Raw genomic sequence first — 57,671 nt, forward strand, 5'->3', positions numbered from 1 at the left:
GCAGCGCAGCGGAGGAATCTGCGGTTGTCGTTGTCGTTGCACTTGCCGTTGCTTGTCCTTTTGGTTGTCATTCCGCAGCGCAGCGGAGGAATCTGCTTCATCACCAAACCCGCACCACCCGTGCACCAGTCTTTTACAATCCCTGTCAGGACTCCACCATGCCTTCCCTCGTAGCCTTCGGTCACTATCTCCCCGAGCGCGTCATCACCAACGACGCACTGGAAGCCCGCACCGGCCGCGAATCCGCGACCATGGAAAAGACAAGCGGCATCCGGGAGCGTCGTTACGCCGCCGACGACATCACAGTCGCCGACCTCGGCCTCCTCGCCGCCCATTCCTGCCTCACCCGAGCTGGTCTCACCCCCCAGGACATCGGCCTCATCCTCTTCAGCAGCGGCTCTGCCGAACGCGCCTTCCCCGGCCCAGCCTCAGTCCTCGCCGCCAAACTCGGCCTCACCGCCACCCCAGCCATCGACATCCCCGTAGCCAGCGCCGGCTCTCTCATCGCTCTCGCCTTCGCCGCCGACCTCGCACCCCGCTACGGCAACATCCTCATCGTCGCCTCCGAGATCATGTCTCGCCGCATCTCCGACGCCGACCCCGACACTGCCATCCTCTTCGGCGACGGCGCAGGCGCCTGTATCGTCTCTCCACAATCGGACAAATGCTTCGCCAGGATCGCCGACGTCTCACTCTCCACCGACGGCAACTTCGCCGACGCCCTCCACCTCCAGCACGGCGGCTCCATCGAGATGAAAGGACTCGCTGTCATCCTGCAAGCCTCCCGCAAGATCCCCCGCTCCATTGAAGATCTCCTCGCAAAAAACAATCTCAAGCCCGCCGACGTGGGCACCTACCTCATGCACCAGGCCAACCTGAACCTCATCCGCAAGGTCGCCACTGCGCTCGCCGTCCCCGAGCAGACCTTCTTCTGCAACATCGACCGCTACGGCAACACCTCCTCGGCCTCGCTCCTCATCGCCGCCTCCGAGTGGCACGCCTCCAACCCAGCCCCACTCTCGAAGCCCGTCGTCTTCGCAGCCTTCGGAGCCGGCTTCAACTGGGGCAGCCTCCTCGCCCTCCCCGGCTGATTCGCATCGGTACCGCGGTCACAAAAACCGAGCGACCGCCGCTCTCCCTTTTCTGTCTGTCATGCCGCAGTCGGCGTAGAGTCGCTTTCGCTTCTTTTGTCTGTCATTCCCGAAGGGAACCTGCTTTTGCAGTCTTTGCACAGCATCTCCCGAATCGGCTGGCGGACATCCCGCCAACATCCTTAAGACAGATCAAGCCCGGTCAGGCCCTTCGTGGCGGGAACTTCCAGGCGTCTCGAGAGGCGCAGGCAAGCCCACAGCCACGCATAAAAGACAGCAACCAGCAACAGACGGTACCATCCCCGAACCGCCTCCGACAGCGTTACAAACGAACAGAAGACCACAAAGCTAAGAAGCCATTGCCAGACGCCCTGCTTCGGCTGCCTATCCTGAGGACGGGCGGGGAACAGGCGTAACCCGACCTTGTAGTGACTCAACGCCTCGTTCTGCTGTTCAGTGGATCCCTCTTCAAAGGTGACGCCGTATTGGTAGAGGGTCCATTCATCGAGGCTTCGGACTTGAACTTTATCCTTGCCAAAAAGAACGAGCCTGCGCGGCCGAGGTCGCTCATAAAGCGCATACGCGGTCCCTGCCAGAAGTGTGGACACGCCAGCCAGAGAAACTCCCCACTTTGTTGAAGCCCCGAAGATACTGCAGCACCATGCGGCAAGAAGAAGAACCAGGGCGATACATCCAGACAGATGCATAGCCTTCGGAGACCACCTCGGTCCGGAGTCGGACGGCATCAGGTTGAGAGAAGACATTCCAGCCTCCTCTTAAATAAGACGGCATAGAGGAAGGAATAGCCGCATTCACCCTTGCCGGTTTCCCACAGATTTTGCTTGTCAGCAACTTCGAACCAGTGCTTGAAGTGCATTTGTAGGGCATTCCTCGAAATACGCCCTCTGCCCCCAAACGCAAACCTCATCACAAAAAGCTGTCAAGCCCCAACGCCGCAAAACACCGCGTCAATCCAGCGGTTTCGCATGGCGCATCAGTTATAAGCGCAGCAATATAATGGAGGAGAGAAGCAGAAGGCCCTTAAGGGAGTGAAGCCTCCTTGGCGGCTAGGCGACTGTAGATCAACGTAGCGTTGAGGTCCAGTCGCTTTTTGCCTGTCATTCCCGAAGGGAGTCTGCGTTTGCAGCGTTAGCCACTGCCTGAATTTTCCGTAAGTGGTTGATTAGAAGTATATTAGCCGTAACCGATTTAGAATCTATATTTTGCAGGCATCGACCCTCTGTAGGCTACTCATTCGGAAAGAGTTACGCGCAAAATACCCCCCCGGGGGAGGGGGGTACCCTAAGCGAAGACAAGACACTGCGGCCTGGATAGAGGGAAGCTCTTTCCGCCCTCCGTCAGCTTGCCCGTTCTCACATCGCGAGCCATCACAGAGATGTTGTCCGATACCTGATTAGCAATCAGCAGCCATCGCCCGCTGGGATCCAACGCCAGATGTCGGGGAACTTTACCCCCGCACGGTGTCCGGTTCAGCAACGTCAGCGTTCCATCGGTTGGCGAGATCGAGAAGGTGACCACGATATCGTCAAAGCGATCCGTGGCGTAGGCAAACCGGCCCTCCCGGTCGATCACGATGTCGTCTCCACCCGTAACGCCCTTAAAGCTATCGGGCTTCATCTTTAACTCCTGCACCGTCTCCAGCGACCCGCGTTGCGCATCCCACCGCAACACCACCACGGAGGACGCCATCTCGGTGACGCAGTAGGCCACCTTGCCATTCGGATGAAACTGCAGCGCACGCGGTCCCGACCCGGGAGCAGACTTCCACGCCGCCGGCTCGCTCAGAGTCAGCTTGCCCGTAGCCGTATCCAGCCGGTAGATGTGGATCATATCGAGCCCCAGATCGTTCACCAGCAGATACCGGTTGTCCGGCGACACGGTCACGCGATGCGCATGCGGAGCCTCCTGCCGCTCCTTATCCGGTCCCGTCCCGGTGTACTGGAAGAAGGACACTGCGGGACTCAACACCCCACCCGCCCCCACGGCGAACGAAGCAGCGCTCCCTCCACCATAGTTCGCCGCAAACGCAACCTTGCCGGTGTGGTCAAACGAAACGTGGCAGGTCTCGATGCCCTGCGAAGCAACCTGGCTCACCTTGGTCAACCGGGCGGCGCTCCGATCAAGCGTAAAAGTAGAAACCGCCCCACTGCTCTTGCCTTCGTACTTCTCCAGCTCGTTGGCCACCAGGAGCGTCCTGCCATTCGGCGCCAACGCCAGAAACGTAGGGCTATCCGCCTCCGCCGCAAGTCCCAACTCCTTCAACTCTCCGGTAGCCGCCGAGAACGAGTAGGCGTAGATCCCCTTGCTGGTCCCGGAGGTCTGCGTCCCAACCAGCAGGAGCCGGCCCCCATCCTTCGCCTCTGCAAACCCAGGCTGCCCCACCAACGATAATGCCGCCGAGCCGAAAACAAATCCACGTCGAGTAAGCTGTTTCAATCTTCGCTCCTTCTTTCTCTCATCCACAATAGCGCGATTTGCAGATACTCTGTTTCTTACAGCGGTCGAGCGTGGGTTCAGTCCTGTAAGGCCGACAAGGAAGTAAACCAGGTGTCTCAAGGCTCGAAGACCTCAGATAACTCGCCCTTCTGTCTCCTTCGCGGACGCATCATCGTCTCATGTCAGGCCTCGGAGGGCGATCCGCTGGACGATCTCGACACGCTCACCCGCATAGCAACCTCGGTGCTGCGCGGCGGAGCAGGCGGCCTCCGCGCCGAGGGCATATCCCGCATCGCCGCCTTCCGTAACCTCACGAAACTCCCCATCATAGGGATCATCAAGGCGTTCGATACCAACGGAGAGGTCTACATCACACCCGACTTCCACTCCGCCCAAGCCATCAGCCATGCCGGAGCCGACATAATCGCCCTCGATTGCACTGCCCGGCGTCTGACCGAAGCCGAACCATGGCCCGAACTCATCCGACGCATACACGACGAGCTCCACCGGCCCGTCCTCGCTGACATCGCCTCCCTCGATGATGCTTTGGCGGCAGAGCGCGCCGGAGCCGATGCCGTCGCTACCACCCTGTACGGCTACACCGCTGAGACCGCCAACATCCGCACCCCCTCCTGGCCCCTCATCCAATCCCTCCTCACCCAACTCACCATCCCCGTGGTGGTAGAAGGCCACATCACTCACCCTTCCGAGGCCCGGCAGGCCCTGGACCGGGGTGCCACCTCCGTCGTGGTAGGCTCTGCCATCACCCGCCCCGAAACCATCACCCGTCGGTTCGTAGATACGACCGGGTAGGTACCTCTGATTATTTTCGATTCTGCAAGTGAACGAACCAGTATAGTCATCTAGACATATAAAACATAGAAATTTGAATAGAGGGACCGAATGGCAATAGGAGTAGCGGGAGAAAGCTCGATCACCAAGGCCGAGACTGGCAACAGGAATTACACCATTCCGCTGATGCTGATGGTTTCTCTCTACTTTGGCATCGGTTTCATCACAGCACTGAACGACATCCTGGTTCCTCACTTCAAGGATCTCTTTCACCTCACCAACGTCACTGCTCTGCTTGTCCAGTTCTGCTTCTTTGGCGCTTACTTTGTCATGTCAGTGCCATCGGGATGGATCGTAAGCAAGATTGGCTACAAATCAGGCATCGTCGTCGCCCTATCCGTGATGGGTATTGGCCTGCTGCTCTTTCTGCCAGCTTCGGTAGTTATCTTCTATCCCCTCTTTCTCTTTGCACTGTTCGTTGTCGGCAGCGGACTAGCGCTTCTCCAAGTCGCAATAAATCCTTATATCGGCGCACTGGGATCCCCAGAGACTGCTTCTTCTCGCCTCAATCTAGCAGGTGGCTTCAACTCCATAGCAACGACTATTGCACCCAGAGTCGGCGCCGCCTTCATCTTCATCACAGCTGGCGCTTCTGCAGCGCAGTTGGCTCATTCAGTACGAATGCCGTACGTCATTTTGGCTGCGTGCGCATTCACGATGGCGATCGTTACGGCCTTTGTGCAATTGCCTGACGTCATTGAGAAGAGTGGATCCAGGTCCAACGCCGGTGGAAGCGCCTGGAGTTTTTCTCACCTTCGTCTTGGCGCTCTCGCCATCTTCTTCTACGTCGGAGCTGAGGTAGCCATCGGTAGCATCATGATTGCCTATCTGGGCCAACCCTCGATGGGAGGGTTGAGTCACGAAGCAGCCGCTCGCTATGTCTCCCTTTATTGGGGGGGAGCCATGGTAGGCCGTTTCATAGGTTTTGTTGCTCTACGGAAAGTCAACGCTCAGCGTGCACTTGCATTCGTCTCGCTAGTTGCCGCTCTTCTGATTGCAGTCGCTATTGTTACCCATGGACACGTTGCGATGTGGGCAGTTGTCTCCTGCGGATTGTTCAACTCCGTGATGTGGCCTTGTATCTTTCCCCTATCGGTGAAGGGATTGGGACGCTTTACAAGCCAAGGTTCCGGAATACTCATCACTATGGTTGTGGGTGGCGCAGTCATTCCAGAGATTCAAGGTTTTCTTTCGGATACCCTCGGGTACCAACGCAGCTTCGCTGTTGTACTGCTCTGTTACATCTATATTTTCTTTTTCGCAGTGAGAGGGCATCGCAATCTTACTGTGTCCAGCACGGTGCCGCTGTAACCTAGGGCCCTACTACTCAATAGTTGTGGTGGGTACGCGGATCGAAGCCCGATAGCGGTCGCCGCGATAACGGGAGCAGGCGACCTCAATCGGAGTTTCTTCCGTAGTCATAATGGTCCGCGAGATGGAGAGGATGCTTGCCTTCTTGGGGATCGTAAGCAATTCGGACTCTTCTCGCGTCGCGGGTAATGCTTCGATCACTTCATCAGCCCACGCCACGCGTACTCCAAACGTTTCACGAAGCACGAAGTAGAGAGATTGTCTGCTGAAGTTGATTTTCTCCAGACCTGGAAATTGCGCCAGCGGAATATTCGATTCTTCGAGCGCCATTGGAATTCCATCAGCCAATCTCAGTCGTCGCAACCGCATGACAGAGTTTTCCGTATCGATTTTTAATTGTTCCGCCAGCTCTGCAGTTGCCTTTACAACGGTTTGCTCGAGCAGCTTTGAACTTGGCACCATGCCAAGATGCTTCATGTCTTCAGTGAAGCCGCGAAGATGCATGATATTTTTTTCCAGCTTTGGCCGCGTGACAAACGTGCCGCGTCCTTTTTGACTAATGGCAAAACCGCTAGTCTTTAGACCATGCAAGGCCTGACGCGCGGTCATTCGACTTACCTGATAGATGCGTGCCAGTTCCTCTTCAGAAGCTAGAGGATCTCCTGTCAATAGTTCGCCAGAATGAATTTTTTCCATTAGAGCCCGCTGAATCTGGTAATACAGCGGGATGAAGCCGCTTTTATCGAGAGGACGGTTAGTTGAACCAGGGTGAACTTGAGGCTTCGACACTCTATCTCCTGACACAGTTGCACATTAAATGCTCACCGGCCTGTAAAAACGGCAGATTCAGCCAGCATTTTTGGATTCGCAATACGGCGAACTAATTCTTGTCCCTTGCCTTTTTAGTCTTATCCCGGTTCAGTTGTCTATACATATATGCAAAAGCAAAGGGAGATACCAGTTGATTCTGGCACAAAAACGCTTCTACCTTATATGATCGTCGGTTTGCCCGCTAAGAATGTCTGTATAACTTTTGCAGAAGACGATAACACCGTAATGTTGGCGGCGCGACCCTCTTCGAGGTGACCCCATGTCTTATCAATTCCCATCAGTGCCGACGGATTTTGCGATGCCGCAGCCACAGCGGTACTCAGGCTTGCACCGGTAAACGTGATCAGGTTCTGTACGCCTCGGTCAAGAGTCAGCACACTACCCGCTAGAGTTCCATTGGAGGTGCAACGTCCTTCATGGACATCAACCTTCATATCTCCCAGCATGTAAGTACCATCGGGCATTCCGGTAGCGCTCATCCCGTCGGTCACTAGAATTATGTGGTTCCTGTCTTTAACCTTATGAAAGAGGCGGACGATGAGAGGATCTACATGAATGCCGTCACAGATTATCTCGGCAAAAAGAGAGGGTTTGTCCAGCACATAGGCGGCAAGACCTGGCTCGCGATGATCGATAGCCCGCATTGCATTGAACGTATGCGTAGCAGAACGTGCTCCAGCCGTAAAGCCCGCCTCAGCTTCACAGACCTTGGCATCGCTATGTCCCATGCTGCAACGAACCCCCAACGAGGTCGCATGGGCGATTAGTTCAGCTGCGCCAGACAACTCCGGGGCAATTGTCATGAGCTTGATCTGTCCTTCTGCCGCTTCCCAGAAACGATCGAAAAGTGAGGTAGACGGAGCTTCGAGTAGATTATCTCTGTGCACTCCACGCTTTAGGTGAGAGAGAAACGGTCCTTCAAGATGAATACCCAACGGAGTAGCACAAGAGTCCGCTGCGTTCGCCCTTCGATTGATCTCAGCAGCAAGTCCGGCCAAAGAGCGCAGAGTCTCATCCCTGGGTGATGTGACCGTAGTTGGAAAGTACGCTCCAACGCCACGACTGGAGAGATAAGAGCCTATTGCGTCCAATGCTTGCGGGTTTGCTTCCATAACGTCGTGTCCAGCGCAGCCATGAATGTGAATATCGACATAAGCTGGTACTAAAGTGGCTTCGCTGAAGCTATAAGTCGCCTGAACTTGTTCGTGCTCGATGGCGCTAAGGCTCTTGATCTGGCTAATGCGACCGTCTTCCACTTTGATTAGGGGATATTCTATCGTCAGATCCGAGCTTATGAGTCTCCGCGCCGTTATCGTACTAATCATTGCTTCCCTTTCGAAGACTCCAGACTGATTCAATCTTTAGTTTGACCATGTTCCAAATCTTCATGTGACTTGCGGAGATTGCCACCTGCCATCGAAATCTCTCGTAAAGATAGCCACCATTGAGATCGCAAAATCCAGTATAGTCGTACATACAGGTTTCGCGGTAGCGCGATTTTGTTTGTAGCCGCTGCTTATCTTTCAGGAATATCTGAATCAGCATAATCTGAATTCAAAGGCACCGCTTGCTATTGGTGCGGTGGTAGTAAATCTTTACCGCCCTTTAAGGGCAGCCGCTTACAACGCTATCTGTCAGAGGAAGTGGTAGAGGACTGAGTTAGATGCCAAAACAAATTACAGAACCGACGCCCATTTCGAGTGATGTTGTGAACTTTCCTCACGCCATGCTGCGTGAGATATATGAGCAGCCGCAGGCTCTTGCCGCAACCATCGACCGATATCTCCCTGGTGGTGCCTTAACTGCCGAGACGTTTCAACCTGTCGTCGATGCGCTTGGAGGACGGGAGCGACTCGTCATTGCTGCCAGCGGCTCCAGCCGCCATGCTGGTCTGGCGGGCGAAATTATGCTCGAAGATCTGGCGGGTATCTCTGTCGACGTCGAATACGCCAGTGAGTACACCTATCGATCGACGCACACTTTGCATAACCCTGGCGTTGTTGTCATCTCTCAATCTGGAGAGACCGCGGATACGCTCGCCGCTCTCAGAGAAGCCCATGCTCGTGGGCTTGCCACCGTCGCGATCACGAACAACGCCAGTTCCAGTATGGCAACCGAGGCAAGCGCTTCACTCCCAACCCTCGCCGGCATTGAGAAGGCTATACCTGCGACAAAAAGCTTTACGACCCAACTCGCGGTTCTCTATTCGTTTTCGCTTCACTTGGCGCGCGCCCGTGGCCGCATGACACTTCAGGCAGCTGAAGCCCATGGCCGTCAGTTGCAAGAGATTCCAGAACTCATCCAGGCTTCATTGCGCGGTTGGCAGAAACAGATCGAAGAGTTGACACCTCAGCTGGCAGACTCCCGCACGCTGCTTTACCTTGGTCGCGGCCCTCACTATGCGATCGCAAGGGAAGGGGCTCTCAAGCTTAAAGAATCTGCGTATTTGAACGCTGAAGGGTATCCCTCCGGTGAATTAAAACATGGTCCTAATGCTCTTGTCAGCAAAGACACTCCTCTGATCATGATTGCTACTGCCGATGCGGGTGATCCCGATTCGGTCCTGCGGTACTCAAAGGTCCTTCAGTTGATGAAGGACATGCGAGAGCAGGGCGCGCGGATTATTGCTTTAGCCTCGCAAGGAGATCAGGAAGTTCCACGGTACAGTGATTCCTGCCTCTTTATCCCCGCTAGCAATGACCTCCTCTCCACAATCCTGGAGGTTGTGCCGTTTCAATTGCTTGCCTATACGTTGGCGATCAGTCGCGGTATTGATGTCGATCGCCCAAGAAATCTAGTAAAAGCAGTTGTGGAGGAGTAACTCACGAGTATTCTTTTTTGCCCAATCCATCCCCAAAATCATGTCGGCGATTGGATGGACACATAGCTCGAGCCAAAGTTATTTCTAGGGGTTCAGCCTGTTCGGGCTTTGAGATAACGTAATGCGTACACAACAGAACCAGCCGCTAGGATCCACCCAGCCGTCCGCATCTCTCGCAGAAAATTTGGCCGCGAAAAAAGGATGAAGATAAAGCCTCCCAAAGCTAGCAAGACCGGTAGGGGGTAGAGTGGCATACGGAATCCTCTTGTTCTTCGCCCTCGGCGATGTTTAGGTAAGACTGTGGCAACCCCCTGGAGAAGAAATTGAAAGAGGATTCGAATTACGACGAGAGTTGTAATAACGTCTTGCAGCCTGAAGACGCAGCACAAGAGTGTGACGCCCCCCAGTGTTAGGAGAGAGTGCGTTGGGATTCGATGCTTCGGGTCTATCACTCCGAACCATGAAGGGAAGTTGCCATCCCGGGCTGCAGCAAAGGGAATTCGCGAGTATCCCAGCAGCAGGGCAAACACGGATGCAAGCGCTGCGAGAGCGATCAGGACGACTATCGTTCCAGCAGCGGCATGACCATATAGTTTCTCCATGAATACCGCTATGGTGAACATTCGGGCGTGACTATCAGTATTTTGTGCCATCTCGCGCCATGGCAGTACCCCCAGAACACTGATGTTCATCAGCAGGTATAGAGTCGCGACGATGCCGATAGAGCCGAGTACCGCTCGTGGGATTGTTTTTTGTGGATCGCGGACTTCTGCTCCCAGGAAACAGACACCGTAGTAGCCCCAGTAGTCGTAGGCTGAGATCAACATGCCACCCCCCAGGCCGGCGAAGAAGGCTGGGTTGAGGTGGAAGGCGCCGGGGGGGAAGTCGAAGGCGAGGTGGGGGTTGAAGTGGGTAAACCCTACGACGATGATCAGGACCAATGTCAGGCCGACTACCAGTCCCAGCCAGCGCACGATCCGGTCGATGGCGAAGATGCTGCGACGCAGGACGATCATCGCGACTCCGCAGGCGGCCATGGCGAGGAGGGTCTGCCCGCTCAGGACTACGGGTACCCCGAAGAGCGTAGTGGAGGCAAACGGATGGCTCGCTCTCGGGAGGAAGAAGGAGATGTATTGGGAGAAGCCGATACACCCCGAGGCGATCGAAAGTGGTGCGCTGATGAGGATCTGCCAGGCGTAGAGAAAGGAAAAGGCCCGGCCCCAGGTCTTCTCTCCGTAGAGGTGTTTCAGGTAGGCGTAGGAGCCACCGGCCTCCGGGTAGGCGGTGCCGAGTTCGCTCCAGATCATTCCGTCGCAGAGGGAGAGGAGGGCGCCCATGAGCCAGCCGAGCACGGCTTGGGGTCCCCCCATCACTCCCACGATCAGGGGCAGGGTGATGAAAGGACCGACTCCTACCATGTCGATGATGTTGAGGCCGAGCGCGGCCCTGGTGGAGAGACCGCGGCGGAGCTCGTTCTGGCTTGGCTCGGAGTTCATCCTGCAGTGGCCGTGACCCGTTTACCGAAGAGGGCGGTGCCGACGCGGACGCAGGTGCTTCCCTCCTCGATCGCCACACTGAAGTCGTTCGACATGCCCATGGAGAGCTGGGTCAGAGTAGGGAATCGAGCTATGGACTGGTCTCTGAGCCTGCGCAGGTCGCGGAAGTATGGCCGTGCCAACTCCGCATCCTCCGACCATGGGGGAACTGTCATCAAGCCTACTGCTTCGACCGATTCGAGCGGCTCGATTGCGGCGAGCAGCGCGGGCAGCTCCTCTGGCGCGAGGCCGTGCTTCGACTCTTCGTGGCTGAGCTTGACCTCGATCAAGAGGGGAAGCTTCTTCCCCAGAGTCTTTGCGGCTGCATCGAGCCGTTGGGCGATCTTGAGCGAGTCGACGGCGTCGATGGCGTGGAACAACTCAGCGGCTCGGGCGGTTTTGTTCGATTGCAGAGGGCCGATGAGGTGGAATTCGGCGTGGTGCAGAGCGGCGAGGTGCTGAGATTTTTCCTGAAACTCCTGCACCCGGTTCTCGCCGAAGAGGCGCTGGCCGGCGGCGTACGCCTCGAGGATGACCTCCACCGGGTGGACCTTGCTGACAGCCATCAGAGCTACTTCGCTGTCGGAGCGGTTGGCCCGGCGACAGGCCTGGTGGATTTGTTGTTGAAGCGAGGCTAGGTTTTCGGCGATGGACATGCTCTCTGCATCTTATCGCCTAGCTTCTTTATCGAATCGCCGGAGACAGAGACGACCATGTGGACCATCTTGTTGCTGATTGGCTCGAATATCTTTATGACCTTTGCCTGGTATGGGCACCTGAAGTTCAAGGAGGTGCCACTATGGAAGGTCATTTTGGTGAGTTGGAGTATTGCTTTCTTTGAGTATTGCCTGCAGGTGCCAGCGAATCGAATCGGGTCGAAGAGCTTCAGCCCTGACCAGCTGAAGGTGATGCAGGAGGTGATCACGCTGACCGTTTTTGGCGTGTTTTCGACCTTTTACTTCGGTGATAAGTTGCACTGGAACCACTTTGCGGCGTTTGGCTGCCTGATCGCTGGCGCGTTTTTCATGTTTCACAAGTTTTAGCTTGCGCCCACCCCCTCCCCCACCGGAGTATCTTGGGCATAAACCTTTTCGATGGAGTAGCTTACAGGGTACGGGTGTCTGTAAAATATTCCATCCAAAGGACTTGTGCGCAAAATACTTGTTTTGAGTAAGTTAGCTGCGCTTCGTGGCAGGTCCAGCGCGATTTTGGCTCTACAACCATTATAGGGAGCTGGATGTAATTGATGCGCCACGTGATTGTTCAAGGTTGACGGGGGTGTTTGCATCTTGTGGGCTTGACATGGTGATTTATTGGCGCTTCGGTGGTGTTGTGCCGCGAGGTTTTCTACGCTTTTGCGCGACGAGGTCTTCTTGTGCACTCAGGTTGGTTGATCTGGCTCTTCGATTCTTAGATCGGCGAGGTTGAAGAGGTCGCGCTTTGCGCGATGCCCACCTTAGCGACGATGGGGCCGTCGCGAAGATGGGTCACCCTGGCCGCAACGTCGCCATCACCAACAGCATTCGTGGCAGCAAGCCTGTGCACCGCGATCTTCGGGTCGGAAGAAGACGGTGCTTAGGGTTCTTAGCGGCCGTGTTCTTCGAGATACTTTTCGACTTCGAGGGCGGCCATGCAGCCTGAACCGGCGGCGGTGATGGCCTGGCGGTAGCGGCGGTCCTGGATGTCTCCGCAGGCAAAGACGCCGGGGATGATCTGGCCGTTGAGGGTGGTGAAGACGTTGTGCTGGGTGAGGATGTAGCCGTCGGGGTCGAGATCGAGGATGCCCTTGAAGGCGAGGGCGTTGGGGATGTGGCCGATGGCGAGGAACATGAAGCTGACAGGGAGGGTGTACTGTTCGCCGGAGACTTGGTTCTTAAGGCGGAGGCCCTTAACGTCTTTTTCTTCTACGCCGAGTACCTCTTCGACGGTGGTGCTGGAGAGGAACTTGATGTTGGGGTGAGCCATGGCGCGGTCGAGCATGATCTTGGAGGCGCGGAACTTCTCGCTGCGATTGATGATGGTGACCTTGGTGGCGAAGCGGGTGAGGAAGAGGGCCTCTTCCATGGCGGTGTCGCCACCGCCGATGACTGCGATCTCTTTGCCTTTGGCGAAGAAGCCGTCGCAGGTGGCGCAGGAGGTGACGCCGTGGCCGATGAGGGCCTGCTCGGAGGGGAGATTGAGCCAGCGCGCGCTGGCACCTGAGGCGATGATGAGGGTGCGGGTGTGGATGGTCTCGTCGCCGACGGTGAGGGCGAAGGGACGCTTGGTGAGATCGATGGAGCTGAGGTGGGCCAGACGCAGAGTGGCGCCGAAGCGGACGGCCTGCTTCTTCATGTTCTCGATGAGCTCGGGACCCTGAACGCCCTCGGGCCAGCCGGGGAAGTTTTCTACCAGGGTGGTGATGGAGAGCTGGCCGCCGGGCTCGTGGCCTTCGAGGACGAGGGGCTTGAGGTTGGAGCGGGCAGAGTAGATGGCGGCGGTGAGTCCGGCGCAGCCGGAGCCGAGGATTACAACGTCGTGCGTCATGTTTTCGGGCATAGTAGCTCTCTTAGTGTAAATGCGCGAGGAAGGAAAAAGATGCAAGCGGATGGTTTTGAGCGCGTTAGGTGAAAGAATTGATGTTATGGCAAATCTGACGTTGGTGTATGGAATGAGGCTGTTACCGGCTGATGAGATCGTATCGGTCGGCGAGGCTCCTGTAACCCTAAAGAATGGTAATGAGGCGCATGTGACGCTGCATGTGCTGGAGGGTAGTAGAGAGCAGATCGAGGCGCAGCTGCGGTTGAGCATCGATGCATTCTTCGATTTTTACCCGGAGATTTAGCTGCGGGAGCGCAGTGTCCTAAAACAAGACAACCGTTCGTAACGTGACTTTCCTGACGAAGAAGAGGGAGAGAGCGGAGGAACGGGATGGTCTGGTCAGTGTGGAGGGCTTGGCGGCGGGTTTCTGTCTGGCTGCGCTTGTGCGCCGGGGCTGGACTCGTGATGGCCTCGATGGCTTGGGGTCAGACTGCGGCTGCGGGGGCTGCTGCGGGGCCTGCTTCGGTGACCGATGTTTTGCGTGGGATGTCGGACCGTGCCGCGGTGATCTTTATGGGGCAGGTGCTGGCGGTGCGTCTTCCGGAGAGCGCAGATCCGGCTTCGGGAATCGTGGAGGTCGAGTTTCGCGTGGACCGGGCGATTCGCGGGTGCACGGCGGGGGAACCGTTTGTTCTGCGGGAGTGGGGCGGCCTGTGGGTTGGAGGCAACCGCCGGTATCGCGTGGGCCAGCGGCTGCTGATGCTTCTGCATGCCCCGGGGGCGGGCGGGATGAGCTCGCCGGTAGGTGGGCTTGAGGGAGCGATTCCTGTTCGGCAGGGCGATGCGGGAGCGGAACTGAAGGAGAGTGCTGGGCTGAGTTCGGGGCCTTATGTGGATCTACGCTGGCTGGGTGCGAGGGTGCCGCGTACGATTTCTTATCGCAGTGAGCCGGTGCGGGCTGCCGGTGCTTTGCCTCGGATAGCAGCGGCGGCGGGTTTGAGTGGGGAAGATGGTTCCGGCGTGATGCCGCTGGGCTCTATCGGTGCAGGTGAGGCGTCGAGTCCGGCACAGCAGGCTTCGGTGGATGCGGTGCTGGGACTGCTGGTTTCGTGGCAGAGGACGGGAAATGCTACTCCCTGAGCTAAGCGCGCGTGGTTGTTTCGTGGTGAGATTTCCGATCTTTCTTGGGTTCATGCTTGGGTTGATACTTGGGTGGTTTGCGAGTGCTGCTCCTGCGTGGGCCGGCGGCCCGCGGTGGGTGACGGGGGTGCCGTACTTTACGACGGAGGGTGTTCCCGTGGTCTGGTATACGAACCAGCCGCTCTACTTTACTGATCCCGGCGATCTGAGCTCTTCGGTTAACCATGCGGCGGCGGATGCAATGGTGGCTGCTGCGGCGGCGGTGTGGAATGTTCCGACGGCGAACCTGGTGCTCGCCAAGGGCGGTGCGCTGGAGGAGCATGTGAGCGGAGCCAATGCGTTTGCGGGGGCGAATGGGCCGATCTTTCCTGCGGATGTGCAGAGCGGCAACTATCTCGCGAAGCAGATTGCGGTGATCTACGACAGCGATGGCTCGGTTACAGATCTGCTGTTGGGCGATGGGGCGAGCGATCCCTCGGGATGCCTGCAGAGTGGGGTGACGGAGAGCGTCGATTCGATTGTGCCAGCGGGGTTTATTCAGCATGCGATCATCATCATCAACGGTCGCTGCAGCGGGCCTGCGCCCCAGCAACAGCTGCAGTATCAACTGATGCGGGCGTTTGGGCGTGTGCTCGGTCTGGGCTGGTCACAGACGAATGACAATGTGTTTACGGATAGTCCTCAGCCCACGGCCAACCAGGCGCTGCACTGGCCGGTGATGCACCCGATCGATATTCTTTGCAGCACGTATACCTATCAGTGCATGCCGCAGCCGTTTACTTTGCGGCCGGACGATCTGTCGGCGCTGGCGCAGCTCTACTTTATCGATCAGGGACAGGCTGGGCCGGGGCAGATGGATAGCCTGCTGAACGCGAGCCGGTTCCTGGGCCATGTTCAGTTCGCGACGGGACAGGGGATGGAGGGAGTCAATGTTCTTGTACGCCGCTGGGAGCAATTTACTGCGCCGTCGCAGATCGAAGACTGGTACACGGCGTCTTCGGTGTCGGGTTTTCTCTTTCGGCAGTCGAATGGAGACCCTATCACTGGACCAGACCTGTCGTTTGGTGGAAGCCAAGGTGCCGTAGATGGCGGGCTGGAGGGCTACTTCAATATTCAGCGGATACCGATGCTTCCGGGGAGCTGGCAGATTCTTGTCGTGGAGACGGAGGCGGTGAATCCACTTTACACGGGGGAGTATGCGGTGGGGCCGTATGTCGCGAACACGGTAGATCCTTCCGGCTCGGATCCTGTGCTGGAGGAAGGACTGTACAGCAGCTATACCCAGAGCGGCGTGGACTTCTCTCCGCTTAACTCTGCGGCTGTATGCGATACGGATGCCGATGGAACTGAGGCGTCTCCGGTTGCGGTCGCGGCGCAGGGCTGGTGGTCGAGTCTGCTGTGTGGGTATGGCCACTCTGCGTGGTCTTCGCTGTCGGTCAAGGCGAACCGCTCGCTTACGGTGGAGGTGACTGCGGAGGACGAGCAGGGATTCGCCACTACAGCGAAGGCGATGCCAGTGATCGGACTGTGGAACGCGACGGATGCGCTGGGCTCTTTGCCGGGTGTCTCGGGTGTGGGCGAGGCCTTCAACGGCGAGGGCACTGGCATGACGACCTTGTCGAGTTCCTTTACGCAACCAGATCAGTTACGAATAGGGATTGCAGATGAGCGGGGGGATGGGAGGCCTGACTACAACTACCAGGCACGGGTGCTGTATGCCGACTCGCTGAGTCCAGCTATAGTGAGTGCGGCCGGCGGTACGGTGACGATTACGGGGATGGGTTTCCGTACCGGAAATGAGGTTACGGTCAATGGTGTTGCCGCAACGGTTTTGAGCTGGACTGCCAATACGATTGTGGCGACGGTCCCTTCGATCAGCGCGCTGGACTCGAGCACCGGCCTGGTTGCGGATGTGGAGGTGACGGATCTATCTACGGGTGGTACGACGGTGATGACGCAGGCGCTGAGCTACTCCACCCCTGTGCCGATACTCAGCCTGGTGAGTGCGCCTTCCGGTCTGGTGCTGGTTGGGCAGGCTGCGGCTGTGCCGTTCGCCGTAAAGGTGATGAGTGGGGATGGGGTGACGCCGGTGGTTGGCGAGGCGGTGACTTTTACCGCGATTGCAGGTGCGGTGCAGTTCAGCTCCTGCGGAGGCGCGAGTTGCACCTTGAGTACAGATGGGAACGGCATTGCTTCGACGCTAGTGACTGCGTTGAGCGCGGGAGCGATTACGCTGCAGGCGATGGGAGTCGACGGCGCGGCGGGTGCCTCTTTCAACGCGGTTGTGCGGGTGCAGACGGCTGCGGCGGTGCAGGCAACAGAGTACGTTGCGGCAGGCGCGGTTGTTGCCTGGTCTCCGCAGTTGAGCGTGGTGGATAACTTCGCTTCGACGACAGGATTGATGGTGGGATGGCAGGCTGGTTCGGGTTTGGTTTCAGTGTCTCCATCGAACACCCAGGTGAACTCGCAGGGCGTGGCCGAGACTTCGGCAACGGTGGGTCCGTTAGCGGCGGGAGTGCAGGCGTTGGTCTCCGGTTGTGCCTGGACGAATACATGCAGCACGTTTACGACGATAGGTGTCGACCTTGCCGATCTGCGGATTGTGGCGGTCAACGGAGCGATCCAGACAGTAGCCGCGAATGGAAGCCTGACGCCGGTTGCTCTGCAGGTGACCGATACGGCAGGACATCCGGTTGCAGGCGCCCTGGTTGAGATCTACCAGGCGGTGGATGCATGGCAGGCCGCGTGTCCGGACCGAGGGCGCTGTCCGATTGCGCCGATCCTTGAGGCTTCGCAATCTTCGGCGGTGTCGGATGCGAATGGTCTTTTGACGGTAGTGCCGCAACAGATCTCCGGCAGTGCTGAGACTACTGATGTTGCGGTGGCAACGGGTACGCAGGGGTTCCTTTCCTTCAGCCTGCAGAAGCAGCCGTAGTTCTTTTGTAAAAAAAGAAGCTGCGTTTCCTGTAACTCCGGCAGGAGAAGCTCGTCGAACGCAGCAGGATAGGATCGACAGAACCGAACCGCTCCCTTTGGCATCACATAACAGACAATTACATTGAGGAGCTTGAGACGATGGCGGTAACAGCAGCAACCAGACCGGTACGGAAGCGAGTCGTGATCATTGGCGGAGGCTTTGGCGGTATCAATGCGGTGACGACTCTTGGGAAGTTTCCGGTTGACGTTACGCTGGTGGACCGTAGAAATCACCACTTATTTCAGCCTTTGCTTTATCAAGTGGCGCTTGCGGTTTTATCTCCGGCCGATATCGCACAGCCTATCCGATCACTGGTGCGCAATCATCCGAATGTGGATGTGCTGATGGATGAGGCGATCGGCTTCGATCTGGCGCAGCGACGGGTGAAGCTGAAGACGGAGGTGGAGCTGGAGTATGACTACCTGATTCTTGCGACAGGTTCGACGCACTCGTACTTTGGGCGGGATGAGTGGGCGAAGCTTGCGCCTGGGCTGAAGACGGTTGAGGATGCGACGGAGATTCGGCGACGGGTGCTGCTGGCGTTTGAGCTGGCGGAGCGACAGATGATGGAGACGGGCACGCACCCTGCGCTGAACTTCGTGATCATTGGCGGAGGGCCGACGGGGGTGGAGCTGGCTGGCGCCATCAGCGATATCGCGCGGCTGTATATGGCGAGCGACTTTCGGCACATCGATCCTTCGATGGCGAAGGTGCTTATTCTGGAGGGCTCGCCGAATGTGCTTGCGGCGTATCCGCTTGATTTGCAGAAGAAGGCGATCGAACAGCTCGCGGAGTTGGGCGTGAAGGTTCGGACGGGGGCGCATGTGACGGATGTGCAACCGGGATACGTGATGGTGGGGGAGGAACGTATCGATGCGGTGGTGACGCTATGGGCGGCGGGGGTCCAGGCATCGCCGCTGGGTAAACTGCTGGGGGTGCCGACGGATAAACGAGGCGCTGTGCTTGTCGATTGCTATCTGAACCCGCCGGGCCATCCGGAGATCTTTATCTGCGGCGACCTTGCGCACTTTGAGCAGGATGGGAAGCAGGTGCCGGGGGTGGCGCAGCCTGCGATGCAGATGGGCCGCTATGCGGCAAAGCGCGTTGGACGGCTGGTGGCTGCGAGCTTAGGCAGCGATGGCAGCGGCAAGGATGCACAGTTTCGCTACTTCGATAAAGGCGATATGGCGACGATTGGAAGGAAGGCGGCGGTGGCTAAGATCGAGTGGCCGTTCAAGGCTCACTGGAGCGGCTTTCCTGCGTGGATGACGTGGCTGGTGGTGCACATCTTCTTTCTTATCGGATTTCGCAACCGGCTTTCTGTGTTTCGCCAGTGGGCCTGGACCTATCTGACCTTCAGCGATGGAGCGCGACTGATCACGGGATCGCAGGAGCTGCCGGGTTGGGATACGCAGGGAGATCATTCTGGAGTGGTGACGACGAAGCCACTGGATATGAATTCGCCTAAGACTTAGCTGCGGGTTGGTGAACGCAAAGAGAAGAGCCGCTTGATGGCGGCTCTTTTCTTTGCGTGTGTAGAGGATTTATTTCGCGGAGTCTTCGATTTCTTTCCATTCCGCGTCGGAGAGCTTGACGTCGGATGCGGCAACATTCTCTTCGAGGTGTTCAATCGAGGTTGTTCCGGGGATGGGCAGCATGACGGGGGAGTGATGCAGAAGCCATGCCAGGGAGAGCTGCGAGACGGTTGCTCCGTGGGTCTTGGCTGCGGAGTCGAGCTTGCCACCCGGCTGAGCGAGCTTGCCGGCTGCTACGGGAAACCACGGGATAAAGGCGATTTTGTGTTTGGTGCAGTACTCGACGACGTCGTCGTGCTTGCGGTCTCCGATGTTGTACTGGTTCTGCACGCTTACGATGTCGATGACCTTGCGGGCCTGATCGATCTCGTGGGGTTTGACTTCGCTGAGACCGACGTGGCGGATCTTGCCTTGCTCCTGAAGCTTTTTGATCGCGCCGAGAGATTCCTCGACGGGGACCTTCGGGTCGATACGGTGGAGTTGCCAGAGGTCGATGCGCTCTACCTTGAGCCTGCGCAGACTCATCTCGACCTGCTGGGTGAGGTACTCGGGACGTCCTACGGGTAACCACTCATTCGGACCCTGGCGAGTCAGGCCACCCTTGGTCGCGATGACGACGCCCTTTGCGTAAGGGGCGAGGGCTTCGCCGATGAGTTGCTCGCTGACGTCAGGTCCGTAGGCGTCGGCGGTATCGATGAAATTGATACCGAGTTCGACTACGCGGCGAAGCACCTTCTTTGCGGCTTCGCTATCTTTGGGCGCGCCCCAGATTCCTTCGCCCGTGATACGCATCGCTCCGTATCCCATACGGTTGACAGGAAGATCGCCGCCAATCGCAAATGTTCCGCTTGTTTTCGCACTTACAGTGAGAGTAGCCATACGTTATCGGATGCTGATGGCAGGACAAAGGTGCATCGTCTCGCCTTCGGCGAGAATTTTTATTTGTCGTTTAATGCCGAGGCGTTCGGCTTCGGCGTTGAGGCGCTGGATGGGCTCTTCCATGGGCTCACGGCCTAAACGGAAGGTTCCGTAGTGCATTGGCACCATGCGTTGTGCACCGAGCTCAACGAAGCCTCTGAGTGCCTCTTCCGGGCTGGTGTGGACGGATCTATAACTATCGGGAAAGTAGGCGCCGATGGGGAGGAGAGCGACCTCGGGATGGAGCTTCGCGCCGATCTCGCGGAATCCATCGAAGTAGGCAGTGTCGCCGGAGTGGTAGACGGATTGGCCACCGCCTGCGATGACATAGCCGCCGTAGCCGCGATGAGTGTCGCGGAACATCCTGGCGCCCCAGTGTTTGCATGGGGTCATGGTGATGGTGAGTCCCTGCAGTTCGATCTGGTCCCACCATGCGAGTCCGTGGATGTGGGAGAAGCCGAGTTTTTCAACGAGATCTTCTACGCCGCGAGGCACAACGACCTCAGGCGTGCGGCCAGTGAGTTTGCGCGTGGCGCGGATGACGCGGCGAAGAGAGGCCATGTCGAGGTGATCCATGTGCGCGTGAGTGAGCAAGACTACGTCGATGGCGGGAAGCTCTTCGACCATGACACCGGGGTGGCGCTGGCGGCGGAGAAGGATAAGCCGTTTGGAGAAGACTGGGTCGACCAGTAACTTTCGTCCGTGAATCTGGAGGAGGAAGGAGGAGTGGCCGATGAAGGTGACGCCCAGCTCATTGGGTTTTACCAGCTCGACTGGCCTTGGAGCGCCGGACATTGGTTGTTCGTGGCTCTCGCGGACCAGCCGCCAGAGCTGTTCCATCTTTCTAATTGCGAAGGGTCTGCCCCGCCATGCTCTTTGCATTTCTGTCACCAATAAATAGATGCTCTCTTGTGGGTATACGCACCGAGATACAGCGAAAATCAGGAGCAGCGATGCTACCGGAGGATATCCAAGCCGCATCTACCTTGCGAGAACACCCGCCTGGACGGCTCAATTACGTGGTTTGAGAGGGATCAGGCGAAAGGTAGAACTGCTATCGCTTCCCTGGACCCCATTTTCGATTCCTCTCGCGGCGCGCATATCCAGAGGCGCATATGGGACATGGTTTCGCGATCGCCGCTCCGATCGTTGTGGAATCTGGAGGGAATTCCGGTTCGGGTGGTTGCGAAGCATACCTGGAACTCGTTTCTGGGAGACAACCTGGTGGGACGGGCTGCGGAGCTTGGCTTCTACTTTATCTTCGCGCTGTTTCCGAGCCTGGTGACGGCGACAGCGCTGCTTGGCCTTGCAGCCCGCTCGGCGTCGCATATCTATTACTCTTTGCTGGGATATCTCTCGATCGTGCTGCCGCATGATGCGATGGGGACGGTCCTGGAGACCTTCAACCAGACGACTGCGAACACTACGAGCGGGAAGCTGACCTTTGGCCTGGTAGCCGCTGTGTGGAGTGCGTCGGTAGGATTTTCGGCGATTCAGGACTCGCTGAACGTGGTCTACAAGGTGAAGGAGACGAGGTCTTACTTCGCTGCGCGGTTCTCTGCGATTGGCGTGACAATTCTTTTGATGGGGCTGGTGACGCTGATGCTGGCCTCGCTGTTGGGCGCGGATTTCTTTGCGCGCGTTGCGGAGGTGCGGATCTACCACCACTTTCTGGCTATGGTGGCGGCGGGTACGGCACGCGGTATCGGCTGGCTGTTTGCGGCGACGCTGTTGTCGCTATTTTTTGCGGTGATCTATTACTTCGCTCCGGATGTGAAGCGGAGCCAGTGGCACTGGCTGACACCGGGTGCGGCTATCGGCATCGTTGGATGGATGCTTACCTCGATCGGGCTGCGTGTTTATGTCCACTACTTCGATAACTATTCGGTGACCTATGGTTCTTTGGGTGCGGTCATTATTTTGCTGACGTGGTTTTATCTGACGGGGCTGATGTTGCTGTTGGGGGCGGAGATCAACAGCGAGATAGAAGCCGCCGCTGCTGCGAAGCGTCTGCTCGCACTTGAGCAAAACAGTTTCGCGGCAATGGCGGCCACGGTGGTGGTGCCGACTTCTGCCGCCTAAGCGAAGGCTACTTTGCCGCTGGTTTGAGGATGTCATCCAGACGATCGGGGACACCCGTTACTCTCTCTAACAGCGGGTAGCGTTCGCCTTCGTGGTAGTCCAGTTTGACTACTTTGTAGTAGCCCGTGTTGAGGACGATCAACTCTACGGCTTGGCCGGAGCCCTTCGAGTCGTGTACTGCAGCCTTGAGAACATCGGGGGTGTAGGCGCGACCGTTGACGGCCACGATCTTCATCCCTGGGCCGATGCCGCTCTTGTCAGAGACGCCACCCTTGAGGACGTCGAAGATGTTGCCGGCCTTGTTGACGTGCAGACCGACGGAGTACCAGAAGTCGAAGGTGCCGGACTGCTCGTCTGCCATGGCACTCCAGGAGTTCGGCTTCTCGGTATAGGTGAGCTTGTAGCCGCCGTTTTCGAGTCCGCCTAATGGAGCGTGATAGGAGTTGGAGTCGAGCCGGGTGCGCAGGAAGGTCGCCCAGTCGTTAGCGACGACGCTGTTGAGGCCCGCGACGACATCCTCGAAGGTGTAGGGAACGACCTTGGGTCCGGTGTCTCCGCCGAGCCCGTGAAATTTGGCGACGAAGTCATCGATGCTCTTCTTGTTGTTGGTCATCTTGCGGATGGTGGTGTCGACGTCGAGCCAGACGAGTTCGCCCTCGTCGTAGTAGTCGACGTTAAGGCGCCAGTTGTCCCATCCGTCGCCGGTGGAGTACAGGATCTGCGCGGCGGTTGCGGTGTCCTGAATGTCGCGCCAGGTGCGGCCTGGACGATTGTCATACTCGGCGGCGATGGTGGAGAGACGCTGCTTGTACTGCTCGGGGGACCAGATGCCGCAACGCGCGGCTAACACGTCGCCGAGGTACTCAGTGAGGCCCTCGTAGACCCACAGGAGGTCGCCTTCCATGGGCTTCTGATAGTTGCTGGTGGCGAGGCCGGCGGGGCGGCGATACTTGCCGTTCCAGCTATGGGTGAACTCGTGCGGCAGGAGCAGGCCGTCGAGGACGAACTCGCGGTCGTCGGTGAAGGTGGTAGCCATCACTCGGTCGTCGCTGGACTGATGATGCTCAAGGCCGAAGTGCGCGACCTCGTCGCTGAGGGTGACGAGAAAGTGATACGAGCCGTAGTGGCGGGACTTGTAGAGAGCTCCAGTCTCGCGGACGAGCTTGTCGAAGTCGGCGATGTGCTCTTTGGAGAGATTGACCTGCTCCGGTCCGTCGGCTGCCATGTCGAGGTAGTGCTTCGGGGAGATCTCAGGGGCGAGCGGGATCTCGCGGAAGTACCGGCCTGCGAGTACAGGCGAGTCGACGAGCTGCTCGAGGCTGACGGTCTTGAAGGTGGAGGTCTGTCCGGAGCCGCCATCTTTGTCGAGTGCGGTGCCGAGCTTCCAGCCTTCGGGCAGCCTGACGGAGGGAGTGAACATGACCTGGCTGGCGTCAGTGTTTTCGGGATAGACGAGAAGCGTGTTCCAACTGAGCAGGGCGAGATTTTCGCTGGTGGAGCCGCCTGCGGAGAACCCTGAGAGTGCGGAGGAGGCGAGGAAGTCGATCTTCATCTTAAGCTGGGTGACGCCCTGCGGAACGGTAATGTGATAGGCGAACATGTCTACCTTGTCGCGCTCCCACTTCACGGGCTGGCCGTTGGCAGTGATGAAGAAGCCGGCCATGTTCTCGATGGGGCCGGTGGGACCGTGTTCGCCGGGGATCCACTTGGGGTAGACCACGGTCATCGGTCCGGGGGTGACCGGCATGACTTCGGTGGCGTGGAGGATCTTGCGGGGAGCATCGGTGAGATCGACACTCAGGGTAATTGGCACGGTCTGCGCCCCAGCGACTAAACTGCCTACCGTTGCGGCCAGAGCTGCCCCGGCACACTTCTTCCACAAACCAATCATTCGTTTGCCTTCCACTGTTCGTCTATGTAGAACCGAGGTTAGTCTAACCTGCGGCCTGAGCACTTTGCCTTGAGGGCGGGGCAAATGTGGTGGCGGCTGCTGAATTTGAGGGTAGGATTATGCACACAGGAGAAACGCATGTCTCTAAAAGTTTCGGTCGCCCTGGCGGCCACAGCACTGTTGTTCGCCGCGATGCAGGTTTCTGCGCAGGAGAGCGCACAGCCACTGCAATCGATGCCATATTCGCCGTCGCTCGATCTTTCGAGCCTGGATCGATCGGTCGATCCTTGTACAGACTTTTACAAGTTTTCGTGCGGCGGATGGGAGAAGAAGAATCCGATTCCTGCGGACCAATCCGGCTGGAGCGTATATGCGAAGCTGGGCAATGATAACGAGCAGTTCCTGTGGGGCATTCTCGCCGACGATGCGAAGGCCGCGAATCGCAATGCGACCCAGCAGAAGGTAGGCGACTACTTTGCTTCGTGTATGAATACGTCCGCGATCGACGCGCTCGGGCTGAAGCCGGTGCAGGCGGAGCTGGCGAAGATTAATGCGTTGAAGACGCGGCCGGAGCTGATCGCGGCTATTAGCACGCTGCATCGTGACTCTTCGGGCAGTTTCCTGTTTGGTTCCGGGACGGATCAAGATGCGCTTGATTCATCCCTGGAGATCGTAGCGCTGGGTGCGGGCGGACTGGGGCTTCCCGACCGCGACTATTACATCAACAGCGATGAGAAGAGCGTGAAGCTGCGCGAGCAGTATGTTGCGTTTATTCAGAAGCTGCTGACGCTGGGTGGGGAGTCTGCGGCGCAGGCGAAGCTCGATGCGGATGCGACGCTTCGGATTGAGACTACGCTTGCAAAGGCGTCGCTGACGCGGGTGGAGCGGCGCGATCCGCACAACATTTATCACATGATGACGATTGAGGAGTTGGGCAAGATTGCGCCTGCGTTCGACTGGCCGCACTACTTTGAGACGCAGGGCGCGCCGGGTGTTGTGAAGGTGAACGTCTCGCAGCCGGCGTTTTTCAAGGCGGTGCAGGCTGAGATTTCTGCGGAGCCGGTGGAGGCATTGCGCGGGTATCTACGGTTTCACCTGCTGGCGGCGGCAGCGCCTGATCTTGCTCATCCAATAGCGCAGGCTCACTTCGACTTTTACTCGACGACTTTGCGCGGAGTTCCAGCGATGCCGCCGCGTTGGAAGACGTGTACGCGGGGAGTGGATGGCGATCTGGGAGAGGCACTGGGGCAGGAGTTTGTGAAGCGCACGTTTTCTGCAGATACCAAGGCGAAGACGCGGCTGATGACGGAGCAGGTTGAGACGGCGATGAAGCAGGAGATCGAAGGTCTCGACTGGATGAGCCCTGCGACCAAGCAGGAGGCGTTGCGCAAGCTGCATGTGATTCGCAACAAAATCGGATATCCGGACCAGTGGCGGGACTATTCGGCGCTTGAGATCAAGCCAGATGATTATTTTGGCAATGTGACGCGATCGTATCGCTTCGAGGATGCACGTCAGTGGCACAAGCTGGGCAAGCCGGTCGACCTGAATGAGTGGGGAATGACGCCGCCGACAGTGAATGCTTACTTCAATCCGCAGATGAACGATATCAATTTTCCGGCAGGTGTTCTGCAGCCGCCGCTGTATGACACGAAGCTCGATGATGCGCCGAACTATGGCAACACGGGAGCGACGATCGGGCACGAGCTGACGCATGCCTTTGACGATGAGGGGCGGCAGTTCGACGATAAGGGCAATCTTCGCGACTGGTGGACGGCGACGGATGCGAAGGGCTTCGAGGACCGCATCAACTGCGTTCGCGATCAGTATGCGAAGTATGTTGTGGTGGATGACATTCACATCAACTCCAAACTGACGAGCGGGGAGGATGTGGCGGACCTGGGCGGGACGCTGCTTGCGTATATTGCGTGGAAGAAGCAGACCGAGGGACAACAGTTGGCGACCGTAGACGGGTTTACGCCGGATCAGCGCTTCTTCGTCGGGATGGCGCAGTGGGCGTGTGAGAATGAGCGCCCGGAGGTGCTGCGGGTGCGCGCGATTACAGACCCCCACTCGCCGGGGTATGCGCGAATCAACGGGGTGGTTTCGAATCTGCCGGAGTTTCAGAAGGCGTTCAGTTGCAAGGCGGGTCAGCCGATGGTGCATGCGCCGACCTGCCGGGTCTGGTAGGAGCGATGGACTTTTCCCGATTCCGGCGGCTTCGTGATGGCAGATACGAGGCTGCCGGTGTTGGAATCGGCTCCAAGACAGTACACTTGACCCTAATCTAATGAATCTTTACGCGATTGTTCTATCGGTTATCGTGGTCACGCTGCTGACGGTCTCGTTGACCCGTCTGGGCAAGGTGAAGACCAAGGCGGACTACCTTGTGGCTGGCCGTTCGCTGCCGGCGTTTGTGCTGGTGTTCACGCTACTGTCGAGCTGGATTGGATCGGGCTCGTTGCTGGGGGGCGCGGAGAATGCGTACAGGCATGGGTTCGCGGCACTGTGGCAAGGAGGCGGCGGTTGGGCAGGGCTGCTGCTGATTTACTTTATTGCTCCGCGCGCGCGAAAGTTCGCGCAGTTTACGATTCCCGATCTGCTGGAGGCCCGATATAACCAGGCGGCGCGGGTGCTTGGCGTAATTGCGATTTTGTTTTGCTATACCGCGGTGACCAGCTACCAGTTTGTGGGGGGCGGCGATATTCTGCACCTCATCTTTCCTGACCTGATTACCCCCGATCTCGGAAAGTACATTATTGCGGCGTTTGTAATTGTCTTTACCGCGATTGCGGGCATGGCTTCGGTTGCGTACATGGATGTCGCGATTGGGCTGCTGGCTACGTTTACGATGATCGTCGCGCTGCCGATTCTGGCGCATCGCGCGGGCGGATGGGCGGCGATTCATGCGAGCCTTCCTGCGACGCACTTCCAGGTACTGGGGGACCTGAGCTTTGTTCAAGGACTGGAGCTGTTTCTTCCGACCTGTCTTCTGCTGCTAGGGAACCAGTCGATGTATCAGAAGTTTTTCTCGGCGAAGTCGGAGAAGGATGCGACGCGCGCGGTTGTCGGGTGGATCATCGGCACGGTTATTCTCGAGACCGTGATTGTCGCGCTTGCCGTTGTAGGATCGAGCCTTTTTCCGAGCGGCGAGGTGCATGCGCGGCCGCGGGAGATTCTGGCTTACCTTGGGCTTCATGGCTTCTCCGGATCGGGTCCACTTCGCCTGCTGGGCGCGCTGCTGATGGGCGCGATCTTTGCGAAGATTATCTCTACCGCGAATAACTGGCTTTTTTCTCCCTCTACGAATCTTGTCAATGACATCTACCTTCGTTACATCAATCCTGAGGCAACGAACAAGAAGACGCTTGCTATCTCGCGTTTGATGGTTGTTCTGCTTGGGTTGTGGGCGCTTTACCAGTCGTTGCATATCGAGTCGGTGCTGAAGAAGTCGCTGTATGCCTATACGATCTATGGCGCGGCGCTAACTCCGGTGATTCTTGCCACGTTTTACTGGCGGCGTGCGACTGCGGCGGGCGCCGTGGCCAGCATCGCGGTCGGAACCTTCGTTACCGTTTTCTGGGATTCGGGCTTTGTCCATGCGCATCTGCCCGCGGTGGTCAGCGAACGTGACGCTATTTTGCCGGCCCTGGTAGCGTCTCTTCTGTGCCTGGTGCTGGTGAGTCTCTTTACCGAACCGCCCACGGAAAAGCAGTTGCAGCCCTTCTCTGAAGGCTGAAGAGCCCTCTGTTTGCAGGCTGTTAACGATAATGTTCGATACTTAGTCTTCCACTTTCAGCGAACGCGCAGTTGGTTTGCCGCAGGCGCCATCGATAAGGCCGCATAAAGATAAATGAACTACCGACTAACGCCTGACCTCGCCGCGATGGCTACCCTTCTCGCGATCTTGTATTTCCTGCGCAAACGCCATCCTCAGGACAGGGTCGATCTCTGGATCAGCGGCCTTCTGTTCATCTTCCTCGAGTCGCTTGCACATGCTTTCTACACGCCAAAGGGCCGATGGCACCTGAGCTCGCATATCGTTGCTCTGGATGCCTACCTGGCGGCAGGGGTTATCTTTCTCTGGGCAGCCGCGAAGTCGCTGTTCCCGCGCAGGCCCACGCTCTACTACCTGTGGCTGAACTCGTTGCCGCTGTTGGCAGTACTGACGACGTATGGCTTCGACGTTCGAACGCCGGGGATCTTTCACGTCTTTATTGGCTGCGGTCTTGTGCTGGGGACGTTGAGTCCTTTTGTGCTGGCTCGCACGTGGAGGCTTGGCCGGGCCTGGTGGATCGTTGGCGCCCAGATCTGCGTCTGGAGCTCCGCGTGGCTTTTTGCTTCGAACGGGATGTATCGCGACGCAGCGTATCTCCCGCTCTTTGCTCTGTACGCGACGACAGCTATCCACTTCCAGTTGAGCTTGCCCAGCAAGAGCCTGGGGAAGGTGGCGATCGTGCTCGGCTTCACGATATGGGCGCTGGTGTTTCTTTTGCACTCCTGGGTGACCAACCGACCGCAGTACATCGACGTGGCGGCACAGATATGGGACATGCAGAAGTTTCTGGTTACGATCGGGATGCTGCTGGTGATGCTGGAACACCAGGTGACCAGTAACGAGTGGTACGCCTTCCACGACCACCTGACAGGCTTGCCAAACCGCCGACTGTTCGAGGACAGGCTCGGTAAGGCGTTGTGTCATGCGGAGCGGACCCATACCCGAACCGCGTTGCTTATGCTGGATCTGAACGGGTTCAAGCTGATCAACGACGTTCACGGACACGATACCGGTGACGAGGTGTTGCAGCACATCTCGCATCATCTCCGGGCAGCGCTCCGGGTCCCAGATACTCTTGCACGTCTTGGAGGGGACGAGTTTATTGTGATTGCCACGGATCTTCCCGTAGAAAGGCCGGCGGCCCGCATTGCCGATGACTACGTTGCCCGTATCTCTGAGGCGCTGCGCAAGCCTGTTCAGATCAATGGCAGCGAGCTTACCGTGAGTGGAAGCATCGGAGTGGCTATCTACCCTGACGACACTCTCGATGAGGTGCTTCTGCGTCGTCTGGCCGATCAGCGTATGTATGAACAGAAACGACAGACACTAGTCCATGTCTAATTAAAGTAAAAGTTATTTTTGCACTCACTTTTTTCGATCTGCTGCATCCTATCCCAGTACACAATTTCACCAGGAGAGATCTTTATGGCATTTGAAACCCTAACCTTCGACAACAACGCAACTTTCTTCCCGGTAGGTCTGGATTTCATTGCCCCCTTTGAAAACAGCTCCTCTGACCCTTTCTCACAGTACGCCGCATCCGAGTCTTTTCATGCCGCGAAGAAACCTCTCGACGACGATGAGGACGAGTTCGAGGATGAAGATGAGGAAGAGGACGACGAGGATGATGACGAGGAAGAGCTTGAGGACGATGATGACGAACTCGACGATGACGAGGAGGAAGAGGACGACGACGAGTACGAAGACGAAGACGATGACGAGGATGAGGACGACGACGAAGAGGAAGACGACGACGTCGATGAACTTCAGGTTGGCCGCAGGCGCTAGCCTCTTATTTTGGGCCTGTCACCTCTGAAAGGTGAGTGACAGGCCGCTCGTCTTGCCTCATCTTGTCCGTTCTTGTCCGCGAGGGGTTGAGCGGCGCTTTTCTGAGTGCTAGTAGCCTGCCTCTGTCACGATGTTTTGAAGATCTTTTCCGGCAAGGAATCGCTTTACCTGTTCGGCTCCGAAGCGGAAGGCGCGGTGGATGAACTCTGGTGTCGATCCGGCTACGTGTGGAGTGATCATGCAGTTTGGCGCAGACCAGAGAGGGTGGCCGGGTGGAAGCGGCTCGGGGTCGGTTACATCGAGTGCGGCCCTTATTCGATGATCCCGGAGTGCCTCTAGCAGCGCCTCGGTGACTACTACAGCTCCACGAGCTGCATTGACGAGAAGAGCTCCGCGCTTCATCAGGCGAATCTCCGTTGCTCCGATGAGTCCGTGGGTCTCGGGTGTAAGCGGAACGACAAGGACGACGACATCGGCTTTCGGCAGAAGATTATTCAGTTCGGCGACGGCAGAGACCTCCGGCTCTTTGCGAGGGCTACGCGCCACTCGAAGGATGTCGACACCAAACGGCTTGAGCCGAGTCTCAATGGCAGCGCCAATGGATCCGTAGCCGACGATGAGTACCGTCTTGCCAGCCAAGTCTTCTCCCAGAATCTGGTATTGGCCGACCTGGACGCCACCCTCGTTGAGGAAGCCGTCTGTTACGGAGGACTGGCCCTTCCACTCGCCGCGTAGCTGCAGGTCGCGATAGCGTGGGAACCTCTTGAAGGAGTTAAGGATTGCGGTCAGGACCCACTCGGAGGTCGAGATATCGTGAATGCCGCGTCCGTCGCAGAGGACAATATCCTTCGGCAGCCATGGCGCAATCCAATCCACGCCCGCCATCATGGACTGAACTACTTTGACGCCGCGCAGATGGTTGAAGATCTCCTGGGCTTCCTTGCGGGCGAAGGGCAGGATCCAGAAGTCGACGTCCAGGGTTGCCGATGGCTTTCGAGGGATACGTACAATCTCTGCCTCGGGTGGAAGATCTACCAGCAGTTCAGAGGAGAGAAGTTCATCGACACCGACACGCATCATTGTCTAAGTGTGCATGAATCTACGGGCAAAGACAAAATCGAGACTCTCCGGAGCAGATCAGTCCCGTCTCCTCGTTTGGTTCGAAGGTTGAGGACTCCGGTGCGCACGATCGCATCTGCGCGGGCTCCTTGATGGTGGTGAGCTACAGGAGTTGAGAGGTCCCTGCAGAAATATAGAGGTTTCTTCCTGTGGTATCTAAGATTCCAGGGAGCGATATGATCCCTGATAGTGATCTTTGTGAGGCACCGCGAACCGCGCCTTGGCTAAGGGTGCAGAGTAGATCCTCACCAAGGGGAACCGATCATGGAAACTCGCGTGCGTTCAGCTGCCCCGGAGACGCAGCTAGCTAGAAGCCTCATGCGTTCGGCCAATGGAGCCTATGATGCGCCCGACGAAACACGAATGATTGCGGTCATCCTGGAAGGACAGACCCACGTATACCACGATCTAGTACGACGTTATGAGCGAGCGGTGTATCGGATGGCATTCCTGATACTCAAGAATGAGGCGGATGCGGAGTGCGCGGCTCAACAGGCATTCGTGAACGCTTACCGAAGCCTGAAAAGCTTTCGAGGGCAACTGAGATTCAGTACCTGGCTGATAAACATTGCGTCCTGTGAGGCGGATGAGCATCTGCGTCAGCGGCAGGTTGCGGTCTAATTTCTACCTGAACTGCTTTGACCTTAAGATGCTCTCGCTTTCCTGACAGCTTGTGGCAGCGGAAGAGCTCGCGTGCATCGGGAAGAAAAGCTTTCGGCCAGCTGACTTGTGACGAAATAAGGGTTGCATTTGTTCAACCGACGTCATCAATTTTCGCTGTGATCGATATCTGGTTTGAAGAGTTGGGTGATCCAAGAGCGCAGGCCACGCATGGGATGCGTATAGATCACCTGACCTGGTACGACAAGGGTTACCGTCGTGCCAGCTTGCTGGGAACTAGAGATATTGAGGGTTCCGCCGAGGTACGCTGCCCGTTCCCGCATACCTGCCAGGCCAAGGTGTCCGGCGTTGCCGGATCGTAAAGTCTCTTCGTCGATGCCACGGCCATTGTCCCGGATTTCGAGGCGAAACCGTCTCTTGTACTGTAGTTCAATCCAGAGATTTCTTGATCCGGAGTGGGCGCAAGAGTTGCGAATGGCTTCATAGGCGATGCGATATACCTCGTCCCGAGTGATAGGATGCATCTCCCTGATGGTGCCCACGGTTGAGATGGTGGCATCCATTCTGGCTTCTGGAATGCAATCATCAGCTACCCGTTGAATAGCCACTACAAGGTCGTTCGCTTCGATGGAAGATCTTCGAAGAGCCTCCAGGGCAGCACGACCTTCGATGCTGGCGCGGTCGAGCCAGTCGGATAGTCGATCCAAGGCTCGGGCGGTCAAGCGCGCATCCTCCACGTGGTCGCGTGCGTCGTCGGCGACCATTTTGCTGCCTTGAATCGTTTGCAGGAGGGTGTCGTGTAGATCACGAGCCAAGCGGGTTCGTTCCTGCAGTCGCTCGTCTAAACGCTGTCTCAAGGAGTTGGCATAGACCCGCAGGCGATAGAAGTAGCTCAACGTTGCGATCGCAAGGAGCACGAGTCCAGCGAGGATATGAAAGGTAAGAGTCTGATACCAGGCCGGTGAAACTGTAGATGCTGTCTGGGTGCCATCACGTGCCGCAAAGAGGAGCCATGTGGAAGCACCGGGCAGAGATCTACCCGCGGGCGGACTCCATTTTGTAAAGCGTATTCCGTCGCTGTTCCAGAGGTAACCACCGCTGGTCTGTGCGAGACTCTGGGGGTGGGCCAGCAAAGCGTTCTCGTCGGTGCGCCAAGAACGGTGGGCGTATTGCATCAGTCTCGTGGGCGGTTCCGAAGACTGAGCTGCGGGATCCGCAAAAAAAACAAGCAGGATAGCTACAAAGACGATCCCATGCTGCGAATTAGAGGTGTTTTGAATTTGCATGCGTCGATGTTCAATCTGTCCGACTGAAAGATGCTCATATCTGGAGCAGACCTCGACGTAAGGCGATCGTAACGGCGTGTGTTCTGTCGTTAGCTTGAAGTTTGTCGACGATATTTTTGATATGAAAGTTGACCGTTGTTTCGGAGATGGAGAGCTGACTCGCGATCTGTTTATTTTTGTTACCCTCCCGGATCAAGTCAAGAACCTCGAGTTCACGAGGAGTAAGGTCTTCTTGTCCCATATGCTCTGCAACGCTGCTGGCGACGTCAGAGGGGATATGTTTCCGTCCGGTCGATACGGTGCGGATGATCTTCAGCAATTCATTTTTTGGCGTGCTTTTCAAGACGTAGGCAGAGGCTCCTGCGCGCATAGCACGCTGAATCTCAATGTCGCCGCTCGAGGTGGTGAGCATCATGATCCTGACGTGAGGGAACTCATTCCGAATTGAGATAAGGGCGTCGGTTCCGCTTGCACCTGGAAGCCGCTGGTCCATGAGGACTAAGTCCGGCTTTACCCGGCGATACTCCTGGAGCGCTTCCTCTGCAGTCGAAACCTGTGCCACCATCTCCATGTCTTCCTGAGCCTCAATGATCATGTTCAGACCCTCGCGGAAGATAGGATGATCCTCAACGATCATGATGCGAATTCGTTTTGCTGTTGGCATGTTCTCCTCTCGCGATGTAACTGTTATTGAGTATCGTCATCGGCGTATTTTCGAGAGATCTTAGTGCCCGATTACTGTCTTTGGCAGCTCCGTCGAGCCACTCTACAACCTGATTCAAGGCAACCACAGTCTTTGGGGCATTTGGAGAGCTGTGTCGGACTTGATCTACGACAGATTTGCTGCGCTGAATCGTCTGGGCTAAATTTTCGTGAAGTGACCTGGCGAGTATTGCTCTTTGCTCAAAACGTCCCGAGTAGGCTTCGTCCAGCGATTTTTGATAGTGGCGTACTCCTCGCCGGTACATGGTATACAGGCCCAAGTCGAAGAGGACAAAAGAAAAGATTCCCCACAGAAACGAAACGAAGGTCGAAGATCCCAGTGTTTCCATGGTTTAGGCCTCCTATCAGCACCGAGTGCTACTGGCGCAGGTAGATCAGTAGCCTTGCTTGCGGTCGATGAAGCTCCAAGATTGAAAACAACCACTACGAACTATCAAGGTTAACCTTATTAAGGTTAGAGATATGCAGCAAAGCCGCTTTCCACAGTCTTCAGCCTGTAGTTCTCCATAGTCCGTTCCGAGGTAACAATTTTAAGGTATTCATAAGCTTCCGCCGTCCGCATCACCAGAGGAAGTCGACAACAGGGAGATCGGTCGCAAGATCAGTGGAAGGCCGGGCTACGATAGTTTCCTTCCGCAACGTGACCGTGCTGGCTTGATTGGATGAGGTGGAGAGGTTGGCGAGAAAGGCGTCGTTGAGTGGGAGGCCGGAGGGCTCGTCGGTAGAGAGCTTGTTGTCGATGAGGACGGGGTCTCGTTCTCGGGAAAAGTAACCTTCGGGACGAGCGATAAGAAGTTGACTGGTATGAGGCGGGACGGCGGCGGCTTGGCCTGCAGCCTTTGGTTCTGCTGGAACGGGTAGAAGGCGCAAGTTCAACAGAGTTGTGGAACGGGCGATGGGTGCTTTGTAAAAACGGATGTGACGGCCTTGAAACTCGAGATCGAAGTCGTACTCCTGGGTCGGCGAGGCGTGGAACGGGCCCCATCTTCCATCAGGGGCTGTAATGACTTCGTAGGCGGGCGTAGTGGATTCCGTTGCGTTGACCGGATAGATGCGGAGGTGTGCTCCGGCCAGTGGGAGGTTGGTGAAGGTACCATTCTCAAAGCCGGTGATGAGACCAGAGAGAGTGGGTGCGGCTTCTGGTACGACCTGAGTGGTTGCGGGGGCTACGCCAGTGATGAACTTGTACATCTCCGCGAAGGCAGACGGATAGAAGGCCAGTTCCCGGTGATCGAGATTGGGGAGGACGATGTTTGTTGCTCCGGCAAGCGCTGGGCCTTCAGCGGTGACGCCGGTGGGGCGTTGAGGCGCGCCAAAAGAGATGGCCGTTGGTTGAGCGTATTTGTCGAGCTTATCGCTACGGAGAGTCATCACCTTTACGCCAGATGATGGCACCTCGGAGCGGTCGCCATAGGCGTGATTGAGTGATTGCAGGTAGTGGCCTTTTCCATTGAACTCGCCGTCGAGATTGGTGTCCATCGCGAGCACTCCATGATTCGGCGTGCCGCAGGTAATGGCATAGGCGACGTTGTTACTGCCTCCGTGGAGGAGATAGTTGCGGATCGTCATCCCGCCTCTGCTGCTACCGATGAGGGCGACCTTGGAGCTGTGGGTTTCGATGAGTACACGGGTGACGAAGGCGCTGAGTTCGGCGGTAGCGTCGGTGGTGGACGAGCGGTTCACCTCATCGATGGTGTCATCGGCGCGGGAGTTAGGGTGGGAGAAGCGGACGGCGTAGAGTTTATCAGCGGGGTAGTTGTTCGACTCAAAGAGCCAGATGATACCGATCCACTTGGAAGCGTCGTCTCCGTTGCCGTGGACGAAGACAATGGGAAGAGAGGTGTTGGCTGGGGTCTGGGTAAACGAGGCGGACGATGACATCAGCAGAAGGGCAGCGAGAGCGAAGAGGGTGCGGACGATGCGATAGCTCATAGGGAAAGTACCTGTTTGGCAGACGGTATTGTGAGCAGCGAGAAGTTGGCGCGAAAAAAATATGGTGACCGATGTGAGAGATGATGCAGAACGATCTTTGACTCTGCGATGGCTTTCTTCTGCGCTCTCGTATTAAAGAACTTTGCGAGACATGGCCTCATCATCTTACTCAGAGCTTTGTCTTCTTAGCGAGTAGAGCAGCTCTTTCTGTGACGAGGTAGCCTAATGCCACTGGTTTTTAGTGCGAACCCTCAGAGAATAAGCTGTGGAACAGCTTGACTCGATGAATTTTCGTCGCTTGAGCCGAATTGGAGAATTAAGATGCCGCAACTAAGCAGAACCGGAGTTTCGCTCGAAGAAGATCTTTTGAAGGAGTTTGACCGGCTGATTAAGAAACGTGGCTATGCTAACCGCTCGGAGGCGTTCCGCGACCTTATTCGAGATGCTCTTCTGACCGAGACCATCGACTCGAATAAGCCCGTCGTAGGAACTCTGACACTGGTTTACGATCACCACGTTCCAAGTCTTTCGCAGAAGCTTACAGAGATTCAGCATGCCGCCGGCACAACGATTCTTGCAGCGACCCACATCCATCTCGACCATCACTATTGTCTGGAAGTGGTGATTATGAAGGGAAGGAGCAAAGATCTTCAGGGTATTGCTGATCGTATACTCGCCTTGCGCGGAGTGGATTTAGGCAAGTTGGTGTTGACCAATTCGGGCAAGGATCTGAAGGGCGGCAAGCACGATCATCCTCATGGCGCTTCCAGATAAGCGAGTTCTGAGGGTGAGGGTGCTTCGGCCCAGCACAGTCGGTAAGTGAAACGCTAACTGAGAGAGCCAACTCGTGTTGGCAGGTGCAGAGACGCCGATGCGGCTTTTGGTAACACGCATTTCTAATAAGTGCTACCATCGCCTGTAGGTTTTTGGCTCTTAGGCGAACTCAATGACAAGCTTTCTTCGGGCATTGCTCCATGACGAGCCGGGCAGCACAAAGACGAAAGTGGTGGGCATCTACGGAGTTCTGCTGGTCTTCAATTTGGCCGCGTGGGCATGGGCGCTTGTTGCCTTCCGCCAGTATCCCGTTCTTCTGGGCACTGCTTTCCTGGCTTATAGCTTCGGACTTCGTCACGCAGTAGATGCCGATCATATCGCCGCAATCGATAACGTGACCCGCAAGCTGATGCAGGGAGGCAAACGTCCCGTTGCGGTAGGGTTTATGTTTTCGCTCGGGCATTCCACTGTCGTGGTGCTGGGCTCGGTCGCCATCGCTGCCACCGCAATGGCTCTGCAACATCGCCTGGTAGCGTTCAAGGAGATAGGAGGGGTGATCGGCACTCTAGTGTCGACTCTCTTTCTGTTCGGAATTGCGGTCGCGAATCTTGTCGTCCTTCGATCTGTTTTTAAGGCATTCAGGAGGGTTCGACGAGGGGAACCTTATGTCGAAGAGGATTTTGACCTGTTGCTGGCCAATCGTGGATTTCTTTCCCGTTTGTTCCGTCCGATCTTCGATCTGATCCAGAGCAGCTGGCATATGTATCCGCTAGGCATTCTGTTCGGGCTTGGATTCGATACCGCGACCGAGATAGGGTTGCTGGGTATCTCAGCGGCTGAGGCTTCCAAAGGCCTATCTCTGTGGTCGATTCTTGTCTTTCCGACTTTATTTACTGCAGGGATGTCGTTGATTGATACGACTGACAACATCCTTATGCTGGGAGCGTATGGCTGGGCCTTCGTGAAGCCCATTCGCAAGCTCTACTACAACATCACCATCACTTCGATCTCCGTTCTGGTTGGATTTGCAGTCGGTGGAATTGAGGCTTTGGGGTTGCTGGCGGGGCAATTTCACTTGACCGGCGCGTTCTGGGAGTTTGTCGTCAAGCTGAACGATCACTTTGGAGTTCTGGGCTACTGCATTATCGCGCTCTTTGCTGCGAGTTGGCTCGTATCCATCGCAATCTACAAATGGCGGCGACTGGATGCCATGGAACTCAACGCAGAAGCTGGAGCTATCCCTGCAATCGGCAAACAACCGAAGCAGCCTGCGATGAGCGCATAGGTTTTTGTTTTCGTCGAGCAGCGTGAGAATCGCCAGTTTCTTCGTCTTCAATCTCCGAAAGAAATAGCTTGCCTCCTCGGGTATTTGATTACTTTTGGACACAAGAAGGCATCGTTGATGGAGTCGTGCATCTTGGCCTCGTGCGGCGAGAGCGAGTCACTTGTTGGCTGCACCTTGTAGAATCAACGTCGTGTATCCGCTGGAGACAGGCAGTTTGTGATGGGACGGCGACCACCTCGAAGCATATGCGCCGCCATTCTCGGGCTTGCGATCTGCTTGCTTCTGCGATGTCCCTTGTACGGAGCTGATGCTCCGCAGTCGCAGTATATGCGCAGCGTCTGGAGAGTGCAGGACGGCTTGCCCGAGGATACCGTGCAAGCGCTCGCCGAGACAGGAGATGGATATCTCTGGATCGGGACGACGGGAGGCCTGACGCGCTTCGATGGAATGCGCTTCGTGCTCAATGGTTCCAATACACTGCCTTCCCCTGGGGTGAACAGTATCTTCTGCCTCTCGCCATCGAGAGATGGAAGTTTATGGATTGGGACTGAGGGGGGCGGTCTGCTGCGCCTGCTGAACGGTTCTGTAAAACATTATGGCGAAGAGGAGGGCCTGACCGATGGGTTTGTACGCAGCGTCTTTGAGGATCACCGCGGCACGCTCTGGATAGGAACAGACAGCGGACTGTTTCGGGTTGAAGGGGATCGGGTAAAGCGCATCGGAAGAGCAGATGCGAAAGGTCCGCTGGCAGTGCACGAGATCTCAGAGGACAGTATAGGGAAGATATGGGTAGGTGGATCGCGGCTCCTTTCTATTGAAGGAGAGGAGATACACTTCTACGATCTTCCTGGCTCCTACAGCAGCAATCGCGTAAAGGCCGTACTGCAGACCACTGACGGAACGGTGTGGGTGGGGACTGTGAGCGGTCTGGAACGGCTCTCCCGAGGTAAGTTCGAAGCTGTCCCTGCGTTGAGGGGCACGGTGCGAGCGCTGATGCAGACAAGTGATGGAACGCTCTGGATTGGCACTATCGGCGATGGTGTCTGGACATACAGGGACGGGGTCTTTTCGCATCTGCGTGGTCTGCTGCCCGGTAACACCGTGCTCAGAATCTTCGAAGACAGTAGCCATCAGATATGGTTCGGTCTGGTGGGTGGGTTGGTTCGATTGAGTCGAACCCCGGTCCGCGTGGTGCCGTTGCCTGGTGGATCGGATTCGGATTACGAGACGATCTCGGGAGATGGTGACGGAAGCTTATGGGTCGTCGCGTCAGGCGTCTATCGAGTCGTCGATGGCATTGCGCTGCCTTATCGGTTCAGGAAGTTGCCAGAGGTACGAATAAGAAATATTTTTCGCGGCCGCGACGGCGACCTATGGATAGGGACCGATGGAACTGGAGCCTATCGCCTGACTCCCCACGGGATAGTGCACTACTCGGCTCCTTCCGAGCTGACAAACAACTTCATCCGGGCCTTCCTTGAAGGCCGGAATGGCGATATGTGGATTGCCACCGATGAGGGGGTGAGTCTTCTCACACGGCAGAGCGTGCGGAAGTTGACGATGGCGGATGGTCTCGTTCACTTCAGCACGCGCAGCTTGCTCGAGGATGACAAGGGAGATATCTGGATTGGAACTGATCAAGGGCTGAGCCGGTGGCATCAGAACGGCTTTGCGCATGATGCAGCTACTGAGGCTCTCCAAAATGAAAAGGTGTGGGCTATCTATGAAGACCCAACCCATACCATCTGGTTCGGCACTCGGGATCACGGTCTATTTCGCTATCAAAACGGTCGCATCGCGCAGTTCACCACGGTGCAGGGGCTGGCCAGTAACAGCATCTACCAGATACTCGAGGATCCGCAGCGTCGGCTCTGGCTGAGTGGACCGAATAGCATCTCCTCTTTGAGCGAGCCTCAGCTTAATGGAAGTTCAGAGGGTGGAGGACACCTGAGTGTGTCAGTCTACCCGATGCCTTACGGTGCAGAGGATGCGCAGATGTATGGGGGGCGCCAGCCATCGGGCTATCTTGATCCGAACGGCAGCGTTTGGTTTCCCAGCAGTAAAGGCGCTGTTCAAGTACTGCTGAATGATAAGTTCGTTCCGGGGCTACCCAGACTCCTCCTTGAGAATGTAACGCTCGATGGTCGAACGCTGCCGCTCACCGGTTTAGTCCAGCTGCCTTCGAGGATGACCCGGCTTGAGTTCAGCTATGCGCCCCTGTCGCTACGTCCGCAGACGGGAATCCGTTACCAGTACAAGCTCGAGGGCTTCGACAGGAACTGGGTCTATGCAGGAACAAATCTCTCGGCTTCGTATACAAACCTTCCAGCTGGGACCTATCGTTTTCGTGTACAGGCCTTCGAGGTAAACAACCCGACATTGTTAACGGAGGCCAGCATAGAGGTGCGCCGGTCGCCCTTCTTCTGGCAAAGATGGTGGTTCCTCTTGCTGTGTACGACCGCTTTGCTGTTGTTGACATGGGCGGTTTATCGGTTGCGTATGCATCAGGTGCGTCTGCGCTTCCGGGCTGTTTTTGAAGAGCGGGAACGGTTGGCTCGCGAGATGCACGACACCGTGATACAAGGGTGCACGAGCGTATCGGCACTGCTCGAAGCGGTGGCCAGTCTGCAGCCACAGACGAAAGATCCTAAAGACGATCTTTTGCACCACGCACGCGAGCAGGTGCGGACGACTATCGATGAAGCGCGCCATGCTGTCTGGAACCTTCGCCACGAGGACGGAGCAGCGGTAGATCTAAACGCGTCGATCGCCGCGATCTCAGCTCAAACGCTGAGAGACTTCGGAGTAACGGTAAGCCACCCAGTGAATGGCGAGGCATACTCCGTGCCGGGAGCGGTGTCTCGCGAACTTTTGATGGTGGTGCGAGAGGCTATCTACAATGCGATACTTCATGGACATCCGACTCAGATCACGGTAGCGATCCGGTACGAAACAAAGCAGCTCTGTCTTCTTGTGATCGATGATGGCGTGGGGTTCAAGCCGGGGGGTGTCCCGGTAGATCATCACTATGGTATTACGGGGATGCAGGAGCGCATGGAGCAGCTAGGGGGAACGTTTGCGATGGAGAGCGAGCCTGGTTCGGGGACGCAGGTTAAGCTGACCATTGAACGTTCCATCCTGTCATCGAAGGCGGAGCACGGAAGGCGATGGGCGATAAGCTGAGCGATCACCCTGTCGTTTCGATGGTGATCTGTGCTGAAGCAAGCGATGGAGCTGTTGAGGTGAGAGTGATTGTGCCTGGCCGGCCATTGGATTGGAGAAGAACGAGCGCGAGACCGCTGAAGGCTCTCCTCGTACTCGCTTTATAGGGCTCGTGGCTATCAGGTTGGCCGTTATCGACACCGATAATGCTCCCTTCGCCTTTTATCGTGAAGGCGATTCCGTTGTTTGCGGTTGGGACGATACGGTCTTGAGCATCCTGGACCTGCACGGTGATGTGAGCGATATCGTCGGGGCTGGTGCGGATGTGCTCTCGATCGGCGATGAGGGCGAGCTTTGCCGGTGTACCGGTAGTATGCACTTCGGTGGTCATCGTCACCTGACCATCCTTGATGCCTTTGGCAAGTAGGATGCCCGGTGCATAAGGGACATCCCATGTCAGGTGAAGGTCCGCAGTCGTCTGTAGAGCTTTGGCGCGAGGAGGATATGTGCCGTATTTGTGAACCATGCCAGGACGTGGGAAGGCATAGCCCTTACTGCCCAGGCTCTTGCCATTGAGAAAAAGTTCCACTGTGTCGCAGTTGGTATAGCAGATTACCGGAATGACTTCACCTTCTCTCCCTTCCCAGTTCCAGTGGGGAAGCAGATGGAGAACGGGCTCCTTACGCCAGAGACTTTGGTAGAAGTAGAAGCTGTCTTTTGGGAAGCCGCAGGTATCGAGCGCGCCAAAGGCCGCGACCTTATTCGGCCAGCGGGCTTCGCCGAGATAGTCGATGCCGGTCCAGAGAAAGTCGCCGCTGACATAGTCGTACGTCTGGACGAACTTCTGTTGCTGCTCTACCTGGAGGAGTGTGTTGGCAGGCCACTGGAAGAGGTTGCTGGGCTCGTCGAGGGCATAAACACCGCGACCGCCAAAGAGAGCTGTGCTCTCCGTGCCGATGAAACGGCGTTGCGGATAATCGTGACGGTCGATACTGTAAAACTTCTCGCGCCGGTCGCGCCAGCGGTCGACGTAGTTGTAACCGACCACATCCAACTTTTCAAGGAACTCAGGTAGCGCTGTCCTGGGCTCGGCTGCGATCTGATCGCAGCCGACGGTGACCAAACGGGTCGGATCGTGCGCGCGGATAATATCTATCAGGTGTTGCAGGGTGGCGGGACCACGGGGATCGGTCTGGTCGGGAACTTCGTTGCCTGCGCTCCAGATCACGATCGAGGGATGATTGCGATCACGTTCCAGCATGGCGGTAAGATCGCGCTCCGACCACTCGTCGAAGTATTTGTGATATCCAAACTCCGGGGTTCCCCCCTTTGGCTGCCTCCATTCGTCGAAGGCCTCAGCCATTACGAGGAAGCCCATGCGGTCGAGCAGATCAAGCAGCTCGGGCGCTGAAGGATTGTGGCTCAGCCTGATGGCGTTGCAACCCATCTGTTGAAGCAACTCGAGGCGGCGCTCCCAGAGACGCTCAGGAACCGAAGCGCCGACAGAGCCGCCATCAGCGTGGATGCAGACGCCATTCAGCTTAAGGTGTTCGCCGTTGAGAAAGAAGCCTCCATTGGCGTCGAAGCGAATCTCGCGTATGCCGAAAGAGGTTGTCTCGCTGTCAATCGGCTTGCCATGTAGAAGAACGGTAGAGCGTGCCTGGTATAGGTGCGGGGTGGTGTTAGACCATAGTGCCGGCGAAGCTACTTCGAGCTTCTGCTGAAGAATAACTTCGGAGCCTTTCGCGAGAGCGTGAGCGGTGATTGTCTGCTGGACCACCGTGCCGGCAGCATCGAGGATCACTGTCGCCAGTTCAAGGTCAGCATCCTGCATGCTCTCGTTTCGTATCCGGGTGGTGATATCGATCGTGGCGTTTGACGGGGTGATGGAAGGTGTACGAACGCAGATACCGCATGGAACGATATGAATGGGGTCCGTCATGCGGAGCCAGCTATGCCGATAGATGCCGGAGCCGGAGTACCATCGGCAGTTAGGTTGCAGGGAGTTGTCGACACGAACTGCGATCTGATTCGGTCGGCCATGAGGGACGAGATGCGGCGTGAGGTCGTAGGAGAATCCGATAAAGCCATAGGGCCTGAAACCCAGGGAGATGCCGTTGATCCAGACTTCGCTGCGCTGGTAAATCCCATCAAATTCGAGAGCGATCCGTCGGCCGCGACCGGAGGGAGGCACAACGAAGCTCTTGCGATACCAGCCGATACCAGTAGGAAGGCATGCACCATTTCCTTTTGCGGGCGCATTCTCGTCAAAGGAGCCTTCGATGCTCCAATCGTGAGGGAGGTCGAGCTGACGCCACGTGTTGTCATGGAAGGATGACGATTGAGCACCTTCGGGATCTCCCAGCAAGAAACGCCAGTTTTTGTCGAAGCATGTCCTGCGGTCGGCGGCAGACTGGTTGATGGCACTCTGTGCGTTGAGCGGATCGATTCGCAGCGCGGAGGCTGCTCCAACCAGAGCGGCATCGCCGAGGAAACCGCGACGAGTGAGGTGAAGGGTCATAGAGGAAGAGCCTTTCGTTCCGCTGTTCATTGGCGGCGTCGAGGATGAGCATAGTCTGCAGCGACCGCAGATGTATCCGACGAAAGTTGGATTCGCGGCATAGAGCGGAGGCGTAGGCTTGTCACGCACATAAGATCAGGTTTTGAGGTGATTCCATGGGAGCTCGCCCTCTTGCGATGCTTGTTAGTGCTGTTATCGCGGTTGCGGTTGGTGTTCCCCTCGCTGCGCAGAGTACAGGCGCACATAAGGCGGTTCCACTGTGGGCGAAGGACGCGGCGAAGTTACAGACAAGCGAGGGTCTCAGTACGATGCGCGTGACGCCAGAGGGCGACCATGTGATCATGCGGGTCGAGGTTCCATCGATTACACCCTATCTTCCGGAGGCGGGAACAGCGACGGGAGCGGCTGTGATTATCGCGCCGGGGGGAGGACATGCCGAGCTTTGGATCGATCACGAGGGGTATAGAGTGGCGGAGTGGCTCAGCAGCCACGGAGTCGCCGCTTTTGTTCTGCAATACCGGCTGGCGCGTGCGAAAGGCTCAACCTATACGGTGGAGGGAACCGAGCTTGGAGATATGCAGCGCGCCATTCGCGTCGTGCGCCAACGAAGCGGCGAATGGAATATCGATCCGGAGCGGGTTGGTGTCATGGGCTTCTCCGCAGGAGGAGAGTTGGCGGCGCTTGCCAGCACCCGGTACGATACCGGACAAGCAGACGCTTCGGATGCAGTCGCGGGAATGAGTTCGAAGCCAAACTTTCAGGCGCTTCTCTATCCTGCGATTCCTCAAGAGACACGCTTGACCGCAGACACTCCCCGGGCCTTTCTAGCCTGTGGAGCGCTCGATCGAGTCAGCATCTCGCAGGGGCTGCCGGAGTTTTATCTTGCGTTGGCAAAGCTGCATGTTTCGGCAGAGCTCCACGTCTTCGCGGGCGTGGGGCATGGCTTTGGGATACGCAGCAGCAACCCCATGCCGGTTGCACAGTGGCCTGAGCTGTTCCTGCAATGGATGGAGGGGCAGGGGCTTCTTCATCACAAATAGGAGCATCTACTGTAGCGTCAACTCGGGACTAGCCTACTATTTCAAAAGACAGATTCCACTGCCGTCTCTCGACTGGATACTATGACTGACACACAAAAGATCAGGGTGCTTATCGTAGATGACCATCCTCTTATGCGGGTTGGAGTTGCGGCGATTATTGATGGCCAGCCGGGCATGGTGACGGTGGCGCAAGCTGGCTCCGGGGAAGAGGCTTTGGAGTTATTCGAGACGCACCAGCCGGACATTACGCTGATGGATCTGCGGTTGCCGAAGATGAGTGGGGTCGAGACGATTCGAGCCATCCGGCAGGTCCACGCCCAGGCACGATTTGTCGTGCTGACGACGTATGAGGGCGACGAGGATATTCACCAGGCGCTCGAGGCAGGAGCGCAGGGATACATCATCAAGGGCATGCCCTATGAATCGTTAGTGCAGGCGCTTGAGCGAGTTCATGCTGGCGGACGCTTCCTGCCGCTTCCGGTAAAGAAGGCCTTGGCGACGCGTACGCCGGACTCCGAATTGAGTCATCGAGAGCGTCAGGTGTTGAAGCTGATGGCGACGGGCAACAGCAACAAGCGGATCGGCGAGCTGCTGGGAATTACGGAAGCGACGGTAAAGAGCCATGTGAGCACGATCCTGATGCGGCTGAACGTGGTGGATAGAACGCAGGCTGTCATCCTCGCACTGCAACGAGGGCTGGTGCACTTTTAGCGGTTCCCTTATGGCGTCGATCGAAGCGTCAACTGATATTGCGGAATAGCCCGAACAGAACGGAGTTGTACGGTCTGACCGGTTGCCGGTAGTGTTTTTCTGATGCGGTCTTCAAGAAAGATGGGGCTGTCGGCGCGGAGAGGGAGAATCTGAAGACGAAGGTCCTCCGTCTGTTTGTGCTCAAGAGATCGTCTCATCCCGATGTCCCACGGATCGCCATTGAAGAAGTTGTCATCGAGCAGATGTGTGCCGTTGCTGAGGCGTCCAATGTCCCCGGTGTAATCGACAAGGAGGAAGACGTTGCTGAGTCCTCGCGGCAGAGAGTTGCCAAGCGTGATCTTCCATAATCCCGCTTTATCGAAGGCTTCCTCTTCGGGAGCCTGGGCGACTCCCTGAGGCCGCCAAGACAGAGCCGGGCCTATCTTCACCGGAGGGGCATCACCCGGTTGTCGTAACAGGGTCACATTAAGAGCAGGTTGTACGGAGGGCAGATGCGAGGAGAGCTCAGTAAATCCGCCGGGGAGCTGCTTGAGCGCGAGTGAGTTGCTCCCAGAGGGCGTGGTCGTGAGGGCAGGGAAGAGACTCATACGAAATGCCGGGTCAGCATCAGAGCGCAGCGTGATGGTGTTGTCATCGGCGAAAAACTGCCGGGTGGTAAAGAGCAGATGTTCGCTTCCTCCGAGGCGCACCCTCCACGCATTCTCGGCATGTTCCTTAGTGAGCACAAGGATGCGTACTGCTTTATGCTCCGAGTTTTCCAGAGAGAGGATTGTGTCGGAGCTTTGAGAGAGACCGGTGACGATGATGGATCCGTCGGCGCGTTGAATCTGGCCGCTCGAGGTATGAACGGCAAGGCTGTGTTGATCGGCAAAAGAAAGCTCGCAGCGGATGTTGGGTACGCAGAAGAAGACATACGTTGGCTCGTCTTCAGCGGCAATCTTCGTGAAGAGCTGCGCTGTACCGTATCGCAGTTCAAAGCCGTTCATATCGAGGTGAAAGGGCCAGATAAAGTAGGAGCCGGATGGAATGTCGACAGGCTGCCTGGGCAGGGCAAGCTCACCGCCGGGAAGGGCGATCTTTACTTGAAACGCCATGCGAGCGGGCATGGCAGCATTGCGGACATAGTTGTTGACGAACAGAAATCCGTGGTCGCCCTGCGAACGCACGGCGAGACGCGGTACCGAGAGATCCGCGGGTGAGGTGGGGAGCAGGGCAGGAGCGTGCGGGTTCATGGGGGCCAGTCGATCCCCGAATGCGTTGAGAAAGTAGTTGACGAGTTTGAACTTGCGAAAGGACTCACGCTCCTGACCGAACTCGCTGAGCGGTGCTTGAAAGTCATAGGACTTTACCGGGACGTCCGTGGGGTATCCGGTGGCTTGCGACTCCTGCAAGGTAGAGAGTTGTCCATCGGGATTCTCGCCACCCTGAAACATGTAGGTGCCATAGAGATTGACTCCGGAGCCCAGCATCACGGGAAATATCGCAGCGACATCGTCGGCCTTGATGATAGGGCGGCGATGGTAGGTATCCTGAATGCCGCCGCCCATCTCGGCAGTGATGAAGGGAGTGTCTTGATAGGACCCCGCCGTGCTGGATCGGCCACCAATAGCCCCCATGTTGCCGGTCACCCGGTTCCCGAACCGGAAGGTGTAGACCTCATTGGGGGGCAGATCTTTCAGCGAGGCATCCCACGGGGCATCAGGGTAACCACCAAAGACAGGAAGAACTGCGCCAGCGGGGACGGCGGCACCATCCCAGCCCGTTACGCTATAGAAGGGAAGATCGAGTCCGCTTGCTACAGCAAGCTGCTTGAGTTTAAGGATGTGGGCTTCACCGCCGCCAGGCGCGCGACTCGAGTATTCATTCTCCAGTTGAGCTCCGATGACCGGGCCGCCATCCTTCCAGAGCATTCCCTGTAGCTGCTCTCCAATTGCAGCGTAAAACTTCGCGACCAAGGCCAGATAGACCGGATCGTTGACCCGTGTTGGCCCTTTGGCCAGAACCCAATCCGGTATCCCGCCATGCCGAACTTCGCCGTGAGCCCAGGGGCCGATGCGGACATAGAGGTCCATGTGATGCTTGGCGCAGAGTTGAGCGAAGCGTCGAAGATCGTGGTCGCCGCTCCAATCGAAGTGGCGTTCGATCTCCTCGTGATGCAGCCAGATGATGTAGGCGGCGATGATGTTGACGCCTCCAGCCTTCATCTTGAGAATCTCCTCCTCCCACTCGGAGGAAGGAACTCGTGAAAAGTGAAACTCGCCCATGACCGGGAGCCAGGGCTTTCCGTCTCGAGTCAGGTAGCGCTGGTTGAGGCCGAGAGTATGACCATCCGGACTGGTAGAGGCGCCGGGCTGGAACACTGTTGGTTGCGGTGAAGTGTAGGGGGCGCTGGCATCGATCTGAATCTGGGCAGATGCCATCGGCACCAGGCACGCCCATGCTGCAAGAGACAGAGTTGCGGCGCGTACGACGTTGAGAGCGATGTTCAACAAGTGATGACCTCGAAAGGATTGAACAGGAGATGGCGCCAGGACGCATCCGTCGAAGGGCGTACTTGAGCGCTTCCCGAGCCGTACGTTTATGAGGGAGCAGATCCAGCCTGGATTCTTTACCATTTCGATCCCCAATGAAATCACTCCGACTTTCGACGGATTCGCGTTGTTGCTTCACGGGAGTAGTGTTTTCCCCGTTGCTCAATATGAATCTCACGGGCGGCCGCATTGATCAAGCGGCAGGCGAACCGCATGCCCACTTCTCTTTAGAAGTTAGTTCTTGACGTATCGATCGAATCTTGTAGCTCGCAAGTAAAGGTTTACATAAGAAAGGCACAAAAGAATGAATTTGAACTTACACCTTCAGAGGCTGATGCATCTGCATTATCGATTTCTACTTCCAGTGGCGATGTTTCTTGCCCTGTCCCTGGGAGTACATCATGTGGAAGCGCAAACCGCTAACGCTTCTGTGAGTGGCACGGTTACTGATCCCACTGGCGCCTCCGTGGCAGGCGCTTCAGTGACCGCACAAAATACTGGAACAGGTCTGACTCAGACAGCAACTACTACCGATGCGGGCACCTTCACGCTCACCACGTTGCCTCCTGGAACCTACACCGTAACGACCTCGAGACAAGGGTTCACGACAAACGTGCAGACTGGGCTGTTGCTGACGGTTGGGCAGGCCGCAACTTTGAAGGCAGTACTCGCAGTGGGAGCAACGAACGAAACCGTCTCGGTGACTGCGGCAGGAAATGTGATCAACCAGAGTACGGCTGAGTTGAGCGAGGTCGTCAACGAGCGTTCGGTGAAGGAGTTGCCACTGAACGGCCGCGATCCCTCAAGCCTCGTTTTGCTGGCACCCGGTACGACTAACGTGCTCAACGGAGGAGGAGGGGTTCTTCAAACGACGAACGCCTTCCCGAGCGAGACAGGCGCATCCGCCAATGGTGGACGCCAGGGCAGCACGTACTATCTTTTGGATGGTGTCCAGAATATGGATACTTATCTTTTGCTGGCAGCTCCTTTTCCGAATGCTGATGCCACGCAGGAGTTCCGCGTCATCAGCAATAACTTCGACGCACGATACGGGTTTGCTCCCGGAGCTGTTGTCACGATTCAGACCAAATCGGGCGCTAACCAGTTTCATGGCGGCGTCTTCGAGTTTCTGCGCAACAACGATCTGAACGCAGGCAACTACTTCAGCCATGTTGTCGATCCACTCAAACGGAACCAGTTCGGCGGTTATTTCGGTGGTCCGATCAAGCGAGACAAGCTGTTCTTTTTCGCGAACTACCAGGAGACTAAAGCCAGCACCTCTACCGGAACCAACACCACCTTTACTCCTACAGCAGCGATGCTCGCCGGAGACTTCAGCGCAGTTCCACAGGATCTCTCCTCGACTGCCGGATCTCCTTTCACAACCGTAGGAGGAAAGCGAAACCAGGTGAACCCCGGGCTCTTTGCTCCTGCCGCAGTGGCACTCTCCGCGCTCGTGCCCGCCGGCGTGGTCCCCGCGACCGGTCAGGTTACCTACGCAGGCGCTCCACAGAAGTACACCTATAAAGAAGCGACCGGCAGGTTGGACTATGACATGAGCAAGAGCCAGCGCCTCACAGTCCGCAGCTTTCTCGATTTTCTTGACCAGCCGGAAGAGACGCTCAACGGCAATATCCTTAACAGCACGCTGGGGCTGCGCGGTCGACTCTACAACGAGCTCATTACGCATACCTGGACGGTCTCGCCGACATCTGTCAACGTCCTCTCCGGCGCATGGCTGCAAAATGATTTTTTCTCCGCGGCCCACGTAACCAATCAAAATGGTCAGCCTGTCTGCCTGTCGCAGTTCATCGCAGTGGCCGATCCTGCGGGCACCTGCTACTCCGAGGGCGGTATCCAAATCACCAACGGCTTCGCGCAACCCTACTCTGCTCCTAACCTTGAGGATCGTCGCACCTGGACAATCAACGACGACTTTTCGAAGATCGTCGGGGAGCACACCCTCAGCGTTGGTGGAAATGCACTGCACCAGTACGCAAACGAAGTTGCTGCATATCCGGCAAACGCTCGTATTTCCTTCAACGGGCAATATACAGGCTTCGGTCTGGCCGACTTCCTGCTTGGGCGTGCCAGCAGCTTCCTGCAGGGCGGCGGGGAGACGCAAAATCAGACAGGTACCGTGCTTGGTATCTATGCTCAGGATTCGTGGCGCATCCGTCCGAACCTGACACTCACTGCTGGCGTACGTTGGGAGCCGAATCTGCCGCCCACGGTGAAGAACGGCCGCGGCGCAGCTTTCATTCCCGGGGAGCAGAGCACGCGTTATCCCAATGCTCCGACCGGCCTGGTATTCCCTGGAGACAAGGGAGTCGACTCCTCTCTTCTTCCGCACGACTACTCTCAGTTTGGGCCACGTGTGGGCATTGCATGGCAGCCGAAGTCCCTACCGAATACTGCTGTTCGTGGAGCCTTCGGCATGTTCTACTCGCCGCTGGAGTACTCGATCTACAACCATACGGCCGATATCAGCCCCTTCAGCCCAACCTACAGCTTTAATGGCACTGCGACCCAGTTCATCTCTCTTCAGAACCCATATGCTTACGTCAACTCCGGCGTGGCAGGCGGCGTCAGTCCCTTTCCACCCTTCGCGTCTGCGGGTCAGAATCCGCCTTCCTCGGCAACCTTTCCGCCGGGTCTCGTCAGCGTTGGCGCTGTCTTTTCTCGCGACTTCAAACTCGGGACGACGCAAAGCTGGAATCTTTCCGTCGAGCAGCAGTTTGGGAACGACTTTGCGCTTCATCTTGCCTATGTTGGCAGCCAGTCCTATCACCAAGTGCTGCCTATCGATCTTAACCCGGGTATCTACAACGCTGCGAATCCAGCGATCAGCGGCTCCCGGGTAACCTATGGAGCCTTTGGGCAGATTCTCCAGTCCACCAGTGCAGGCACCGCGAACTACAACTCGCTTCAAGTTGGCGTAGAGAAGAGACTCTCCCACAACTTGCAGTTTCAGTCGAACTTCACATGGTCGCGGACGGAAGATACCTTCTCCGGAAACAGCGTGTCCTTTGGCAACCCTATCCCCAACCCCTTCGACCTCCGGTTCAACTACGGAAAGTCCGACCTGAACATTCCCATCATCTCCGTGACCAACTTCGTCTACACAACGCCTGATCTGGCGGGTCACAACTTCGCCCTGCGACAGGCTTTGGGAGGATGGGAGCTGAGCGGAATTTACACCATGCAGTCAGGGTTGCCCTTTGGCATCTACGGCGGCGACGGCGGCAACAACTCCGGCTCGCAACAGTACGGCGACCGTGCAGACTTTGCATCCGGTGGCGCGACGGGCTCCTTTGGTCTGCGCCAGGGTGGCAGATCGCAGCAACTGGCCAGATACTTCAATACGGCTGCCTTCACAACCAATGCGGCTGGAACCTTTGGCAATACTCCGAGAAACATATTTCAAGGCCCTGGAATCAATACTGCAGACCTTGGCCTGCTGAAGAACTGGGCTTACCGCGATCGTTACAGGATGCAATTTCGCTGGGAGATGTTCAATGCGTTCAATCGTCCAAGCTTTGCCAACCCCAATAACGATCCATCGAGCGGGAACTTTGGACAGATCACGACGATCGGTCCGATTGCGCCACGGCTGATGCAGGCAGCTCTAAAACTGACGTTCTAGTCGCCGTAGTTGCGAGTGAATTGGCTCCAGCGTAGCTTGGTTGGAGCCAGTTTTTTTGAGTGGCTCGGCATCCGACTGCGAGCGAGGAAAGATCGAGCGCAGGAATCAGAGTGGCAAAGCTAACCCTCTTCGGTTTGGAGAAGCACCTTATGCGGTTCGGCAGATCGTCTCACCGACTTCAATTAGCCTGTGGCACTGTAGTAGCTTCTGCGCTTTTCCTGCTGCCCAGGGCAATCAACGCGCAGGTGGATGTGCTGACGCAGCACAACAATAACGCGCGCACCGGCGCAAACCTGGACGAGACGATTCTCAATCCCTCGAACGTAAACCAGCAGCACTTTGGGATGCTCTTCAAGCGAGTCGTTGACGATCAGCTCTATACCCAGCCGTTGCTCGCAACACATATCCAGATTCGAGGCGGCTGGCATGATGTCGTCTACGTCACGACCGTCAATAACAGTGTCTATGCCTTCGACGCGAACGATGCGACAGCAACAGAACCTCTCTGGCATGTAAACTTTGGCACTCCTGCGAATCTGCACGATGCCGACTTTGGCTGTCTGGACATCAACGGCAGCATGGGCATCATCGGTACGCCGGTCATCAACGACGCCAAGGATACGTTGTATGTCATCGCGTTGACGAAGGTTGGTGGAAAGTTCGTTCAGCGGCTGCACGCACTCGATCTGACCACCGGCGCGGACCTGCCTCAGAGTCCCGTGCTTATCGAAGCTCCTGACTTTGATCCACTCATGCAAAACCAGCGACCGGCGCTGTTTCTTACAGGAGGGAATGTCTATGCAGGTTATGCTTCGCACTGCGATAAGGGGCCGTACCACGGCTTTCTCCTAGGTTACGATGCCACCACTCTCAAGCAGGTGGGTGTCTTCAACACTTCGCCTGATGGTGAAGGCGCAAGCATCTGGCAGTCGGGCCAGGCACCGGCAGTTGATGCGAACGGCAACATATACTTCGTAACCGGTAATGGAAGCTGGAACGGCACAACCCAGTTCAGCGAAAGCTTCATCAAGCTGGATCCGCACATGAAGCTGCTTGATTGGTTCACTCCGACCAATCACTTCAAACTAGACCAAGACGACAACGATCTGGACTCTGCCGGTGCGACCTTGATTCCGGGGACTCATCTGGTGCTCAGCGGAGGAAAAGAAGGCGTCCTGTATGCAATAGACACGGACAACTTTGGCCATCTGGGGGATGAGCATGCCGTGCAGCACTTCTCCGTGACCAGCTCTCACCTGCACAATCTTGTGTACTGGAAGAGTGCGAAGGGCGGAGAGTTCCTCTATCTTTGGGGGCAAAAAGACAAGGCTCGCGTATACAGGTTTGAAAAGGGGAAGCTTGACACAACACCCTACATGACTCGAGAGGAGAGGAACGAAGGGCATCCCGGTGCAATGCTAGCGCTGTCGGCGAATCATGGGAGTGACGGAATACTCTGGGCTGCGATTCATGCGACCGGGGATTCATGGCACGAATCGCGTCCAGGCATCTTGCATGCGTACGATGCGGATGACATCCATCGCGAGCTATGGAACTCCCTGCAGAATCCAGAGCGGGATGGTTGCGGAAACTACTCGAAGATGGCTCCTCCGACCGTTGCCAATGGCAAGGTCTATCTCTCCAGCTTCGGCACACAGAACATCGGGACAGGACAGATGTGCGTCTACGGCCTGTTGCCGAATGGGCCGGTGCCTGATGCTCCAGCCAATGTTCACGCTGAAATCAAGGGAAGGTTTGTTTCGGTGACCTGGGAAACTGTGCCCGGAGCAGTTACGTACTCCGTCGAAAGCTCGCAGGGTGGCCAGCCGCATGTAGCGGCATCAGGCTTGACAGCGCCCGGGTTCATTGAGCCCGCGGCTGATAAGGGCTCGACGACTTATACCGTAAGAGCGGTGAACGCGAACGGACAGAGCATGCGTTCGGCGGAGGCTGAGGTAACAATCACCAAGACTCCCGTAATGCGGGTCATGCATTGATATCAGTGGGGGAAGCGAAAGCCGACGGAATCGCGTTGGGCTACCTCCTTGTCTTCTAGTACCGTATTCAATCTCCTCGCCAGGTGCCATCGTATGAATGATCTCTCCTTGACCTCCACGCGGAACAGGAACTGCCGCAACGGGCTCCTGCTTGCTGCTCTCTGTCTGCCAACACTCATAGCGCATGCCCAGCAACCGCTGAAGACGCTGCTGGTGGGGGTCGACCGCCGCTCTGTCACCTCACTCAATGGCGACTGGCACTATCTTGTCGATCAACCGCCGGCGAGAAGTCTCTATACCTCGGACGGCAAGATCCGCGATAACGGCTACGCATTGAATACTCATCCCAATATTGATAGCGGGCCGCACAACGAGGAGTACGACTTCGCTACCGCTCCTACTCTCAAGGTTCCAGGAGATTGGAATACGCAAGATCCCACCCTCTTCCGTTTTGAGGGAGTCGTCTGGTACGAGCATGACTTTGACTTCCACGCCAAACCCAACAGCCGCACTTTCCTTCACTTTGGTGCGGCAAACTATAAATCCTTCGTTTGGGTGAACCAGAAGCGCATCTGCGACCACGAGGGTGGCTTCACCCCCTTCGACTGCGAGGTGACGGCAGCGCTCAAAGACGGCAGCAACTTCGTCGTCGTCGCTGTCGACTCCACCCGTGAGGTCGATGGGATTCCCTCCACCGGCATCGATTGGTTTAATTATGGCGGACTCACTCGTGACGTCTCTCTCGTTACACTCCCGACTCAGTTCATCGACGACTACGACGTCCACCTCAAGCGAGAGAGCACGTTCTCTGCGGTAAGCGCGGACAGACTCTCCGGGTACATCCATGTCGAAGGCGCCTCTGCCGGAACACCTGTCACCCTTCGTGTCCCAGAGGCTGGCGTTAACGCGACCCTCACGACAGATGCCGACGGCCGCGCCTCCTTCGATCTCAAGACCAATAAGCTTGAGCTCTGGTCACCGGCGACGCCCAAGCTGTACAAAGTAGAACTTGCTTCGGGGCAGGACAAACTCACGGACGACATTGGCTTCCGTGATATCCGCGTCGATGGAACCCGCATTCTGCTCAACGGCAAAGCCATCTTCCTGCAAGGCGCGAATATGCACGCAGAAGCTCCCTATCGCACCGGCCGCGCCTGCACCGACGAAGACGTCAAGAATATCTTCGGCTTCCTTCAGGACCTCAACGCCAACTTCGTCCGCCTCGCCCACTACCCTCATGACGAGCGGATGGAGCGTGCCGCCGATCGTGACGGAATCATGATCTGGTCTGAGATACCTCTTTGGCAGCACATCTCGTTCGAAAAGCCGGAGGTCTATGCCAAAGCTGCCTTTATGTTGAACGAGATGATTCGCCGCGATCGCAACAAGGCCTCCGTCATCTTGTGGTCTGTCTCGAACGAGACGCCGAACAACCCCGTTCGCACCCAGTTTCTGACCAACCTGGCCAACGAAGCCCGCAAGCTTGACTCCACCCGCCTCATTACCTCCGCTCTTCTGGGCCCTCATGCCAAGGGAGATGAGATGGTGCAGGACGACCCGTTCGCGAATGCTCTCGATGTCGTTGGTCAGAACGAGTACATCGGCTGGTACGACATGCGACCTGAAGATGCGGACAACATCAAGTGGGTGCTCCCGCAAAAACCCATCCTGATTTCTGAGTTCGGTGCCGAAGCCAAGCAAGGGGTTCACGGCGGAAAAGATCAACGTTGGGCGGAGGAGCAGCAGGTCAACGTCTACGAACATCAGTTCGTCATGATCAACAAGATCCCACAGGTGCGTGGTCTTGTTCCCTGGATCCTTATGGACTTCCGCTCGCCGACGCGCAACATCCCCAAACTTCAGGATGGCTTCAATCGAAAAGGTCTGCTTTCTGAGGATGGAAAAAAGAAACAGGCCTTCTATCTCTTCCAAAAGACTTACAAAGAACACTCTGTAGGGAAGCCGGAGTAACCTTCGCGTCAGTTTCAGAAAAGATTATGATCTAAGGAGAGTGAACTACAAGATTGCAGCTTTCTATCGATTTGTGCCCGTGTCTGCGCCCAAGGCTCTGCGCGAGCAGCTCCGCGCCACATTCAGTGATACCGATCTCCGCGGCACACTGCTGATAGCAGGTGAGGGAATCAACGGCACCATGTCGGGGTCGCCCGCATCTATAGACCGTCTCGTAGACCTGCTGGCAGAGAAGGTCGGTCTGGAGAGGACAGAGGTAAAGTTCTCTTTCTCCGACGAGCCGCCTTTCAAGAGGTTGAAGTTTCGAATTAAGTCCGAGATCATCGCGTTTCGCAAAGCCCAGGTAGATCCAACCCAGTCCGGAGAGTATGTCCAGCCCCAGGAGTGGAATGCGCTCATCGCAGACCCTGAGGTCTTGCTTCTGGATACGCGAAATCGGTACGAGACGGACCTCGGCACCTTCACCGGAGCAACTGCTCCTGGCATAGATACTTTCTCTGATTTCGTTACCTATGTTCAGGAGAATCTTGATCCTGCCAGGCACCGTAAGGTAGCGATGTTCTGTACCGGCGGCATACGCTGCGAGAAGGCATCGGCGTTCATGCTGCAAGAAGGTTTCGACGAGATCTACCATCTGAAGGGTGGGATCCTGAAGTATCTCGAGGAAATCCCAGAGCAGAGCAGTCAATGGCAGGGCGAATGCTATCTCTTCGATAATAGGACCTCGGTTGGGCATGCGGATTTGCAGAGGCACGTTCCTGAACCGGAGCGAAAACAACATGGCCGCATCTAATCGAGTATGAGCACCTCCGATGTTTCCGTGATGGCGTCGGCCATCGCTGCCTCCGACGACCGATCCGTCCGTTTCCACTTCGAAAACACCTATGCGCGGTTGCCAGAACGTTTCTATGCCAGGCTTAATCCGAGGCAAGTAACAGCTCCACGCCTGGTAAAGGTGAATGTGGAGTTGGCACAGAGTCTCGGCCTGGCCCCGGACGAGTTGGCAAGCACGCGTGGTGTGGAGATTCTGGCAGGCAATCGAGTGGCCGAGGGAGCCGAACCTCTGGCGATCGCCTATGCAGGGCATCAGTTTGGGCACTTCGTCCCCCAACTTGGCGATGGTCGTGCCAACCTGCTGGGAGAGGTAGTGGGGCGTGACGGCGTACGCTACGACATACAGCTCAAAGGTTCTGGTCCGACGCCGTTCTCTCGTCGAGGAGATGGCAGAGCCGCGCTTGGCCCGGTCTTGCGCGAGTACATCGTGAGCGAGGCCATGGGCGCACTGGGTGTGCCAACCACCCGAGCGCTTGCCGCTGTAACCACGGGAGAACTAGTCTTTCGTGAGACGGCGTTGCCGGGAGCAATACTGACGCGGGTCGCGGCGAGCCATCTTCGCGTGGGCACCTTCCAGTACTTTGCGGCGAAAGGTGACACAGAGGGGACGCGGATGTTGGCCGACTATGCCATCGCGCGGCACTATCCCGCAGTCGCGCACGAGAAACGGCTGTATCGCGTCTTTCTGGATAACGTGATCGCGCGTCATGCTCATCTGGTCGCGCAATGGATGCTCCTCGGCTTTATCCATGGCGTGATGAACACCGACAACACTTCTATCTCGGGCGAGACGCTAGACTACGGCCCCTGCGCCTTCATGGAGGCTTACGATCCGGCCAAGGTATTCAGCTCAATCGACAGCCAGGGCCGCTACGCCTATAGCAATCAACCCCACGCCGCTCGGTGGAATTTGATGCGTCTCGCCGAGGCGTTACTGCCGCTTCTGCTTCAGGAAGAGGGAAGCGAGGAGGCCGCGCTGGCCTCTGCCAATGAGGCAATCGCAGCCTTCGAACCACAGTTCGAGGCGGCTCGCCTCGTCGGCCTGCGCCGCAAGCTTGGCCTCTTTACGGATCAGGAAGGTGATGCAACGTTAGCTCAGGATCTGCTCGACCGCATGGCCGCCAATCAGGCTGACTTTACCCTGACCTTCCGCCGTCTTTGCACAGCCGCAACCGGACGCGAGGGTGGCGCAGAGATGCGTACGCTGTTCGCTGAACCAGGCGCGTATGACACGTGGGCTGTAGCGTGGCGCAGAAGGTTGGAGCAGGAGCCTGTCCCGGCACAAGACCGCGCGGCTGCGATGCGGTTGGTCAATCCAGCATTCATCCCGCGCAATCACATGGTGGAGGCAGCGCTCGAGGCTGCTGTTGAGCAGGAGGACTTCCAGCCGTTCGAGGAGCTACTCGAAGTGGTGTCCCGTCCCTATGAAGACAGACCCGACATGGAGCGATATACCGTGCCAGCCCGCCCGGAAGAGTGCGTCAGTCAGACCTTCTGCGGGACGTAAGTGGAAGATCGTATGAGGTTGGTCGACGTCACTACGAAACAAAACTCAGAGGCCACAAATCAGAGACGACAATCTCCCAAGTCTGACATACTTCACCCAGCGCGAAGGTATAACTGATTCAACTCGTGGATCAAGACAAATAAAGGTGATATGAGCAAGGTTTCAAAGACGATCCGAACCGGCCTTATCGGATATGGGTATGCAGGAAAGACCTTTCACGCCCCCTTGATCCGCGCAACGCCGGGGCTTGCGTTATCTTTGGTAGGTTCGAGCCGACCTGAGGCCGTACTGGCGGAGTTTGGCGAGATAACAGTGTGTTCTGCCGCGGAGGCAGCGATACATCCCGATGTCGATCTTGTCGTAATCGCAAGCCCTAATCACACCCACTATCCACTTGCTGCCTCGGCACTGCGCGCAGGAAAGGATGTCGTCGTCGATAAGCCCTTCACTGTTACGTTTGCGGAGGCGCGGTCTCTGGCAGAGA

General features: G+C 56.9%; 44 protein-coding genes (1 of these 44 running past the window's edge). 26 read left to right on the forward strand and 18 right to left on the reverse strand.

All coding sequences use genetic code 11. The features are described from left to right. A partial coding sequence (locus tag GSQ94_RS06640; protein WP_254063700.1) for a 3-oxoacyl-ACP synthase III family protein occupies positions 1 to 1,091 on the forward strand: 1,091 nt, incomplete at its 5' end. Positions 1,092 to 1,273: 182 nt separating this feature from the next. On the opposite strand, the gene GSQ94_RS06645 is transcribed toward GSQ94_RS06640, so the two are convergent. Then, positions 1,274 to 1,855, reverse strand: a complete 582-nt coding sequence (locus GSQ94_RS06645; RefSeq protein ID WP_158942753.1) for a hypothetical protein — start codon at positions 1,853 to 1,855, stop codon at positions 1,274 to 1,276. A 538-nt stretch (positions 1,856 to 2,393) separates the two neighbouring features. Continuing rightward, a complete protein-coding gene (locus tag GSQ94_RS06650) occupies positions 2,394 to 3,548 on the reverse strand; it encodes a lactonase family protein (protein WP_158942755.1) in 1,155 nt (384 codons plus the stop codon). 111 nt (positions 3,549 to 3,659) lie between these two features. On the opposite strand from GSQ94_RS06650, the gene GSQ94_RS06655 reads away from it, so the two are divergent. After that, positions 3,660 to 4,361 (forward strand): N-acetylmannosamine-6-phosphate 2-epimerase, encoded by a 702-nt coding sequence (locus GSQ94_RS06655; RefSeq protein WP_158942757.1) that lies wholly within the window; start codon positions 3,660 to 3,662, stop codon positions 4,359 to 4,361. Between the two features lie 90 nt (positions 4,362 to 4,451). Next, positions 4,452 to 5,711: a sugar MFS transporter gene (locus tag GSQ94_RS06660; RefSeq protein ID WP_158942759.1), complete on the forward strand. Its 1,260-nt coding sequence runs from the start codon at positions 4,452 to 4,454 to the stop codon at positions 5,709 to 5,711. Between the two features lie 12 nt (positions 5,712 to 5,723). Here GSQ94_RS06660 and GSQ94_RS06665 read toward each other — a convergent pair whose 3' ends face one another. Continuing rightward, positions 5,724 to 6,500, reverse strand: coding sequence for a GntR family transcriptional regulator (locus GSQ94_RS06665; protein ID WP_158942761.1), 777 nt, complete (start codon positions 6,498 to 6,500; stop codon positions 5,724 to 5,726). A 200-nt stretch (positions 6,501 to 6,700) separates the two neighbouring features. Further along, on the reverse strand, positions 6,701 to 7,867 hold the full coding sequence (gene nagA / locus GSQ94_RS06670; RefSeq protein ID WP_158942763.1) for an N-acetylglucosamine-6-phosphate deacetylase: 1,167 nt from the start codon (positions 7,865 to 7,867) through the stop codon (positions 6,701 to 6,703). 338 nt (positions 7,868 to 8,205) lie between these two features. Here nagA and GSQ94_RS06675 point away from each other — a divergent pair, with 338 nt between their 5' ends. Continuing rightward, positions 8,206 to 9,363 carry an SIS domain-containing protein gene (locus GSQ94_RS06675; RefSeq protein ID WP_158942765.1) on the forward strand — a complete coding sequence of 386 codons (1,158 nt, stop codon included), beginning with the start codon at positions 8,206 to 8,208 and terminating at the stop codon, positions 9,361 to 9,363. Positions 9,364 to 9,455: 92 nt separating this feature from the next. Here GSQ94_RS06675 and GSQ94_RS06680 read toward each other — a convergent pair whose 3' ends face one another. Then, positions 9,456 to 10,859: an APC family permease gene (locus GSQ94_RS06680; protein WP_158942767.1), complete on the reverse strand. Its 1,404-nt coding sequence runs from the start codon at positions 10,857 to 10,859 to the stop codon at positions 9,456 to 9,458. Beyond that, a complete protein-coding gene (locus tag GSQ94_RS06685) occupies positions 10,856 to 11,554 on the reverse strand; it encodes a YggS family pyridoxal phosphate-dependent enzyme (RefSeq protein ID WP_158942769.1) in 699 nt (232 codons plus the stop codon). Before GSQ94_RS06685 ends, GSQ94_RS06680 begins: the two co-directional genes overlap by 4 nt. Positions 11,555 to 11,611: 57 nt before the next feature. Here GSQ94_RS06685 and GSQ94_RS06690 point away from each other — a divergent pair, with 57 nt between their 5' ends. Then, positions 11,612 to 11,941: a DMT family protein gene (locus GSQ94_RS06690; protein WP_158942771.1), complete on the forward strand. Its 330-nt coding sequence runs from the start codon at positions 11,612 to 11,614 to the stop codon at positions 11,939 to 11,941. Positions 11,942 to 12,308: 367 nt separating this feature from the next. On the opposite strand, the gene GSQ94_RS21635 is transcribed toward GSQ94_RS06690, so the two are convergent. After that, on the reverse strand, positions 12,309 to 12,443 hold the full coding sequence (locus tag GSQ94_RS21635; RefSeq protein ID WP_256369963.1) for a hypothetical protein: 135 nt from the start codon (positions 12,441 to 12,443) through the stop codon (positions 12,309 to 12,311). A 39-nt stretch (positions 12,444 to 12,482) separates the two neighbouring features. Next, positions 12,483 to 13,436: a thioredoxin-disulfide reductase gene (gene trxB, locus GSQ94_RS06695; RefSeq protein WP_158942773.1), complete on the reverse strand. Its 954-nt coding sequence runs from the start codon at positions 13,434 to 13,436 to the stop codon at positions 12,483 to 12,485. An 85-nt stretch (positions 13,437 to 13,521) separates the two neighbouring features. Here trxB and GSQ94_RS06700 point away from each other — a divergent pair, with 85 nt between their 5' ends. The 4 genes from GSQ94_RS06700 to GSQ94_RS06715 all read left to right on the forward strand — a co-directional run bounded on the left by GSQ94_RS06700 (position 13,522) and on the right by GSQ94_RS06715 (position 19,010). Continuing rightward, positions 13,522 to 13,722 carry an allantoinase gene (locus tag GSQ94_RS06700; RefSeq protein ID WP_158942774.1) on the forward strand — a complete coding sequence of 67 codons (201 nt, stop codon included), beginning with the start codon at positions 13,522 to 13,524 and terminating at the stop codon, positions 13,720 to 13,722. 161 nt (positions 13,723 to 13,883) lie between these two features. Further along, complete coding sequence (locus GSQ94_RS06705) at positions 13,884 to 14,558, forward strand: hypothetical protein (RefSeq protein ID WP_158942775.1); 675 nt, start codon at positions 13,884 to 13,886, stop codon at positions 14,556 to 14,558. Between the two features lie 25 nt (positions 14,559 to 14,583). After that, a complete protein-coding gene (locus GSQ94_RS06710) occupies positions 14,584 to 17,493 on the forward strand; it encodes an IPT/TIG domain-containing protein (RefSeq protein ID WP_216843030.1) in 2,910 nt (969 codons plus the stop codon). Positions 17,494 to 17,633: 140 nt separating this feature from the next. Continuing rightward, on the forward strand, positions 17,634 to 19,010 hold the full coding sequence (locus GSQ94_RS06715) for an NAD(P)/FAD-dependent oxidoreductase (RefSeq protein WP_158942777.1): 1,377 nt from the start codon (positions 17,634 to 17,636) through the stop codon (positions 19,008 to 19,010). Positions 19,011 to 19,079: 69 nt separating this feature from the next. On the opposite strand, the gene GSQ94_RS06720 is transcribed toward GSQ94_RS06715, so the two are convergent. Both GSQ94_RS06720 and GSQ94_RS06725 read right to left on the reverse strand, forming a co-directional pair. Beyond that, complete coding sequence (locus GSQ94_RS06720; RefSeq protein WP_158942779.1) at positions 19,080 to 19,949, reverse strand: aldo/keto reductase; 870 nt, start codon at positions 19,947 to 19,949, stop codon at positions 19,080 to 19,082. 3 nt (positions 19,950 to 19,952) lie between these two features. Then, positions 19,953 to 20,828, reverse strand: a complete 876-nt coding sequence (locus GSQ94_RS06725; RefSeq protein ID WP_254063701.1) for an MBL fold metallo-hydrolase — start codon at positions 20,826 to 20,828, stop codon at positions 19,953 to 19,955. Between the two features lie 282 nt (positions 20,829 to 21,110). On the opposite strand from GSQ94_RS06725, the gene GSQ94_RS06730 reads away from it, so the two are divergent. Beyond that, complete coding sequence (locus GSQ94_RS06730; protein ID WP_158942781.1) at positions 21,111 to 22,070, forward strand: YihY/virulence factor BrkB family protein; 960 nt, start codon at positions 21,111 to 21,113, stop codon at positions 22,068 to 22,070. 7 nt (positions 22,071 to 22,077) lie between these two features. Here GSQ94_RS06730 and GSQ94_RS06735 read toward each other — a convergent pair whose 3' ends face one another. After that, complete coding sequence (locus GSQ94_RS06735) at positions 22,078 to 23,961, reverse strand: M61 family metallopeptidase (protein ID WP_158942783.1); 1,884 nt, start codon at positions 23,959 to 23,961, stop codon at positions 22,078 to 22,080. 138 nt (positions 23,962 to 24,099) lie between these two features. Between GSQ94_RS06735 and GSQ94_RS06740 the strand changes: the two genes are divergently transcribed. The 4 genes from GSQ94_RS06740 to GSQ94_RS20960 all read left to right on the forward strand — a co-directional run bounded on the left by GSQ94_RS06740 (position 24,100) and on the right by GSQ94_RS20960 (position 29,527). Then, the gene (locus GSQ94_RS06740) at positions 24,100 to 26,151 is read left to right on the forward strand and encodes a M13 family metallopeptidase (RefSeq protein WP_158942785.1); all 2,052 of its coding nucleotides are present in this window, start codon (positions 24,100 to 24,102) and stop codon (positions 26,149 to 26,151) included. Between the two features lie 100 nt (positions 26,152 to 26,251). After that, on the forward strand, positions 26,252 to 27,700 hold the full coding sequence (locus GSQ94_RS06745; RefSeq protein ID WP_158942787.1) for a sodium:solute symporter: 1,449 nt from the start codon (positions 26,252 to 26,254) through the stop codon (positions 27,698 to 27,700). A gap of 114 nt (positions 27,701 to 27,814) precedes the next feature. Next, complete coding sequence (locus tag GSQ94_RS06750) at positions 27,815 to 29,080, forward strand: GGDEF domain-containing protein (protein WP_158942789.1); 1,266 nt, start codon at positions 27,815 to 27,817, stop codon at positions 29,078 to 29,080. 84 nt (positions 29,081 to 29,164) lie between these two features. Then, positions 29,165 to 29,527, forward strand: a complete 363-nt coding sequence (locus tag GSQ94_RS20960) for a hypothetical protein (RefSeq protein WP_174240893.1) — start codon at positions 29,165 to 29,167, stop codon at positions 29,525 to 29,527. Positions 29,528 to 29,635: 108 nt separating this feature from the next. Here GSQ94_RS20960 and GSQ94_RS06760 read toward each other — a convergent pair whose 3' ends face one another. After that, complete coding sequence (locus GSQ94_RS06760; RefSeq protein ID WP_174240894.1) at positions 29,636 to 30,607, reverse strand: 2-hydroxyacid dehydrogenase; 972 nt, start codon at positions 30,605 to 30,607, stop codon at positions 29,636 to 29,638. Between the two features lie 315 nt (positions 30,608 to 30,922). Here GSQ94_RS06760 and GSQ94_RS06765 point away from each other — a divergent pair, with 315 nt between their 5' ends. Then, positions 30,923 to 31,267 (forward strand): sigma factor, encoded by a 345-nt coding sequence (locus GSQ94_RS06765; RefSeq protein ID WP_158942791.1) that lies wholly within the window; start codon positions 30,923 to 30,925, stop codon positions 31,265 to 31,267. A gap of 146 nt (positions 31,268 to 31,413) precedes the next feature. On the opposite strand, the gene GSQ94_RS06770 is transcribed toward GSQ94_RS06765, so the two are convergent. The 4 genes from GSQ94_RS06770 to GSQ94_RS06785 form a co-directional block, all read right to left on the reverse strand. Continuing rightward, positions 31,414 to 32,442: a sensor histidine kinase gene (locus GSQ94_RS06770; protein ID WP_158942793.1), complete on the reverse strand. Its 1,029-nt coding sequence runs from the start codon at positions 32,440 to 32,442 to the stop codon at positions 31,414 to 31,416. 145 nt (positions 32,443 to 32,587) lie between these two features. Then, positions 32,588 to 33,217: a response regulator transcription factor gene (locus GSQ94_RS06775; RefSeq protein ID WP_158942795.1), complete on the reverse strand. Its 630-nt coding sequence runs from the start codon at positions 33,215 to 33,217 to the stop codon at positions 32,588 to 32,590. Next, positions 33,180 to 33,605 carry a hypothetical protein gene (locus GSQ94_RS06780; protein ID WP_158942797.1) on the reverse strand — a complete coding sequence of 142 codons (426 nt, stop codon included), beginning with the start codon at positions 33,603 to 33,605 and terminating at the stop codon, positions 33,180 to 33,182. Before GSQ94_RS06780 ends, GSQ94_RS06775 begins: the two co-directional genes overlap by 38 nt. 232 nt (positions 33,606 to 33,837) lie before the next feature. Beyond that, entirely contained in the window at positions 33,838 to 35,208 is a 1,371-nt protein-coding gene (locus GSQ94_RS06785) for a lipase (RefSeq protein ID WP_158942799.1), read from the reverse strand. A gap of 321 nt (positions 35,209 to 35,529) precedes the next feature. Here GSQ94_RS06785 and nikR point away from each other — a divergent pair, with 321 nt between their 5' ends. The 3 genes from nikR to GSQ94_RS06800 all read left to right on the forward strand — a co-directional run bounded on the left by nikR (position 35,530) and on the right by GSQ94_RS06800 (position 40,450). After that, the gene (gene nikR / locus GSQ94_RS06790; RefSeq protein WP_158942801.1) at positions 35,530 to 35,982 is read left to right on the forward strand and encodes a nickel-responsive transcriptional regulator NikR; all 453 of its coding nucleotides are present in this window, start codon (positions 35,530 to 35,532) and stop codon (positions 35,980 to 35,982) included. Between the two features lie 172 nt (positions 35,983 to 36,154). After that, positions 36,155 to 37,267, forward strand: coding sequence for a HoxN/HupN/NixA family nickel/cobalt transporter (locus tag GSQ94_RS06795; RefSeq protein WP_158942803.1), 1,113 nt, complete (start codon positions 36,155 to 36,157; stop codon positions 37,265 to 37,267). A gap of 357 nt (positions 37,268 to 37,624) precedes the next feature. Next, positions 37,625 to 40,450, forward strand: a complete 2,826-nt coding sequence (locus GSQ94_RS06800; protein ID WP_158942805.1) for a sensor histidine kinase — start codon at positions 37,625 to 37,627, stop codon at positions 40,448 to 40,450. 4 nt (positions 40,451 to 40,454) lie between these two features. Here the strand turns inward: GSQ94_RS06800 and GSQ94_RS06805 are convergent, their stop codons facing one another. After that, complete coding sequence (locus GSQ94_RS06805) at positions 40,455 to 42,950, reverse strand: glycoside hydrolase family 2 TIM barrel-domain containing protein (protein WP_158942807.1); 2,496 nt, start codon at positions 42,948 to 42,950, stop codon at positions 40,455 to 40,457. 155 nt (positions 42,951 to 43,105) lie between these two features. Here GSQ94_RS06805 and GSQ94_RS06810 point away from each other — a divergent pair, with 155 nt between their 5' ends. Further along, positions 43,106 to 43,990, forward strand: coding sequence for an alpha/beta hydrolase (locus tag GSQ94_RS06810; RefSeq protein WP_158942808.1), 885 nt, complete (start codon positions 43,106 to 43,108; stop codon positions 43,988 to 43,990). Between the two features lie 81 nt (positions 43,991 to 44,071). Then, positions 44,072 to 44,701 (forward strand): response regulator transcription factor, encoded by a 630-nt coding sequence (locus GSQ94_RS06815; RefSeq protein WP_158942810.1) that lies wholly within the window; start codon positions 44,072 to 44,074, stop codon positions 44,699 to 44,701. An 8-nt stretch (positions 44,702 to 44,709) separates the two neighbouring features. Here the strand turns inward: GSQ94_RS06815 and GSQ94_RS06820 are convergent, their stop codons facing one another. Next, the gene (locus GSQ94_RS06820) at positions 44,710 to 47,193 is read right to left on the reverse strand and encodes a beta-galactosidase (RefSeq protein ID WP_158942812.1); all 2,484 of its coding nucleotides are present in this window, start codon (positions 47,191 to 47,193) and stop codon (positions 44,710 to 44,712) included. Positions 47,194 to 47,542: 349 nt separating this feature from the next. On the opposite strand from GSQ94_RS06820, the gene GSQ94_RS06825 reads away from it, so the two are divergent. The 6 genes from GSQ94_RS06825 to GSQ94_RS06850 form a co-directional block, all read left to right on the forward strand. Further along, positions 47,543 to 50,878 (forward strand): TonB-dependent receptor, encoded by a 3,336-nt coding sequence (locus tag GSQ94_RS06825; protein WP_254063702.1) that lies wholly within the window; start codon positions 47,543 to 47,545, stop codon positions 50,876 to 50,878. A 110-nt stretch (positions 50,879 to 50,988) separates the two neighbouring features. After that, positions 50,989 to 52,875 (forward strand): hypothetical protein, encoded by a 1,887-nt coding sequence (locus GSQ94_RS06830; protein WP_158942814.1) that lies wholly within the window; start codon positions 50,989 to 50,991, stop codon positions 52,873 to 52,875. A 93-nt stretch (positions 52,876 to 52,968) separates the two neighbouring features. Further along, entirely contained in the window at positions 52,969 to 54,846 is a 1,878-nt protein-coding gene (locus GSQ94_RS06835) for a glycoside hydrolase family 2 protein (RefSeq protein ID WP_158942816.1), read from the forward strand. A gap of 40 nt (positions 54,847 to 54,886) precedes the next feature. Continuing rightward, positions 54,887 to 55,639, forward strand: a complete 753-nt coding sequence (locus GSQ94_RS06840) for a rhodanese-related sulfurtransferase (RefSeq protein ID WP_158942818.1) — start codon at positions 54,887 to 54,889, stop codon at positions 55,637 to 55,639. Between the two features lie 6 nt (positions 55,640 to 55,645). Then, a complete protein-coding gene (locus GSQ94_RS06845) occupies positions 55,646 to 57,187 on the forward strand; it encodes a YdiU family protein (RefSeq protein WP_158942820.1) in 1,542 nt (513 codons plus the stop codon). A 150-nt stretch (positions 57,188 to 57,337) separates the two neighbouring features. Continuing rightward, a protein-coding gene (locus GSQ94_RS06850; protein WP_158942822.1) for an oxidoreductase crosses the window boundary here: on the forward strand, positions 57,338 to 57,671 show its 5' end (the start). Its footprint extends 755 nt past the window's final position; the window shows 334 of its 1,089 coding nt (coding positions 1-334); the start codon lies at positions 57,338 to 57,340; its stop codon lies off the right edge, out of view.

The sequence above is a fragment of the Granulicella sp. S190 genome (genome assembly GCF_009766095.1).
Lineage (GTDB): Bacteria > Acidobacteriota > Terriglobia > Terriglobales > Acidobacteriaceae > Edaphobacter.

Excerpts from the sequence above, each read along its gene's own strand:
- GSQ94_RS06645 (WP_158942753.1), bottom strand. The coding sequence starts at position 1,855 with ATGTCTTCTCTCAACCTGATGCCGTCCGACTCCGGACCGAGGTGGTCT.
- GSQ94_RS06660 (WP_158942759.1), top strand. The coding sequence starts at position 4,452 with ATGGCAATAGGAGTAGCGGGAGAAAGCTCGATCACCAAGGCCGAGACT.
- nagA (WP_158942763.1), bottom strand. The coding sequence starts at position 7,867 with ATGATTAGTACGATAACGGCGCGGAGACTCATAAGCTCGGATCTGACG.
- GSQ94_RS06675 (WP_158942765.1), top strand. The coding sequence starts at position 8,206 with ATGCCAAAACAAATTACAGAACCGACGCCCATTTCGAGTGATGTTGTG.
- GSQ94_RS06680 (WP_158942767.1), bottom strand. The coding sequence starts at position 10,859 with ATGAACTCCGAGCCAAGCCAGAACGAGCTCCGCCGCGGTCTCTCCACC.
- GSQ94_RS06685 (WP_158942769.1), bottom strand. The coding sequence starts at position 11,554 with ATGTCCATCGCCGAAAACCTAGCCTCGCTTCAACAACAAATCCACCAG.
- GSQ94_RS06690 (WP_158942771.1), top strand. The coding sequence starts at position 11,612 with ATGTGGACCATCTTGTTGCTGATTGGCTCGAATATCTTTATGACCTTT.
- trxB (WP_158942773.1), bottom strand. The coding sequence starts at position 13,436 with ATGCCCGAAAACATGACGCACGACGTTGTAATCCTCGGCTCCGGCTGC.
- GSQ94_RS06700 (WP_158942774.1), top strand. The coding sequence starts at position 13,522 with ATGGCAAATCTGACGTTGGTGTATGGAATGAGGCTGTTACCGGCTGAT.
- GSQ94_RS06705 (WP_158942775.1), top strand. The coding sequence starts at position 13,884 with ATGGCCTCGATGGCTTGGGGTCAGACTGCGGCTGCGGGGGCTGCTGCG.
- GSQ94_RS06715 (WP_158942777.1), top strand. The coding sequence starts at position 17,634 with ATGGCGGTAACAGCAGCAACCAGACCGGTACGGAAGCGAGTCGTGATC.
- GSQ94_RS06720 (WP_158942779.1), bottom strand. The coding sequence starts at position 19,949 with ATGGCTACTCTCACTGTAAGTGCGAAAACAAGCGGAACATTTGCGATT.
- GSQ94_RS06725 (WP_254063701.1), bottom strand. The coding sequence starts at position 20,828 with ATGGAACAGCTCTGGCGGCTGGTCCGCGAGAGCCACGAACAACCAATG.
- GSQ94_RS06730 (WP_158942781.1), top strand. The coding sequence starts at position 21,111 with ATGGTTTCGCGATCGCCGCTCCGATCGTTGTGGAATCTGGAGGGAATT.
- GSQ94_RS06735 (WP_158942783.1), bottom strand. The coding sequence starts at position 23,961 with ATGATTGGTTTGTGGAAGAAGTGTGCCGGGGCAGCTCTGGCCGCAACG.
- GSQ94_RS06740 (WP_158942785.1), top strand. The coding sequence starts at position 24,100 with ATGTCTCTAAAAGTTTCGGTCGCCCTGGCGGCCACAGCACTGTTGTTC.
- GSQ94_RS06745 (WP_158942787.1), top strand. The coding sequence starts at position 26,252 with ATGAATCTTTACGCGATTGTTCTATCGGTTATCGTGGTCACGCTGCTG.
- GSQ94_RS06750 (WP_158942789.1), top strand. The coding sequence starts at position 27,815 with ATGAACTACCGACTAACGCCTGACCTCGCCGCGATGGCTACCCTTCTC.
- GSQ94_RS20960 (WP_174240893.1), top strand. The coding sequence starts at position 29,165 with ATGGCATTTGAAACCCTAACCTTCGACAACAACGCAACTTTCTTCCCG.
- GSQ94_RS06760 (WP_174240894.1), bottom strand. The coding sequence starts at position 30,607 with ATGATGCGTGTCGGTGTCGATGAACTTCTCTCCTCTGAACTGCTGGTA.
- GSQ94_RS06770 (WP_158942793.1), bottom strand. The coding sequence starts at position 32,442 with ATGCAATACGCCCACCGTTCTTGGCGCACCGACGAGAACGCTTTGCTG.
- GSQ94_RS06775 (WP_158942795.1), bottom strand. The coding sequence starts at position 33,217 with ATGCCAACAGCAAAACGAATTCGCATCATGATCGTTGAGGATCATCCT.
- GSQ94_RS06780 (WP_158942797.1), bottom strand. The coding sequence starts at position 33,605 with ATGGAAACACTGGGATCTTCGACCTTCGTTTCGTTTCTGTGGGGAATC.
- GSQ94_RS06785 (WP_158942799.1), bottom strand. The coding sequence starts at position 35,208 with ATGAGCTATCGCATCGTCCGCACCCTCTTCGCTCTCGCTGCCCTTCTG.
- nikR (WP_158942801.1), top strand. The coding sequence starts at position 35,530 with ATGCCGCAACTAAGCAGAACCGGAGTTTCGCTCGAAGAAGATCTTTTG.
- GSQ94_RS06795 (WP_158942803.1), top strand. The coding sequence starts at position 36,155 with ATGACAAGCTTTCTTCGGGCATTGCTCCATGACGAGCCGGGCAGCACA.
- GSQ94_RS06805 (WP_158942807.1), bottom strand. The coding sequence starts at position 42,950 with ATGACCCTTCACCTCACTCGTCGCGGTTTCCTCGGCGATGCCGCTCTG.
- GSQ94_RS06810 (WP_158942808.1), top strand. The coding sequence starts at position 43,106 with ATGGGAGCTCGCCCTCTTGCGATGCTTGTTAGTGCTGTTATCGCGGTT.
- GSQ94_RS06815 (WP_158942810.1), top strand. The coding sequence starts at position 44,072 with ATGACTGACACACAAAAGATCAGGGTGCTTATCGTAGATGACCATCCT.
- GSQ94_RS06835 (WP_158942816.1), top strand. The coding sequence starts at position 52,969 with ATGAATGATCTCTCCTTGACCTCCACGCGGAACAGGAACTGCCGCAAC.
- GSQ94_RS06845 (WP_158942820.1), top strand. The coding sequence starts at position 55,646 with ATGAGCACCTCCGATGTTTCCGTGATGGCGTCGGCCATCGCTGCCTCC.